Source organism: Pseudomonas sp. PB101 (assembly GCF_009764265.1).
GTDB lineage: Bacteria > Pseudomonadota > Gammaproteobacteria > Pseudomonadales > Pseudomonadaceae > Aquipseudomonas.
Genome location: NZ_RWIR01000077.1, coordinates 1 through 57,671, shown reverse-complemented (window position 1 = coordinate 57,671; position 57,671 = coordinate 1). Strand labels below are relative to the sequence as shown.

Sequence of the window (57,671 nt, the reverse complement as noted above, 5' to 3'; positions counted from 1 at the left end):
CGATTCCGCGGAATGGGACGGCAAGCCAGGCAAGATCGCAGACCTCGAACGCTGATTACCCCCGCGTTCGCGAAAAAGGCCCCACAAGGGCCTTTTTGCTTTTCTGCGGGCAAAAAAAAGGGGCGGTTTGACCCGCCCACATTTTTTCCTTATTCCCTGTGTTCCTTTTCATCGTCCTGATGAATCGCGTCCTGCGATGTCCATTTCCTTCATCCTTGAAGGACGTGTCTGTCCGTCGACACAAGCGCCATACTAGAGCTTTCCCCTTCAGGATCAATCGCCCCCCGGTGTGCTGTCTGGCTGTCACACGCCATTCATAATAAAAAATATCAATATAAATCATATGGATAGCGATTATCGGCGCTACGCATGGACGATTGCCAGGGTGTAAAAATAGCGAACACTTACGCAAGTGTAAGCCTGGGCTTACAACACAAAACCAAAATCCCGTGGAGATCCGGTCTTTTGCCCAGGCAAAAAAAACCCCGAGCCATTCGGGGTTTTTCAAGCCATCGCAGTGAGCGCCTTATTGGAACAGCGACTCACTCGACAGACCATTTTTTTCGAGGATCTCGCGCAGCCGCTTCAAGCCTTCCACCTGAATCTGTCTGACCCGCTCACGGGTCAGGCCGATTTCCAGGCCTACGTCTTCAAGGGTGCTGCTTTCATGACCACGCAGGCCGAAGCGGCGTACAACCACTTCGCGTTGCTTGTCGGTCAGTTCCGAGAGCCACTGATCGATGCTCTGGGACAGGTCGTCGTCCTGCAACAGTTCGCATGGATCGGTTGGGCGGTCGTCAGTGAGGGTATCAAGCAGGGTTTTATCCGAATCCGGACCCAGCGAGACGTCGACCGAAGAAACCCGTTCGTTAAGGCCGAGCATGCGCTTGACCTCTCCCACCGGTTTTTCCAGCAGGTTGGCGATTTCTTCGGGTGAGGGTTCATGGTCGAGTTTTTGCGTCAGCTCCCGCGCGGCCCGCAGGTACACGTTCAGCTCTTTGACCACATGGATCGGCAACCGGATGGTCCGGGTCTGATTCATGATTGCGCGTTCGATGGTCTGGCGAATCCACCAGGTCGCGTAGGTCGAGAAGCGGAAACCGCGTTCCGGATCGAACTTCTCCACCGCCCGGATCAAGCCGAGGTTGCCCTCTTCGATCAGGTCCAGCAGCGACAGCCCACGATTGACATAGCGCCGGGCGATTTTCACCACCAGCCGCAAGTTGCTTTCAATCATGCGTTTGCGCCCGGCCGGATCGCCACTTTGCGACAGGCGCGCAAAATGAACTTCTTCTTCGGGTGAAAGCAGGGGAGAGAAACCAATTTCATTGAGATACAGCTGCGTGGCATCGAGTGCCCGCGTGTAGTCAATGTACTTGTGTTGTTTCAACGATGCGGAGTGTTTGGATTTGGCACGAACGGAAGGTGGAGCCGCCCCTTCATCATTCGACATCGAATCCGTATCGATGCTGCTCTCCATCAGGAGAACCTCATCGTCGATGTCAAACTCCGGCACTTCTTTACTGAGAGCCATTGTTATAGTCCTTTGGTGAGTTCGACCTCAAGCTCAAGCGGCGCCTTTCTCCCTGGCAACGCTGGAGCCTGTCCCCTCTACGCGAGGAACAGGCTGGTAAGCAATCAACGACGTGGCAGGAATTGCAGCGGATCTACAGGTTTACCTTGGCGGCGAATCTCAAAATGCAGTTTCACCCGGTCTGTACCCGTTGACCCCATTTCGGCAATTGTCTGTCCGACCTTGACCTGCTGCCCCTCCCGAACCAACAGCCTGCGGTTATGTCCGTAGGCACTGACGTAGGTTTCACTGTGTTTGATGATCACTAATTCGCCGTAGCCCCTTAAGCCACTCCCGGCGTATACCACCGTCCCATCAGACGCAGCTAAAACAGGCTGTCCCAAATCTCCGGCGATATCAATTCCTTTATTCAAACTACCGTTTGAAGAGAATTTTCCAATCAGAATGCCATTAGATGGCCATCCCCAGCCGGTCGGGGCTGGCCCGGGCGGGGGCAAGGGAGCGGGTGCAGGCTTGCTCGCGACGGACGGTACAACCGTCGTCGTACTGGTGGTCGTACCGTTTGCCGAACGACGGATGACCGTGGTTTTACTCGACGACGAAGGTGTTGAACCGGACGTACCGGCCACCGCGGTCGACGTTGAATCGGTGCGACCATCAAAGCGAATCGTCTGACCCGGATGGATGGTGTAGGGCGCAGGAATGTTGTTGCGCGCCGCGAGGGCTTTGTAGTCCCAGCCGTAACGGAAAGCGATGGAGAACAGGGTGTCCTTGGGACGCACCACGTATTGCCCCGTGGTCACGGCCGGGCGCTGAGGCGCGGCATTGTTGCGATCCACGACACGGACATCACTGGATTTGTTGCTGGAACAACCGACCAGCAATGTGCTCAAGACAAGGCCAGTCACCAGGCGCTGAAAGCTCGTTTTACTCATACGCTGCGCAATGACTGTGAGACTCACCCGCCGCTCCCTCTGTGGTGGCTGAAAATATGAAATACCGGAGTCCGGCATGAACTGTCGCAAGTATAACGGGCCGTGCACGCTTTACCTTTAATGTGGCGAATCGCTGTCGCGCACACGTTTGCTGCCTGACGATAAACTCCGTTTAACTGAACGATGCCGCTGTAAGACAAAGGCAATCGAAGAGAATTCAGCGTGCCGAAACAAATGCTCAGGCCAGTGGCCCATTGAGCAATGGCACGAAACGTACAGCCCCCAGAACATGCCTGGAAAAGCCCTGCTCCTCGCGGATGATCAGCATCAATTGCTGCACTTCGCCAGACCCGACCGGGATCACCATTCGCCCTCCCGGTGCCAACTGGTCAAGCAATGCCTGAGGCACATCGGTCGCTACCGCGGTGACGATAATCCCGTTATACGGCGCCAGGGCCGGCCAGCCTTCCCAACCATCGCCCCAGCGGAACACCACGTTGCGCAGGTTCAGTTCGACCAGGCGTTCCTTTGCCCGATCCTGCAGGACCTTGATGCGCTCGACCGAGAACACACGCTCGACCAGTTGCGACAGCACCGCCGTCTGATAACCCGACCCGGTGCCAATCTCCAGCACCTTGTCGAGGGGACCTGCCTCCAGCAGCAGCTCGCTCATGCGCGCCACCATATAAGGCTGGGAGATGGTCTGGTTGTTGCCGATCGGCAGCGCAGTGTCTTCATAGGCACGATGCGCCAGCGCTTCGTCGACGAACAGGTGGCGCGGGGTCCGGCGAATGACCTCCAGCACCCTGGCGTTGGAGATACCCTCTTCGTACAGGCGCTGGATGAGCCGCTCCCGGGTTCGCTGGGAGGTCATGCCGATGCCGCGACGCAGCATATCGTCTTGTTCGCGACCCATCAGCGCAGTCCCTCCAGCCAGCCGTCCAGACTTCTAAAGGCATCATTGAACGTGCGATCCAGCTGCAGCGGCGTGATCGAAACATAACCCTGCATCACCGCATGGAAATCGGTACCCGGGCCGCCGTCTTCGGCATCCCCGGCAGCGGCGATCCAGTAACCGGACTTGCCCCGCGGATCCACCACCTTCATCGGTGCCGCGGCTCGGGCGCGATGGCCCAGGCGAGTCAGCTGGATACCGCGGATTCGCTCCAGCGGCAAATTGGGAATGTTCACGTTCAGTACCGTGCGCGGTGGCAGATCCAGGTCAGCATGGGCTTCGACCAGTTTGCGCGCGAAATGGGCCGCCGTGGGAAGGTTATCTACCTGGCGTGAGACCAGCGAAAAGGCAAATGAAGGGTGTTTCAGGAAACGCCCCTCGAGGGCCGCCGCCACCGTACCGGAATACAGCACATCGTCCCCCAGGTTCGCACCCAGGTTGATACCGGAAACCACCATGTCCGCTTCGCGCTCCAGCAGGCCGTTGAGGCCCAGGTGCACACAATCGGTGGGTGTGCCGTTGAGGCTGATAAAGCCGTTGGCCAGGGTTTGCGGGTGCAACGGACGGTCGAGCGTCAGCGAACTGCTGGCGCCGCTTTTGTCCTGGTCCGGGGCGATAACCACGCACTCGGTGTAATCCGCCAGCGCAGCATAAAGCGCGGCGAGTCCGGGTGCGGTTACCCCATCGTCGTTAGAAATCAGAATACGCATGGGCTGTCCGTCTGCCCCACCGGCACCAGATCAACAAGCTCACGCACCAATACGGTGGCGAAGCATCCGGCCGGCAGGACGAATTCCAGTTGCAGAATGTCCAGCGAGGGATAATGCCACGTCAACCCGCCAATGGGCAGCCGCAGGATGCGACGTTCGTGGCTCATTCCGGCGCTGATCAACCAATCGCGAAGGTCCGCTTCGCGTGCAGCAATCGCCTGCTCCAGTTCATGGACAACCCCCGTGGCCGGCGAGTCACCTTCGCCCCACTGGGGACCGGTCGGGTGCAGATCGAGAATCGCCAGGCGCGGGTCACTGCACTCGGCTTCGCCTGCCGGGAAAAAGCTGCGGCTGTCGGTGAATGCCAGCAGATCGCCCACCTGGGCACGCTGCCAGGTGCCATCGGCGACACGTGCGGCCAGCACCTGATTGAACAGAAAACTGCGCGCCGTGGAGAGCAGCCGCGAGCGCACATTGCGCTGCTCCGGCAACGCCTTGCGCGCAGCCCAGGCACGGGCGTCGACGACGTTGCCGCCGTCATGGCCGAAACGCTGGGCACCAAAATAATTGGGGATGCCCTGTTTGGCGATCAGTTGCAGACGCTCTTCAAGCGCGGCCTTGTTGCCGGCGAATTGCGTCAGGCGCAACGTGAAACCGTTGGCCGAGTGCGCCCCGCGTTGCAGCTTGCGTTTGTGCCGGCTGGTCTTGAGGATTTTAAGCGTGTCGTTTTCTGCCGCCGACAGATCCGGATCAGCCTTGCCCGGCAATTGCACGCTGAACCACTGACGCGTCAGGGCCTGACGGTCCTTGAGCCCGGCATAGCTGACGGTGCGCAATGGTACACCCGCCGCCTTGGCAATCCGCCGAGCCGCCTCCTCAGTATTCAGGCCGCGCTTTTCCACCCAGATCCACAGGTGTTCGCCGTCGCCGCTAAGGGGAATGTCGAGGACTTCGTCGACCTGGAAGTCTTCCGCGATGGCTTTCAGTACCGCCGTGCCGAGGGTCTCACCGTAAGCCCGCGGGCCGAGCAATTGCAGTTCGTTCATGCGCGCAGCAACAAGGCAACGGAGTGCACGGCAATGCCTTCTTCGCGACCGACAAAGCCGAGCTTTTCGGTGGTGGTAGCTTTCACGTTCACTTGATCCAACTCTACTTGAAGATCCGCGGCAATCAGCGCGCGCATCGATTCGATATGCGGGGCCATTTTCGGCGCCTGGGCAACGATGGTGTTATCGACGTTGCCGACTTTCCAGCCTTTGGCATGGACCAGTGCGACGACGTGACGCAACAGCACACGGCTGTCGGCGCCCTTGAATTGCGGGTCGGTATCCGGGAAGTGCTTGCCGATGTCGCCGAGCGCAGCGGCGCCGAGCAAGGCATCGCTCAAGGCGTGCAGCAGGACGTCACCGTCGGAATGCGCGAGCAACCCGAAGCCGTGTGCAATACGCACGCCGCCCAGAGTGATGAAATCGCCTTCAGCGAAACGGTGCACATCATAGCCGTGGCCAATACGCATAAAAAAACGCCCCGAATTTTGTCAGGGCGTGATTCTACCTGCATTAGCCAACCAGAGCATGCGCGTGATGCCGCAAGTGATCTTCGATGAAGCTCGCGATGAAGAAATAGCTGTGGTCGTAGCCGGGTTGCAGGCGCAACGTCAGCGGGTGACCGGCCAGCTTGGCCGCCTGTTGCAAGGCTTGCGGCTTGAGCTGGGTGGCAAGGAAATCGTCGCGATCACCCTGGTCGACCAGCAGCGGCAGCTTTTCTTCGGCCTCGGCAATCAACGCACAGGCGTCCCATTCACGCCATTTCGAACGGTCCTCCCCCAGATAGCGGGAGAACGCTTTCTGTCCCCACGGGCAATCCATCGGATTGTTGATGGGCGAGAACGCCGACACCGACAGATAGCGCCCCGGATTGCGCAAGGCACAGACCAGCGCGCCGTGACCACCCATGGAGTGACCGCTGATGCCGCGCTTGTCCGACGCAGGGAAATGGGCTTCGACCAATGTCGGCAATTCCTGCACGACATAGTCATGCATCCGATAGTGGCGCGACCAAGGTTCCTGGGTGGCATTCAGATAGAAGCCAGCACCGAGGCCGAAGTCCCAAGCGCCATCCGGATCGCCCGGCACATCGGCACCGCGCGGGCTGGTGTCGGGGGCGACGATGATCAGCCCCAACTCGGCGGCCATGCGCATGGCGCCGGCCTTTTGCATGAAGTTCTCGTCGGTGCAGGTCAGGCCGGACAGCCAGTACAACACCGGCAGCTTGCCGCCCTGCTCTGCCTGTGGCGGCAGGTACACGGCGAACACCATGTCGCAGCCGAGCACTTGCGAGCGATGGCGGTAGCGTTTGTGCCAGCCGCCGAAGCTTTTCTGGCAGGAGATATTTTCCAGGCTCATGACAGACCTCAGAAATGGATGACGGAACGGATGCTTTTTCCTTCATGCATCAGGTCAAACGCCTTGTTGATATCTTCCAGGCCCATGGTGTGGGTGATGAAGGTATCCAGCGGAATCTCGCCGGTCTCGGCCATTTCCACATAGCTCGGCAGCTCGGTACGGCCGCGCACGCCGCCAAACGCCGAACCGCGCCAGACGCGGCCGGTGACCAACTGGAACGGGCGGGTGGCGATTTCCTGACCAGCACCGGCAACACCGATGATGACCGACTCGCCCCAGCCTTTGTGGCAGCACTCCAGCGCCGCACGCATCAATTGCACGTTGCCAATGCACTCGAAGGAAAAATCGACACCGCCGTCAGTCATGTCGACGATGACTTCCTGAATCGGACGATCGAAGTCTTTCGGGTTGACGCAATCGGTTGCACCCAACTGCTTGGCGATCTCGAATTTGGCCGGGTTGATGTCGATGGCGATGATGCGCGCTGCCTTGGCTTTCACGGCACCAATCACTGCCGACAGACCGATGCCGCCTAGGCCGAAAATGGCCACGGTATCACCCGGTTTCACCTTGGCGGTGTTGAGCACTGCACCGATCCCGGTAGTGACGCCGCAGCCCAGCAGGCAGACTTTTTCCAGCGGCGCTTCCTTGGCAATTTTGGCCACGGAGATTTCCGGAAGCACGGTGTACTCGGAGAAGGTCGAAGTACCCATGTAGTGGAAAATCGTTTCGCCCTTGTAGGAAAAACGCGAAGTACCGTCGGGCATCAAGCCTTTGCCCTGGGTTGCGCGAATCGCCTGACAGAGGTTGGTTTTGCCCGACAGGCAGAATTTGCACTGGCGGCATTCCGGGGTGTACAGCGGGATCACATGGTCGCCGACCGCAACAGAGGTCACGCCTTCGCCGATGGCCTCGACAATCGCACCACCTTCATGGCCGAGGATCGACGGGAAGATGCCTTCCGGGTCGGCGCCGGACAAGGTGTAGGCATCGGTATGGCAGACACCGGAGGCCACCACACGCAGCAAGACTTCGCCAGCCTTGGGCATGGCGACATCCACTTCAACGATTTCGAGGGGCTTCTTGGCCTCGAAGGCAACGGCGGCGCGCGACTTGATCATGGTGAGTCTCCAGTGAATAAAAACGAGACAGGGAGTGTAATACATGGCTCAACGATGAATAATCGATGCAAATGCAAAATATTATTGCCGCACAGGGATAATCATTGATGTCCGAAAATCGCTGGGAAGGGATCGACGAGTTTGTCGCCGTTGCCGAATGCAGTCAGTTCACTGCGGCGGCGGAACGCCTGGGGGTTTCTTCCTCACACGTCAGTCGACAAATCGTACGCCTGGAAGAGCGTTTGCAGACTCGCCTGCTCTATCGCAGTACCCGGCGCGTCACACTGACTGAAGCCGGGCAAACCTTTCTGCAACACTGCCAGCGCCTGCAGGACGGACGCGAAGAGGCATTGCGCGCAGTGGGCGACTTGACCAGCGAACCCAAAGGCATGCTGCGCATGACCTGCGCCGTGGCTTATGGCGAACGCTTCATCGTGCCGCTGGTGACGCGGTTCATGGGGTTGTATCCGCAACTGCGCATTGATATCGAACTGACCAACCGGCAACTCGACCTGGTCCATGAAGGCCTCGATCTGGCGATCCGCCTCGGGCGTTTGCAGGACTCACGACTTGTTGCCACCCGCCTCGCGCCGAGGCGAATGTTTCTCTGCGCATCACCCTCCTACCTTGAACGCTACGGCCGCCCGCACAGCCTGTCGGAGCTGAGCCGCCACAACTGCCTCATCGGCAGTTCGGACCTTTGGCAACTGGAGCAGAACGGGCGGGAATTTTCGCAAAGGGTGCAGGGAAACTGGCGTTGCAACAGTGGGCAAGCGGTTCTGGATGCCGCGCTGCAAGGCGTAGGACTGTGTCAGTTGCCGGACTATTACGTGTTGGAGCACTTGAAAAGCGGCGCGTTGATTTCGTTGTTGGAACCTCATCAACCGCCGAATACAGCGGTTTGGGCGCTGTATCCGCAACAGCGGCATTTGTCGCCGAAGGTGCGCAAGTTGGTGGATTTTTTGAAGGAGGGGTTGGCCGAGCGGCCCGAGTACGCCAATTAGCGACGATTGGCCCAACGCTGGCGCAACCATTCAAGGTCTTCAGGACGCGTAACCTTGAGGTTATCGGAGCGCCCTTCGATCAGGCGTGGTGCCAAACCGGCCCATTCCATGGCCGAGGCTTCATCGGTCACCAGTGCATCCGCCACCAGGCTGTCCGCCAAAGCCCGATGCAACGCCCCGAGACGAAACATCTGCGGCGTGTAGGCCTGCCAGATCACGCTGCGATCCACGGTTTCGACCACACGACCGTGTTTGTCGACCCGTTTGAGCGTATCCCGTGCCGGAACCGCCAACAAACCACCGACCGGATCATCCGCCAGTTCGCCCAACAATTTATCGAGATCATCACGGGCCAGATTCGGCCGTGCGGCATCGTGAACCAGTACCCAATCCTCATCATCAGCGCCCTGCGCATGCAGGTGCAGCAAGGCATTGAGCACCGACCCTGAACGTTCGGAACCGCCCTCGACCCGGGCAATGCGCGGGTCACTGGCACACGCCAGGTTTGGCCAATAAGGATCGTCGACAGCGACACTGACCACCAGGCCTTTCAGAGCAGGATGATCGAGGAAACAGCCGAGGCTGTGTTCGAGAATAGTGCGCCCGCCCAGTTGCAAGTATTGCTTGGGACGGTCCGCGGCCATACGGGCACCGACGCCCGCGGCAGGAATCACGGCCCAGAAGGCCGGCAACGAATTAATCATTGGGCCAACTGGTAAAGGGTTTCACCGTCCTTGACCATGCCCAACTCATGGCGAGCCCGTTCTTCAACGGTCTCCATGCCCTTTTTCAACTCACTGACTTCGGCGTCCATCACCCGATTACGTTCCAGCAAGGCCTGGTTCTCAGCCTGCTGATCCGCAATCTGCTGAGTCAACTCGGCCACTTGCGCCAAGCTGCCATTTCCCACCCACAGGCGGTACTGCAGGCCAGCCAGCAACAAAAGCAGGATGAGGAACAACCAATTGGGACTGCGCATCGAATATCAGGTATCCAGTGAAAAAAGACAGCCATGCCAAACGTGAAGCTTCTGATAGCACGAAGCCTGGAAGAACCAGGCTTGTGCTGATAAGGCATCAGATTAGTGGCAAAAACGTCGCTGGAGCGATTTTTCCGACACAATCCGGTGTCTTTTTTACCATGTACTGCTTAGCCGCGGAATTCGCCGCGACCGTTGTACTTGGCTTTACCATTCAACTGCTCTTCGATACGCAGCAGTTGGTTGTACTTGGAAACGCGGTCGGAACGGCACAGGGAGCCGGTCTTGATCTGGCCAGCCGAGGTGCCCACGGCCAGGTCGGCAATGGTCGAATCTTCGGTTTCGCCGGAGCGATGCGAGATCACGGCGGTGTAACCGGCAGCCTTGGCCATCTGGATGGCTTCCAGGGTTTCGGTCAGGGTGCCGATCTGGTTGAACTTGATCAGGATCGAGTTGGCGATCTTTTTATCGATGCCTTCTTTCAGGATCTTGGTGTTGGTCACGAACAGGTCGTCGCCGACCAGTTGGACTTTCTCGCCGATCTTGTCGGTGAGGATCTTCCAGCCAGCCCAGTCGGACTCGTCCAGGCCATCTTCGATGGAGATGATCGGGTAACGCTCGGTCAGGCCTTTGAGGTAGTCAGCGAAGCCTTCGGCGGTGAACACCTGGCCTTCGCCGGACAGGTTGTACTTGCCGTCTTCGTAGAATTCGCTGGCCGCGCAGTCCAGGGCCAGGGTCACGTCGGTGCCCAGCTTGTAACCGGCGTTGGCAACGGCTTCGGAGATCACTTTCAGTGCGTCTTCGTTGGAAGCCAGGTTCGGCGCGAAACCACCTTCGTCACCAACGGCAGTGCTCAGGCCACGAGCCTTCAGCACGGCTTTGAGGTGGTGGAAAATCTCGGTGCCCATGCGCAGACCTTCCGAGAAGGACTTGGCGCCAACCGGCTGAACCATGAACTCCTGGATGTCGACGTTGTTATCGGCGTGCTCGCCACCGTTGATGATGTTCATCATCGGAACCGGCATCGAGTAGACACCCGGGGTGCCGTTCAGGTTGGCGATGTGAGCGTACAACGGCAGGTCCTGGTCCTGTGCTGCTGCCTTGGCCGCGGCCAGGGAAACGGCGAGGATCGCGTTGGCGCCCAGGGAACCTTTGTTTTCAGTGCCGTCGAGCTTGATCATTGCCAGATCGAGCGCTTTCTGGTCGCTTGGGTCCATGCCTTTCAACAGGTCGCGGATCGGACCGTTGATATTGCCTACGGCCTTCAGGACGCCCTTGCCCAGGTAACGGCTCTTGTCGCCATCACGCAGCTCGAGCGCTTCACGCGAGCCAGTGGAAGCACCGGACGGCGCGCAGGCACTGCCGATGATGCCGTTGTCGAGAAGCACGTCCGCTTCCACGGTGGGATTGCCACGGGAGTCGAGAACTTCACGACCTTTGATGTCGACGATTTTAGCCATTGTTGTAAACACTCCAAAGTTGACGAAAACGCTTACTGCTCGATTTTATAACTTGAGGTCACACTTGTAGGAGCCGGCTTGCTGGCGATAGCGTCCTTACGGACCCATCGCCAGCAAGCCGGCTCCTACAGTCGGATTTCGATGTTACGCGGTTTCTACCGTCGGAAAACTCTTCACCAGTTCGTCCAAAGCTTTGAGCTGGGCCAGGAATGGCTCCAGTTTGTCCAGGCGCAAGGCGCAAGGACCGTCGCATTTGGCGTTGTCCGGATCCGGGTGGGCTTCCAGGAACAGGCCGGCCAGCGACTGGCTCATGCCGGCCTTCGCCAGGTCGAGGACCTGGGCGCGACGACCGCCGGCGGAATCGGCGCGACCACCAGGCATTTGCAGCGCGTGGGTCACGTCGAAGAACACCGGGTATTCGAACTGCTTCATGATGCCGAAGCCGAGCATGTCGACGACCAGGTTGTTGTAGCCGAAGCTCGAACCACGCTCGCAGAGGATCAACTGATCGTTACCCGCTTCCACACACTTGTTCAGGATGTGCTTCATTTCCTGAGGCGCGAGGAACTGGGCTTTCTTGATGTTGATCACTGCGCCCGTTTTGGCCATCGCGACCACAAGGTCGGTCTGGCGCGACAGGAAGGCCGGCAACTGGATGATGTCGCAGACTTCAGCGACGACCGCGGCCTGATCAGGCTCGTGGACGTCGGTGATGATCGGCACGCCGAAGGCTTGCTTGATGTCCTGGAAGATGCGCATGCCTTCTTCCAGGCCAGGACCACGATAGGAGGTCACAGAAGACCGGTTGGCCTTGTCGAAACTGGCCTTGAACACGTAAGGGATACCGAGCTTTTCGGTGACCTTCACATACTCTTCGCAAACCTGCATGGCCATGTCACGGCTTTCCAGCACGTTCATGCCACCGAACAGCACCATGGGTTTGTCGTTGGCAATCTCGATGTCGCCGACGCGGATGATCTTCTGTGCCATCGGGGGTTACGCCTTCTTCTGGTGTTGAGTCAACGCTGCCTTGACGAAACCGCTGAACAGCGGGTGACCGTCGCGTGGCGTCGAGGTGAACTCAGGGTGGAACTGGCAAGCGACGAACCATGGGTGATCCGGTGCTTCAACCACTTCAACCAGTGCGCCATCACCGGAGCGCCCGGAGATCTTCAAACCGGCTTCCATGATTTGCGGCAGCAGGTTGTTGTTCACTTCGTAGCGGTGACGGTGACGCTCGACAATCACGTCCTTGCCGTAGCAACCGTGAACCAGGGAACCTGGCTCCAGCAGGCAATCCTGTGCACCCAGGCGCATGGTGCCGCCCAGATCGGAAGTTTCGGTACGGGTTTCGACGGCGCCGGTGGCATCTTCCCACTCGGTGATCAGACCCACGACCGGGTGACCGCTTGCACGATCGAACTCGGTGGAGTTGGCGTCTTTCCAGCCCATGACGTTACGAGCGAACTCGATAACGGCCACTTGCATGCCCAGGCAGATACCCAGGTATGGAACCTTGTTTTCGCGAGCGTATTGCACGGCGGTGATCTTGCCTTCAACGCCACGCAGACCGAAGCCGCCAGGCACCAGGATGGCGTCGACACCCTCGAGCAGAGCAGTGCCCTGGTTCTCGATGTCTTCGGAATCGATGTAGCGCAGATTGACCTTGGTACGGTTGCTGATCCCGGCGTGGCTCATCGCTTCGATCAGCGACTTGTAGGCGTCCAGCAGCTCCATGTACTTGCCGACCATGGCGATGGTGACTTCGTGCTCAGGGTTGAGCTTGGCGTCGACCACGGCTTCCCACTCGGACAGGTCGGCACCGCCGCATTGCAGGCCGAAACGCTCGACGACGAAATCGTCCAGGCCCTGGGAGTGCAGGATGCCCGGGATCTTGTAGATGGTGTCGGCGTCTTCCAGCGCGATCACCGCACGTTCTTCAACGTTGGTGAATTGCGCGATCTTGCGGCGCGAAGACACATCGATCGGGTGATCGGAGCGGCAGACCAGCACGTCCGGCTGCAGGCCGATGGAACGCAACTCCTTGACCGAGTGCTGGGTTGGCTTGGTCTTGGTTTCGCCGGCAGTGGCGATGTACGGCACCAGTGTCAGGTGCATCAGCATCGCGCGCTTGGCACCGACTTCGAAACGCAGTTGGCGGATCGCCTCGAGGAACGGTTGCGACTCGATGTCACCCACGGTGCCACCGATCTCGACCATTGCCACGTCGGCGTCGCCAGCACCCTTGATGATGCGGCGCTTGATTTCGTCGGTGATGTGCGGGATCACCTGGATGGTTGCACCCAGGTAGTCACCACGGCGCTCTTTGCGCAGCACGTGCTCGTAGACACGGCCGGTGGTGAAGTTGTTGTTCTGGGTCATGGTCGTGCGGATGAACCGCTCGTAGTGGCCCAGGTCCAGGTCGGTCTCGGCGCCGTCGTGGGTGACGAACACTTCACCGTGCTGGAACGGGCTCATGGTGCCCGGGTCGACGTTGATGTACGGGTCCAGCTTCAGCATGGTGACCTTAAGTCCCCGCGCCTCCAGGATGGCCGCCAATGATGCCGATGCAATGCCTTTCCCCAATGAAGAAACAACACCGCCCGTGACGAATATGTAGCGCGTCATGAAAAACCCTAGAAGTCTGCGTTAAAGCGGTCCGAGCCGCCGGGGAAAGCGAAGGAAGGCCGAAGCCCCCGATCACCTGCATTAATCACAGTGCACCTTTCAAAAAAACCGCCGCGTTGGGACAGACCGGGAAATGAATCACCGGTTCGTTGCTCGCTACACATTTTTTGGAATCGCCCAGCAAAGACTGCTTGGTAATCGGCAACTCCTGCAATTCAGGCGAATCCACAGAAGTTGTATCAAGAAGGGAGCGTAGTCTACCGGAAAGCCCCTTTCAGCTCAAACCTTGATCTTCGTTCAGTGGCTGCCAATGCAAATGCCAGTCGCCGATCGCACCACCATCGAGCCCCTTGAGGTTCGCTACCGCCAGCAATTGGCCGTCTTTGTAGAGCAGCGGCAATCTGCCGCGCACGAAGGACGGTACAGCGTTTTCATTGAGCAAACGTTTCAGGTCCCGATGCCCGCGGTTCGGCAAACCCATTACCTCACCGCCTTCACGATAGCGGATCTGCACCGGGCCATCGGGGATTTTGCCGCTGAGCGTGAGCACGCCGTTGCCTGGCAACACCAGCGGCAGAGCGGGGTCCAGCCATGTTCCTGCAACGGGCAATGGATTCAGCCAGGCACCGGACACCCACCAGACTCGTCCGCCGGCCCGATGCAACTCGCCCTGCGCCAAGCGCCAGATCGGTCGGGCATCACCGGTGGCATCACGCAAATCTTCCCAACCCGACCAGTGGTCACTGTCCGGCATTCGCGTGCGTGGTTCCAACCAGCGACTGATTGCATTTCGCTGGCGTGCGACCGAGAGTTTCTCCAGTGCTGCCAGCTCCAGAGACGGCAAGCCCAGCCAATCGAAATCACTGACCGTGCTCGCCAGACTCAAATCGATGTCCGCCAGATCATCGAGCAATGCCTGCGCCTCACTCAAGTGCGCAGCGCTGCGAGCCATGGTCGCCACCGCTTGCGGCCAGCGCGAGGCCAACGCAGGAAACACCTGATGTCGCAGGTAGTTGCGCGAGTACTGCCGATCCTCGTTCGAAGGATCTTCGACCCAGCTCAAGCCTTGCTCGCTGGCATAAGCCTCCAGTTCAGCCCGTGTGACATCAAGCAATGGCCGCAGCAGATGACCCTTGCCCAACGGACGCTGACGCGGCATTCCCGACAGCCCGCGCACACCGGCCCCACGCAGCAATCGAAACAGCAGGGTTTCCGCCTGATCGTCGCGGTGCTGGGCCGTCAGCAGCACTTCGTTGGCCTGAACGGTTTCAGTGAAGGCGTGATAGCGCGCATCCCGGGCTGCACGTTCAAGGCTGGCGCCCGGTTGCACCTGCACGCGAACGACTTGCAGCGGCACGCCCAGCGCAGCGCACACGGAACGACAATGTTCCGGCCACGCATCGGCCGCGGCTTGAAGGCCGTGATGGACATGGATGGCGTTGAGCGTCGGCAGGGATTGGGTTTTGGCGAGGTGTGCAAGAAGGTGCAGCAGGACGGTGGAGTCGAGGCCGCCGGAGAAGGCGATGTGCCAAGCGGTGGCGTTGCGCCACGACTTCAGATTCAGCAAGAGTCTGGAAGGCAAATCAATTCCGGGCCGATCCATATCTTTCCCTTTGCACAAATCAAATGTGGGAGCGAGCTTGCTCGCGATAGCGGTAGAACAGCCAACATGTTTGTTGAATGTTAAACCCTCATCGCGAGCAAGCTCGCTCCCACATGGGTACAGCGAGATCCGATTACAGACCGTAGCTCATCAGGCGATCATAACGGCGCTTGAGCAGCGCATCGTTGTCGAACTTCTTGAGCATCGCCAGTTGCGAGCTCAGCTCGGCGCGGATCGACGCGGCTGCAGTGGCGGGGTCACGGTGCGCGCCGCCCAATGGCTCGCCAATCACCTTGTCCACGATACCCAGGCCTTTGAGGCGCTCGGCGGTGATGCCCATCGCTTCAGCGGCATCCGGCGCTTTTTCGGCGGTTTTCCACAGAATCGAAGCACAACCTTCCGGCGAGATCACCGCGTAGGTCGAGTACTGCAGCATGTTCAACTGGTCGCAGACGCCGATCGCCAGTGCACCGCCGGAACCACCTTCACCGATCACGGTGGCGATGATCGGGGTTTTCAGGCGGGCCATGACTCGCAGGTTCCAGGCAATCGCTTCGCTCTGGTTGCGCTCTTCAGCGTCGATGCCAGGGTAGGCGCCCGGGGTGTCGATGAAGGTCAGGATCGGCATCTTGAAACGTTCGGCCATTTCCATCAGGCGACAAGCCTTGCGGTAGCCTTCCGGACGCGGCATGCCGAAGTTGCGGCGAACCTTCTCGCGCACTTCACGGCCTTTCTGGTGACCGATGATCATCACCGGCTTGTCGTCCAGACGGGCGATACCGCCAACGATGGCAGCGTCGTCGGAGAAGTGACGGTCACCGTGCAGTTCGTCGAACTCGGTGAAGATGTGTTCGATGTAGTCCAGGGTATACGGACGTTTCGGGTGACGCGCCAGACGTGCGATCTGCCAGCTGGTCAGCTTGCCGAAGATGTCTTCGGTCAGCGTCTTGCTCTTGTCCTGCAGGCGGGAGATCTCATCGCCGATATTCAGCGAATTGTCATTACCGACCAAGCGCAACTCTTCGATCTTGGCTTGCAGGTCGGCGATCGGCTGTTCGAAATCTAGAAAATTCGGGTTCATAGGCGTCCGTCTTGGGTCGAGTCCCAAGGGTTCTTGGGCCGGCCGGTTGTCTATTCGCGCCCTACCTTAAGGGACAGGCGCGTTGAGGTCGAGATTAAAAATTCAGGTCAAGGTCAGGGCAATCTGCTGGCACTGACCGTCAACGGTATTGGAGGAAGACGTTGTCTCGCCCGAACTGGTCACGCAGGGCTTGAATCAACGCATCCGCCGGATCGATTCGCCAGCCTTCGCCGAACTGCAACATGGCCTTCGCATCGGGGCTGGTGTAGTCCATGGTGACCGGGCACGCGCCGCGATGACGCTTCAACAATTCACCCAGCCAGCGTAGCTGATCGCCCTTGAGGTCCTTGGCATGCAACTTCAGGCGCAGGCTTTCGGCCAGGTTGGTGCGCGCATCTTCCATGCTCATCACCCGCTTGACCCGTAGCTTCAGGCCGCCGGAGAAGTCGTCATTGCTGACTTCGCCTTCGACCACCACCATGGCGTCGGTCTGCAACAGCGACTGCGCCGCATGGAACGACTCGGAAAACAGCGAGGCCTCGATCCGCCCGGAGCGGTCGTCAAGGGTGATGAACCCCATCTTGTCGCCCTTTTTGTTCTTCATGACCCGCAAGGCGATGATCATCCCGGCGACAGTCTGGGTATCGCGCGCCGGCTTGAGATCGATGATGCGCTGGCGGGCGAAACGACGGATTTCACCCTCGTATTCGTCGATCGGGTGACCGGTCAGGTACAGGCCGAGGGTGTCTTTCTCCCCTTTCAGGCGTTCCTTGAGGGTCAGTTCCTTGGCTTTGCGGTGATTGGCGTAGACGTCGGCGTCTTCTTCGACGAACAGACCGCCAAACAGGTCGGAGTGACCGCTGTCCTGGGTGCGCGCGGTCTGTTCGGCCGCCTTGATCGCTTCTTCCATGGCCGTCAGCAGCACCGCGCGATTGCGGTCGATGTTGGCCTGGTAGGCTTTCTGCTCATCGTGGAAATACGGCCCGAGGCGATCGAGCGCACCGCTGCGGATCAAACCGTCGAGGGTGCGCTTGTTGATGCGCTTGAGGTCGACCCGTGCGCAGAAATCGAACAGATCCTTGAACGGGCCTTTCAGGCGCGCTTCAGTGATCGCCTCGACCGGGCCCTCACCCACGCCCTTGATTGCGCCCAGGCCGTAAATGATCCGGCCTTCGTCGTTCACCGTGAACTTGAATTCGGAGGTGTTCACGTCCGGCGCGTCGAGACGCAGCTTCATCGTGCGCACTTCTTCGATCAAGGTCACGACCTTGTCGGTGTTGTGCATATCCGCCGACAATACCGCGGCCATGAACGGCGCCGGGTAATGGGTTTTCAGCCACGCGGTCTGGTACGACACCAGGCCATAGGCGGCGGAGTGGGATTTGTTGAAGCCGTAGCCGGCGAATTTTTCCACCAGGTCGAAAATGTTACCGGCGAGGTCGGCGTCGATATTGTTGGTCGCGCAACCTTCAATGAAACCGCCACGCTGCTTGGCCATTTCCTCGGGTTTTTTCTTACCCATGGCTCGACGCAGCATGTCCGCACCACCGAGGGTGTAACCGGCCATGACCTGGGCAATCTGCATCACCTGTTCCTGATACAGGATGATGCCGTAAGTCGGCGCCAGTACTGGCTTGAGGCCTTCGTACTGGTAGTCCGAGTGCGGGTACGCCAATTCGGCGCGGCCGTGCTTACGGTTGATGAAGTCGTCAACCATGCCCGATTGCAGCGGGCCCGGACGGAACAGCGCCACCAGTGCGATCAAGTCTTCCAGGCAGTCGGGCTTGAGCTTTTTGATCAGCTCCTTCATGCCGCGCGATTCAAGCTGGAACACCGCTGTGGTTTCGGCTTTCTGCAGCAGCGTGTAGGTCGGTTTGTCGTCCAGCGGGATGAACGCGATATCCAGCGGCGGCTCGTTGACCTTGGCGCGCTCGCGGTTGATGGTTTTCAGCGCCCAGTCGATGATCGTCAGGGTCCGCAGGCCGAGGAAGTCGAACTTCACCAGGCCGGCAGCCTCAACGTCATCCTTGTCGAACTGGGTTACCAGGCCGTCACCGGCCTCGTCGCAATAGATCGGCGAAAAGTCGGTGAGCTTGGTCGGCGCGATCACCACACCACCGGCGTGCTTGCCGACGTTACGCACAACGCCTTCGAGCTTGCGCGCCATTTCCCAGATTTCCGCGGCTTCTTCATCGACCTTGATGAAGTCGCGCAGGATCTCTTCCTGCTCGTAGGCCTTTTCCAGGGTCATGCCGACTTCGAACGGGATCATCTTCGACAGACGATCCGCCAGCCCGTAGGACTTGCCCTGCACCCGCGCCACGTCGCGGACCACAGCCTTGGCGGCCATGGAACCGAAGGTGATGATCTGGCTCACCGCATTGCGGCCGTATTTCTCGGCCACGTAGTCGATTACCCGGTCACGACCGTCCATGCAGAAGTCGACGTCGAAGTCGGGCATGGAGACCCGTTCCGGGTTGAGGAAACGTTCGAACAGCAGGTCATATTCCAGCGGGTCGAGGTCGGTGATCTTCTGCACATAGGCCACCAGCGACCCGGCACCCGATCCACGGCCTGGACCTACCGGCACGCCGTTGTTCTTGGCCCACTGGATAAAGTCCATCACGATCAGGAAGTAACCGGGGAAGCCCATCTGGATGATGATATCCAGCTCGAAATTCAGCCGGTCGACATAGACCTGACGCTTGGCCTCGTAGTCTTCGGTGGTGTCTTTGGGCCACAGTACTGCAAGCCGTTCCTCCAGGCCGTCGAACGAGACCTTGCGGAAGTATTCGTCGATGGTCATGCCATCGGGGATCGGGAAGTTGGGCAGGAAGTGCGTGCCCAGCATCACTTCGATATTGCAGCGCTTGGCGATCTCGACGGTATTTTCCAGCGCCTCGGGAATGTCGCTGAACAGCTCGGCCATTTCATCGGCGCTTTTGAGGTACTGCTGATCGCTGTAGTTCTTCGAACGCCGCGGATCGTCGAGGGCGCGGCCTTCGCCGATGCAGACGCGGGTTTCGTGGGCGGCGAAGTCTTCCTGCTTGATGAAGCGCACATCGTTGGTCGCCACCAGCGGCGCACCAAGCTTCTCGGCCAGCGCCACGGCGCCGTGCAGTTGTTCTTCATCGTTGGGGCGGCTGGTGCGCTGGATTTCCAGGTAGAAACGATCCGGAAACACGTCCATCCATTCGCGGGCCAGGGTTTCGGCCTCGGCGGGGTTGCCGCTGAGCATGGCCTGGCCGATCTCGCCCTCCTTGGCCGCCGACAGCATGATCAAGCCGGCGTTGGCTTCAGCCACCCATTCGCGCTCGATGATGACCGCGCCATTGCGCTGACCATCGATAAAGCCGCGGGAAATCAGCTCGGTGAGGTTGCGATAGCCTTCGGCGTTCATCACCAGCAGGCTGATCCGGCTCAGCGGGTTGTCCGGATCCTTGTTCGACAGCCACAGGTCGGCGCCGCAGATCGGCTTGATCCCGGCACCCATGGCGTTTTTATAGAATTTGACCAGGGAACACATGTTGTTCTGGTCGGTGACCGCCACGGCAGGCATGTTCATGCCGACCAGGGTCTTGACCAGCGGTTTGATCCGCACCAGACCGTCGACCAGGGAGTATTCAGTGTGCAGGCGTAGGTGAACGAATGAAGCCGGCATAGTGATCCTGTCTGTGAACGTGAAAACAACAAGGCCCGGATTGTACCGGGCCTTGAGTAAAACATCAGCCTTGCGACTAACTCTCGATCAATCCTTCGCGAGCCTCATACGCCAGCCGCACAGGGGCAAACGAACGCCGATGAATCGGGGTCGGCCCAAGCCGTGCCAGCGCTTCCAGATGAACGGGCGTCGGGTAGCCTTTATGCCCGCCGATGCCGTAACCCGGGTAGATCAATTCGAACGCAGCCATTTCACGATCACGGCTGACCTTGGCCAGGATCGATGCGGCGGCGATGGCGGGAACCTTGCTATCGCCCTTGACCACGGCCTCGGAGCGCATCGGCAGTTTCGGGCAACGGTTGCCGTCGATCATCGCCAGCTTCGGCTGGACATGCAGCCCGGCGATCGCACGCTGCATGGCCAGCATGGTGGCGTGCAGGATATTGAGTTCATCGATCTCTTCGACTTCGGCGCGAGCGATGCACCAGCTCAGGGCCTTTTCGCAGATTTCGTCGTAGAGCTTTTCGCGGCGAGCCTCGGTGAGTTTCTTCGAGTCGTTCAGGCCCAGGATCGGGCGGTTCGGATCAAGGATCACCGCCGCCGTCACCACGGCGCCACAAAGCGGGCCGCGACCGACTTCATCGACGCCGGCAACCAATTCTTCGACTTCAGCGACCAAGGTGAAATCCAGCCCCATTTGCATGTTCGTTTTACTCACTGTACTTGGCCGATCAGGTTCAGCACTGCATCCGCAGCCTGGTTGGAGGCGTCCAGACGCAAGGTCCGGTGAATCTCGTCAAAGCCGCGGGTCTGCTCTTCCCCACCCTCGATCAACGGCGACAAGGTCTGGGCCAGCGCTTCGACCGTCGCATCGTCTTGCAACAACTCGGGCACCAACAGGCGCTGGGCCAACAGGTTCGGCAGCGAAACATACGGACTCTTGACCATGCGCTTGAGAATCCAGAACGTCAGCGGCGCCAGACGGTAGGCGACCACCATCGGCCGCTTGTACAGCAGCGCCTCAAGGGTTGCGGTGCCGGAAGCAATCAGCACCGCATCGCACGCGGCCAGGGCCAGATGGGACTGGCCGTCGAGCAGGGTCAATGGCAGATCGCGACCGGCCAACAGCTCTTCAAGCTGTGCGCGACGCTGCGCATTGGCGCACGGGACCACAAACCGCACCCCCGGACGCAACGCCCGCAGGCGCTGCGCAGTATCGAAAAACAACGCGCCGAGCCGGCCGACTTCACCGCCACGGCTGCCAGGCATCAACGCCACCAGCGGCCCGTCAGGCAAACCGAGTTCGGCCCGCGCAGCGGCGCGATCGGCTTGCAGGGGGATGGCATCAGCCAGGGTATGGCCGACGAACCGCACCGGCACGCCTTTTTCTTCGTAGAATTTGGCTTCGAACGGGAACAGCGTGAGCATCAGGTCGCAGCCTTCGCGAATCTTCAGCACGCGTTTCTGCCGCCAGGCCCAGACCGACGGGCTGACGTAATGCACGGTCTTGATGCCGGCCTGACGCAGCTTGAGTTCGATATTGAGGTTGAAGTCCGGCGCATCGATACCGATGAACACATCAGGCTTTGCGGCGATCAGGTCGGCTACCAGCTTCTTGCGCCGTGCCAGCAGTTCGCGCAGACGGCCCAGCACTTCCACCAGGCCCATGACGGACAGGCGTTCCATCGGAAAGTACGAGGTCAGGCCTTCAGCCTGCATCAGCGGACCGCCGACTCCAATGAATTCGACGGCAGGGTGACGAGCCTTGAGCGCGCGCATGAGGCCCGCACCCAGAATGTCACCGGAAGCCTCACCCGCTACCAGCGCAATACGCAGATTGACCATGGTCAGCGAGTGATGCCGCGAGTCGAAGACTGGATGGAGTCGCGGAACACCGCCACTTCAGGGTATTGGGCGGACGGCTCTGCCAGTTCGGCGAGCGCCTGTTCCACGGTCAGGCCCTGGCGGTAAACCACCTTGTAGGCACGACGCAGCGCGTGGATCGCCTCTTCGCTGAAACCGCGACGGCGCATGCCCTCGAAGTTCATGCTGCGGGCTTCGGCAGGGTTGCCAAACACCGTGACATACGCAGGAACATCCTTGCCGATCGCCGTCCCCATGCCGGAGAAGCTGTGGGCACCGATGTGGCAATACTGATGAACCAGGGTAAAACCGGAAAGAATGGCCCAGTCTTCCACGTGCACATGGCCCGCCAGGGCGGTGTTGTTCACCAGGATGCAGTGGTTGCCGATAACGCTGTCATGGCCGATGTGGGCATACGCCATGATCAGGTTGTGATCGCCCAGGGTCGTTTCCGAACGGTCCTGGATGGTGCCACGGTGAATCGTCACGCCTTCACGGATGACGTTGTGATCACCAATCACCAGGCGGGTTTCCTCGCCCTTGTACTTCAAGTCAGGCGTGTCTTCACCCACCGAGGAAAACTGGTAGATGCGGTTGTGCTTACCGATTCGGGTCGGGCCCTTGAGAATCACATGCGGCCCGATGACTGTCCCCTCGCCGATTTCCACACCTGCGCCGACGATCGACCACGGGCCGACCTCGACGCCGTCAGCCAGAACGGCTGTCGGATCGATGATTGCACGAGGGTCAATCAAACTCATAGCTTGCGTTCCGCGCAGATGATTTCAGCGGAGCAGACAGGCTTGCCATCGACCGAAGCCTGGCATTCGAACTTCCAGATCTGACGCTTGCAGCTGATGAACTTGGCTTCAAGGATCAACTGATCACCTGGCAGAACCGGCTGGCGGAAGCGCAGCTTGTCGGAACCGACGAAGTAATAAAGGGTGCCGTCGGCCGGTTTCACGTCGAGCATTTTGAAACCAAGGATCCCGGCAGCCTGAGCCATGGCTTCGATGATCAATACGCCCGGCATGATTGGATGCGCAGGGAAGTGACCATTGAAGAACGGTTCGTTGATGCTGACATTCTTGTAGGCACGAATGCGCTTGCCTTCAACATCCAGCTCCACTACCCGGTCCACCAACAGGAACGGGTAACGGTGAGGCAGGTATTCGCGAATCTCGTTGATGTCCATCATTTCGGGGGGAAGCCTATGTAAAGATTGGGGGCGCGCGACTGGCGCACGCTCCACTAGCAAATCAGGGACGCAGTCTAGCGGCTGCGCGCACTTGATATGGAAATGGTATCAGCCATCTGATGAAGCATTACCGTCAGGGGTCACTTCCCCTACTTGCTTTTCCAGCTGGCGCAGGCGCCGCGCGATGTCATCGAGCTGACGAATGCGTGCCGCGCTTTTGCGCCACTCGGCTGCCGGCTGCATGGCCGTACCGGAAGAATAGGCGCCTGGCTCGGTAATCGAGTGGGTCACCATGGTCATCCCGGTGATGAAAACGTTGTCGCAAATATCGATGTGTCCCACCAGGCCTACGCCACCGGCGAGCATGCAATGCTTGCCGATCCTGGTGCTGCCGGAGATCCCGACACAGGCCGCCATGGCGGTGTGATCACCGACCTGAACGTTATGGGCAATCTGGATCTGGTTATCGAGCTTCACGCCATTGCCGATGATGGTATCGGCCAACGCACCGCGGTCAATAGCGGTATTCACGCCAATTTCCACATCATCGCCGATCAGCACACCACCGATCTGGGCGATTTTCTGCCAGATACCCTTTTCGTTGGCAAAGCCAAAGCCTTCGCCGCCGAGCACCGCGCCGGACTGAATGACGACCCGCTTGCCGACACGAACGTCGTGATACAGGGTTACCCGCGGCGCGAGCCAGCCACCCTCACCCACCACGCTGCGAGCGCCGATGAAGCAGTGCGCGCCGACAGTCGTACCGGCTGCAACCTGTGCTCCGCTTTCGATCACCACAAAAGCGCCGATACTCGCCGCAGGATCGACTACCGCATCCGCCGCGATCACTGCCGTCGGGTGTATGCCGGCAGCAGCCTTGGGTTTTGGATCGAACAGGTGCGAAACACGCGCATAAGCCGCATACGGATCCGGCACCACCAGCACATCCCCGTCATGACCTTCGGCGTCAGCGGCCTTCAGCAACAGGGCTGCAGCCTGACTGCCTGCCAGGTACTTGCGGTATTGGGGATTTGCAAGAAAGCTCAACTGAGCTGGGCCAGCCTCCTGCAAGGTGGCTAGCCCAGTAATTGCTTTCTCGGGGTCGCCACGTAGCGTGGCGCCGAGGAACTCGGCCAGCTGGCCGAGCTTAATGGTCACGGTCATGGATTACTTCAGCTGATTCATGCGCTCGATAACCTGGCGAGTGATGTCGTACTGAGGTTTGACATCAATCACTGCGCCACGCTCGAAGACCAGGTCAAAAGCACCTTTCTTGATGACTTCTTCCACAGCGCTGTCCAGTTTCGGCTTGAGCTGCTTCAGCATTTCACGGTCGGCAACGGCTTTGGCTTCGTTCAGTTCCTTGGACTGGAACTGGAAGTCGCGGGCCTTTTGCTTGAATTCAAGCTCCAGACGCTCGCGCTCGCCTTGCTGCATTTTGTCGCCACCGGCCATCAGACGATCCTGAATGCCCTTGGCGCTGCTTTCCAGGGTTTTGAGCTTGGTCAGCTGAGGACCGAATTTCTTTTCGGCATCCACGGCGTATTTCTTGGCCGCGTCGGACTCCAGCAAAGCCATCTGATAGTTCAGAACTGCAATTTTCATGTCGGCAAATGCCGGACCAGCGACCAGTACGCTGGCCAGGAGAACCAATTGAGTCAACTTACGCACGATGCACTCCTACAAAATTCATTGTCATTATCTTGGGTCAGACGCTTAGAACGTCTGGCCGAGGGAAAATTGGAACACTTGAGTTTCGGCGTCATCCGGTTTCTTGACCGGCATGGCCAATGCGAAACTCAAAGGACCCAGTGCGGTGACCCAGGTCACACCCACACCAACAGAACTGGCCATGTTGCTCAGGCTAATGTCGTTGCACTTGGTGTTGGACTTCGTGCCATCAGCGTTTGTGGTATCCGAGCACGAGGAATCGAACACGTTACCCACATCCCAGAATACCGAGGTACGCAGGGAGCGTTGATCCTTGACGAACGGCAGAGGGAAGAGAACCTCCACACCGCCCTGGATCAGGACGTTGCCACCGAACGGCAGCGGATCCTGGTCGGGGTCTGTCGCTGTACCAGGGTTCTTGCCGGTACTTGGCGTACTGCGAGGACCCAGGGTGCTGTCCTTGAAGCCGCGTACCGAGTTGAAACCACCAGCATAGTAGTTTTCATAGAAAGGCAAACCGTCGGTCGAACCGTAGCCATCGCCATAACCCAGCTCGGTGTGCAGACGCATGGTGTAGTTCTCGCTCAATGGCTGGAACAACTGGCCACGGTAGTCGAGCTTGAAGAACGACAGGTCGCTGCCTGGAATCGTGGATTCCAGCACCAGGCTCTGGGAGTGACCACGGGTAGCAAGCACGCCCTTGTTCAGGGTGGACTCGGACCAACCGGCCGAAGCCTTGAAGTTCAGGTACTTGTCGCCTTCCTTGTTAACGAAGTCGAAAATCTCGTCAACGGTGTATACACCCGTCTTGATCTCATCCTGCTGCGCGGTCAGGCCAAAGGTCAGACGCGAAGTCTCGCTGATCGGGTAGCCGACGCTCACGCCAGCACCCAGGCTGTCCACGGCATAGCTCGCCACGTCGACATCGAGGTCGTCATAGTCGGTGGTGCGATAGAAAGCGTTGTAACCCAGGCTCACACCGTCGGCAGTCCAGTAGGGGTCGACATAACCGAAGTTGTAGCGGCTCTGGTATTCACTTTTGGTCAAGCCGACGCTGACCTTGTTACCGGTACCCAGGAAGTTGTTCTGAGTGATCGAACCACCGAGGATCAGGCCGGCGCTCTGGGCGAAACCGACGCTGGCGGTAATCGAACCGGAGGCTTGTTCTTCAACGCTGTAGTTGACGTCCACCTGGTCATCGACACCCGGTACGGCCGGGGTCTCGACGTTGACTTCCTTGAAGAAGCCCAGACGCTCCAGACGGGTCTTGGATTGATCGATCAGGTAGGTCGAAGCCCAGCCGCCTTCCATCTGACGCATTTCACGACGCAGCACTTCGTCTTCGGACTTGGTGTTGCCACGGAAGTTGATGCGGTTCACGTAGGCACGCTTGCCCGGATCGACCGCGAACAGGATGTCTACGGTGTGATCTTCATCGTGCGGTTGAGGCACGCCGTTGACGTTGGCGAAGGTATAACCTTCGTTACCCAGGCGACGGGTGATCAGCTCGGAGGTGGTGGTCATCAGCTTGCGCGAGAACACCTGGCCTTTTTGCACCAGCAGCAGGGACTTGACCTGGTCTTCAGGGACTTTCAGGTCGCCGCTGAGCTTGACGTCACGAACGGTGTACTTCTCGCCTTCGTTGACGTTGACGGTGATGTAGACGTGTTTCTTGTCCGGCGTGATGGACACCTGGGTCGAAGCGATATCCATGTTGATATAGCCACGGTCCAGGTAGTAGGAACGCAGGCGCTCCAGGTCACCGGAGAGTTTTTCACGGGCATACTTGTCGTCGTTCTTGAAGAACGACAACCAGTTGGTGGTCTTGAGTTCGAACAGGTCGATCAGGTCTTCATCGGGGAAGACCGTGTTGCCCACCACGTTGATGTGCTGGATGGCGGCAACGGTACCTTCGTTGATGTTGACCTTCAGGCCAACGCGGTTACGCGGCTGCGGCACCACTTCGGTATCGACGGTAGCCGAGTAGCGACCCTGGGCGACGTACTGGCGCTGCAGTTCGTTACGCACACCTTCAAGGGTCGCACGCTGGAAGATCTCGCCTTCGGCCAGACCGGATTGCTTGAGGCCTTTCATCAGGTCTTCGGTAGAGATCGCCTTGTTGCCTTCGATCTCGATACTGGCGACCGACGGACGCTCGACTACCGTGATGACCAGGACGTTGCCATCGCGGCCCAGCTGGATATCTTGAAAGAAACCGGTTTTGAACAACGCACGAGTGGATTCCACCAGGCGACGATCATCCGCCTGTTCACCGACGTTCAACGGCAAAGCACCAAAGACGCTACCCGCGGAGACCCGCTGGAGGCCATTGACGCGAATATCAGAGATAGTGAAGGACTCGGCGTGAACTTCGGCGATCATCAATACGGTGAGAACCGCAGTTAGCAGCAGACGTTTCATGAAGTCCTTTCTTATTCCAACTGGCAATAAACAAACTGCCGCAAAATGCGGCAGATTCGCAATTCAGCGACGTTACAGACGACCCAGATCATTGACCAAAGCAAGCAACATCACTCCGATCACCAAACTGATGCCGATCTGTATCCCCCAACCTTGCACCCGATCCGACAAGGGACGACCACGCGCCCACTCGATCAGATAAAACAACAAATGCCCCCCATCCAGCACAGGAATGGGCAGCAAATTCAGAACTCCCAGGCTAATACTCAGATAAGCAAGGAAATTCAGGAAATCAGCAACACCCGACTGGGCCGAAGCGCCCGCCACTTTAGCAATGGTTATCGGTCCACTCAAGTTTTTTACCGAGAGCTCGCCGAACAACATTTTCTTCAGCGAATCGAGGGTCAGGACGCTCATGGTCCAGGTGCGTCGAGCCCCCTCGCCAATCGCTGCCAATGGACCGTAACTGACCTCGCGGATCATCTCCGGCGGCCAATCCACCGCCTTCACCCCTGCCCCCAGGTAGCCGCTGGGTGACTTGCTCTCGCCGCGGGCGGCGAGCGTCACCGGGACGTCGATTTGAGCACCGTCACGCTCGACCCGCAGCATGATTTTGGTATCAGGATGCATACGCACGGTATCGACGACCTGCTGCCAGTCATCCAGCGTACGACCATCGAGCGCCAGCAAGCGGTCACCGGTCTTCAGGCCGGCAGCCTGGGCCGGGCCTTTCGGATCGAGCTCGGCCAGGACCGGCGGCAATGCCGGACGCCACGGGCGAATCCCCAGCGAATGAATCGGGTCGGGCTCGTCAGCCCCTTTGAGCCATTTATCCAGCGCAAGTTCACGAGGTGAATCGGCTGTGGAGCCCTGCTCGCGAACCATTATCTGCAACGAACCGCTTTCACCCAGGCGGCGAACCAACTGCAGATTCACGGCCGCCCAGCCAGTGGTCGCCTCGCCATCGATGGCGACGATTTCCTGACCGGGGCTCAAACCCGCCTTGGCCGCGATGCTGCCGGACTCGACAGCTCCGATGACCGGCCGCACCTGCTCGCTGCCGAGCATCGCCAATGCCCAGAAGAACACCAATGCCAGCAGGAAGTTGGCAATCGGCCCTGCCGCTACGATGGCAATGCGCTGACGAACGGATTTGCGATTGAAGGATTGATCGACCTGATCGAGCGGTACTTCACCTTCGCGCTCGTCGAGCATTTTCACGTAGCCGCCCAACGGAATGGCGGCAACGACAAATTCAGTGCCTTGCTTGTCGTGCCAGCGCAACAAAGGCATGCCGAAGCCTACGGAGAAGCGCAGCACCTTGACCCCACAGCGACGCGCGACCCAGAAATGGCCGAACTCGTGGAAGGTAACCAGCACACCCAGAGCGACCAGGGTGCCGACAATCATATAGAGCGCGCTCATCTACTTTCTCCGCAATCCTATCCGCCGCTGCCAGGCATTTACCGCCCGTGACGGCTCAACCATTGTCCGGCGAGCAATCGCGCCTTCGCGTCCGCCGTGAACACTGCCTCGAGATCATCCACCGCCACTACGGGCTCCAGACTCAGTACTTCCTCGATGATACTCGCGATTTCCGGGTAACGAACCCGTTCGTCGAGAAATGCCGCCACCGCTACTTCGTTTGCCGCATTGAGCATCGCCGGCGCACTGTTACCCGCCTCGGCCGCCTGACGGGCCAGACGCAGGCACGGGAAACGCTCTTCATCGGGCGCCTGGAAGTCCAGTCGCGCAATGGCGAACAGATCCAGCGGCGCCACACCCGAGTCGATCCGCTCCGGCCAGGCCAGGGCATTGGCGATGGGGGTGCGCATGTCCGGATTACCCAGCTGTGCCAGCACGGAACCATCGACATAGTCGACCAGCGAATGGATCACGCTTTGCGGGTGAATCACCACCTCGACCTGCGAAGGCCTGGCATCGAACAGCCAGCAGGCTTCGATCAGCTCAAGCCCCTTGTTCATCATGCTGGCCGAGTCTACGGAGATTTTTCGCCCCATGGACCAGTTCGGATGTGCGCACGCCTGATCAGGTGAAACATCCGCCAGCTCAGCCAAGGGCGTCTGACGGAACGGGCCGCCGGAAGCCGTCAGCAAAATCCGCCGTACGCCGACCGCCCCGAGACCACGGGCATAATCGTTCGGCATACACTGGAAAATCGCGTTGTGCTCGCTATCGATCGGCAGCAGCACCGAACCGCTTTTGCGCACCGCCTGCATGAACAGCGCGCCGGACATCACCAGCGCTTCCTTGTTGGCCAGGAGGATCTTTTTGCCAGCCTCGACCGCCGCCAGCGTCGGGCGCAATCCCGCCGCACCGACGATGGCCGCCATGACCGTATCGACTTCCGGATCGGCAGCGACCTGGCACAAACCGTCCTCACCCACCAGAACACGAGTCGAAAGACCCGCCGCACGCAGATCATCCTGCAAGGTGCGGGCAGCAGTGATCTGCGGCACGACAGCGAACCGCGGGACATGGCGCACGCACAATGCCAGCAACTCACTCAAGCGAGTGAAGCCGCTCAAGGCAAAGACCTGATAACGATCAGGATGGCGGGCGATGACGTCGAGCGTACTCAGGCCAATCGAGCCGGTCGCACCCAGAACGGTAATCTGTTGCGGGCGGCTCATGGGGCCGCCATCCACAACAGCACGGCAAATACCGGAATCGCTGCCGTCAGGCTGTCGATACGATCCAGCACACCACCGTGACCGGGAAGCAGATTACTGCTGTCCTTGATCCCGGACTGACGCTTGAACATGCTCTCAGTGAGGTCGCCCACCACGGAAATGAACACGATCAGCGCAGCGCAGATCAGCCCCTTGAACAACTCGGCCACCGTCCAGTCGCGTACAAAGGCAACGACCGTGGTAATGACCAGGCTCAGCGCCAGACCACCGTATACGCCTTCCCAGCTTTTACCCGGACTGACCTGCGGTGCAAGCTTGCGCTTGCCGAAAGCACGACCGGAGAAATAGGCGCCGATATCGGCACCCCAGACCAGTACCATCACCGCCATGATCAGCCAGTTACCCAGCGGATACTGCTTGATCTGCACCAGACCCTGCCAGGCCGGCAGGAGAATCAACAGGCCGATCACCAGCTTGGTCGCGGCACTGGACCAACGCTCGCTCGAGCGCGGATAGGTCAGCACCAGATACGTCGCCACCGCCCACCACAGCACCGAAGCGCCCAAGACCCACGGTGCGAGGCCGGGCAGGATGTACATGACGAACAGCATCAAGGCGACCACAGCGGCGTAGCCGACGCGAAAGGCCTGACCGGTGAAACCTGCCAGACGCGCCCACTCCCAGGCACCCAGGGTGACTACCAGCCCGATGAACAGTGCAAACCCGGAACCTTCAAGCAGGAAAAACCCGCACAGGGCAATCGGCAGCAGGATCAGTGCAGTGATGATTCGTTGTTTAAGCATTAAACCCGGGCTCCAGCCTCGACCTGCTCGCTCGTTTTACCGAAGCGGCGCTGGCGGGAAGCGTAATCGGCCAGCGCATTGCGCATGGCATCGTGTTTGAAGTCCGGCCAGAACAGGTCGGAGAAGTACAACTCGGCATAAGCCAGTTGCCAGAGCAGGAAGTTGCTGATGCGGTGCTCGCCACCGGTACGGATACACAGGTCCGGCAACGGCAGGTCGCCCGTGGCCAGGCAGGTCTGCAGCAGATCAGGCGTGATGTCTTCCGGACGCAGGTGTCCGGCCTGGACTTCCCGGGCCAGACGTTGCGCCGCTTGTGCGATATCCCACTGACCGCCGTAGTTGGCGGCGATCTGCAGGACAAAACGATTGGCACCGGCCGTCATGGCCTCGGCTTCGCGCATGGCGGCCTGCAACTCGGGATGAAACCGCGAGCGGTCACCAATGATGCGCAGGCTGATGTTGTTGTCGTTGAGGCGCTTGGCCTCACGACGCAGTGCCTTGAAGAACAGGTCCATCAAGGCACTGACCTCATCGGCCGGACGTTGCCAGTTCTCGCTGGAAAAGGCGAACAGGGTCAGCACCTCGACCTTGGCCTCGGCACAGACCTCAATGACCGCACGCACCGCATCCACGCCCGCTTTATGCCCGGCGACACCCGGCATAAAGCGTTTTTTCGCCCAGCGATTGTTCCCATCCATGATGATCGCGACATGGCGCGGCACCGCGGACGGTGCAGTCTGCTTGGTCTTGTCCATTAAAAACTCGACCCTTATACGGCCATCAGGTCTTTTTCTTTCTGCGCCAGGTTCGCGTCGATTTGAGCCACGAACTTCTTGGTCAGATCGTCGATCTCGCCAGTCGCACGACGCTCTTCGTCTTCGCTGATCTCTTTTTCCTTGACCAGATCCTTGAGCTGGCTGTTGGCGTCACGACGGATGTTGCGCACGGCAACACGGGCGTCTTCTGCGACGTCACGCGCCTGCTTGGTGAAGCCCTTGCGGGTTTCTTCGGTCAGGGCAGGCATGGAGATCAACAACAGTTCGCCGAGGTTGGTCGGGTTCAGGTTCAGACCCGCACTGCCGATCGCCTTGTCGACGGCACCCAGCATGTTGCGCTCGAAAGCCACGACTTGCAGGGTACGGGCGTCCTTGACGGTGATGTTGGCGACTTGCTTGATCGGGGTGTCGGAACCGTAGTACGGCACCATCACGCCTTCCAGGATGCTCGGGTGCGCCTGGCCGGTACGAATGCGGCCGAAGTTGTGCGTCAGCGATTCCACGGACTTCTGCATGCGCTCTTGAGCGTCTTTCTTGATTTCGTTGATCATTGTTGGCCTTCCTCGATCAGGGTTCCTTCAGCGCCGCCATGTACGATGTTCAGCAGGGCGCCGGGCTTGTTCATGTTAAACACGCGTAGTGGCATCTTGTGGTCGCGGCACAGGCAAATGGCCGTCAGATCCATCACGCCCAGCTTGCGATCCAGCACTTCATCGTAGGTCAGATGATCGAACTTCTCGGCATGCGGGTCTTTGAACGGGTCGGCGGTGTAGACGCCATCGACCTTGGTCGCCTTGAGCACGACATCGGCATCGATTTCGATGGCACGCAGGCAGGCAGCCGAATCCGTGGTAAAGAACGGGTTGCCGGTACCGGCCGCGAAAATCACCACGTCCTTGGAGTTCAAGTGACGCATGGCCTTGCGGCGATCATAGTGATCGGTCACGCCGACCATGGAAATAGCGGACATCACGATGGCCGAGATGTTGGCGCGCTCAAGGGCGTCGCGCATGGCCAGGGCGTTCATCACAGTGGCCAGCATGCCCATGTGGTCGCCGGTGACCCGATCCATGCCAGCCTTGCTCAGCGCTTCACCGCGGAACAGGTTGCCACCACCGATGACCAGACCGACCTGAACACCGATGCCGACCAGTTGGCCAACTTCCAATGCCATGCGATCCAGAACTTTCGGATCGATCCCGAACTCTTCCGAGCCCATCAGGGCCTCGCCGCTGAGCTTGAGTAGAATGCGTTTATAGCGAGCCTGATAACCACTGCCCTGCTGAGCCATTGCGAATCTCTCCTGCGGCGTATTTTAAAAATTCTTTGCGAGCTGTTTACAGCTGGCGTTCACTCTAGCGTGGCGCTGCTTCAGCGCCATCGGAACATGGCTTTGTAAGCCAGTTCCAAAGGGAAACCAATTAAAAATTGATGCCCCATCTGAAAAGAGGCTGCGCGCGTGAGCGGGCAGCCTCTTCTGGGCGACAGTTAAAAAACCGTCTTATTGCTTGGCGGCAGCCAGCTGGGCAGCAACTTCTTCAGCGAAGTTGTCCACTGGCTTCTCGATGCCTTCGCCTACTTTGAAGTAAGTGAAGGAAACGATTTCAGCGCCGGCTTTCTTGGCCAGGGCACCTACGGTGATTTCCGGGTTCATCACGAAGGCTTGCTCGACCAGGCTGGCTTCAGCCAGGAACTTGGTGATACGGCCGGCGATCATCTTCTCGACGATTTCAGCTGGCTTGCCTTTCATCTTGTCTTCGTTCAGGGTCAGGAAGACGCCCTTCTCGCGCTCGATGGCTTCTGGCGAAACCTGCGATGGCAGCAGGAACTCAGGGTTGCTTGCGGCCACGTGCATGGCGATCTCTTTGGCCAGCTGAACATCGCCGCCCTTGAGAACAACAGCAACACCGATCTTGTTACCGTGCAGGTAGGTGCCGACAACGTCGCCCTCTACGCGTACCAGGCGACGGATGTTGACGTTTTCGCCAACTTTGGCCACCAGGGCTTCACGAGCCGATTCCTGAGCGGCGATCAGCGGAGCTGCGTCGGTCAGTTTTTCGTCGAAGGCTTTTTCTACGCTGGCAGCAACGAAGTTCTTGAAGTCGTCTTGCAGGGCCAGGAAGTCGGTCTGCGAGTTGACTTCCAGCAGCACGGCTGCCTTGTCGTCAGCCTTGATGGCGATAGCGCCTTCAGCGGCAACGTTGCCGGCTTTCTTGGCAGCCTTGATAGCGCCCGAAGCACGCATGTCATCAATGGCTTTTTCGATGTCGCCGCCAGCCTTTTCCAGGGCTTTCTTGCAATCCATCATGCCTTCGCCGGTACGCTCGCGCAGTTCTTTGACCAACGCTGCAGTAATTGCTGCCATTTTAAAATTCCTCTTGGATAGGTTTTCAACCATTCCACCCGATCGAACGGGCGATCAATTCTTCCCGAACCACCCTTGTTAGCTGCCGCACGTTACAGATAGAGCAGTGGGCGCCGACAAATGGTTTTCGAGGTGGCAAAAAGGGGGCCAAGCCCCCTTTTTGCTTACTGAGTCAACGCCAGGGCGTCAATTACTCAGCTGCAGCCTGAGTTTCTTCAGCTGCGAATTCAACGGTGCCGCCGCCAACGTTGTTGCGACCGCGGATGACAGCGTCAGCCATCGAACCCATGTACAGCTGGATAGCGCGGATTGCGTCATCGTTGCCTGGGATGATGTAGTCAACGCCTTCCGGGCTGCTGTTGGTATCGACTACGCCGATAACCGGGATGCCCAGCTTGTTGGCTTCGGTGATCGCGATGCGCTCGTGATCAACGTCGATAACGAACAGAGCGTCTGGCAGACCGCCCATGTCCTTGATGCCACCCAGGGAACGATCCAGCTTTTCCAGGTCGCGAGTGCGCATCAGCGCCTCTTTCTTGGTCAGCTTGGCGAAAGTACCGTCTTCGGCTTGAACTTCAAGGTCACGCAGACGCTTGATGGAAGCACGGATGGTCTTGAAGTTGGTCAGCATGCCGCCCAACCAGCGGTGATCGACGTACGGCGAACCGCAACGTGCTGCTTCTTCAGCAACGATCTTGCCAGCGGAACGCTTGGTGCCGACGAACAGAATCTTGTTTTTGCCCTGGGCCAGGCGCTCTACGAAAGTCAGAGCTTCGTTGAACATTGGCAGGGTTTTTTCAAGGTTGATGATGTGGATCTTGTTACGCGCGCCGAAAATGTACTTGCCCATTTTCGGGTTCCAGTAACGGGTCTGGTGACCGAAGTGCACACCGGCCTTCAGCATATCGCGCATGTTGACTTGGGACATGATAGTTCCTTAATAAGTCGGGTTTGGCCTCCACGTATCCCAATGACCAACCAGCAGCATCAGCTGAAGGCACCCAGGTCATCGTGTCGACACGTGTGTGGATTTAGGCTTTTCGGGACATCCCCGGAAAGCGGCGCATTTTATATCACAAGGCAGGGCAAAACGGAACCCGGATTCTGAAATCCTGGCGACTGCATTGCCCCGGCCCTTGGAATCCACCAAGAATGCACCATTCTATAGAGAGAAGCGATGCACACAGGCGCAGATTTGCGCTGATCGTCTGGTAGAATCGTATTTTTCAGGGCCGCGAAGACCGATCGCGCAATGCCCTTTCCGTTTAGAAAGCGCCATCGAGCGTAGAGAGAGCCTGTATGACCGTCACCCTCAAAACCCCCGAGGATATCGCCAAAATGCGTATCGCCGGCAAACTCGCCGCCGATGTGCTGGAAATGATTGCCGAACATGTCAAGCCGGGCGTTACCACCGATCAACTGAACCAGATCTGCCACGACTACATCGTCAATGAGCAGAAGGCCATCCCTGCCCCGCTCAACTACAAGGGCTACCCGAAGTCGATCTGCACGTCGATCAACCATGTGGTCTGCCACGGCATCCCGAACGACAAGCCGCTGAAAGACGGCGACACCCTGAACATCGACGTCACCGTCATCAAGGACGGCTTCCACGGCGACACCAGCCGCATGTTCCATGTCGGCAGCGTGCCGGTCTGGGCCGAGCGCCTGTCCCAGGTGACCCAGGAATGCATGTACAAGGCGATTGAAATCGTAAAACCCGGCTGCCGCCTGGGCGACATCGGCGAAATCATCCAGAAGCACGCTGAAAAGAACGGCTTCTCGGTGGTTCGCGAGTTCTGCGGCCACGGTATCGGCAAGGTGTTCCACGAAGAGCCGCAGATCCTGCACTACGGCCGCGCTGGCACCGGCATGGAACTCAAGGCCGGCATGACCTTCACCATCGAGCCGATGATCAACCAGGGCCGTGCCGACACCAAGGTTCTGGGCGACGGCTGGACCGCGATCACCAAGGACCGCAAGCTCTCGGCACAGTGGGAACACACCCTGCTGGTGACCGAAACCGGTTACGAGATCTTCACCCTGCGCGGCGATGACACCATCCCTCGCGTTTCGGCCTGACCCCGGCGCCGTACCTCGCCTATAGAAAGGAAAGCCAATCGATGCCGCAGGTGGATCCCGAACTCTTCGACCGCGGCCAGTTCCAGGCTGAACTGGCCCTGAAGGCTAGCCCGATCGCGGCCTTCAAGAAGGCGATCCGCCAGGCCCGAGAGGTGCTCGACACGCGCTTTCGCAACGGCCGCGACATTCGCCGGCTGATCGAGGATCGCGCCTGGTTCGTCGACAACATCCTGCAAAAGGCCTGGAACCAGTTCGACTGGAGCGAGGACGCCGACATCGCGCTGGTCGCGGTCGGCGGCTACGGCCGTGGTGAACTGCACCCTTACTCCGATATCGACTTGCTGATCCTGCTGGACAGCGCCGACCACGAAGTTTTCCGCGATTCCATCGAGCGTTTCCTGACGCTGTTGTGGGACATCGGCCTGGAGGTCGGCCAGAGCGTTCGCTCGGTCGACGAGTGTGCCATCGAGGCCCGCGCCGACCTGACGGTGGTCACCAACCTGATGGAAAGCCGCACCATCGCCGGCCCCGAGCATTTGCGCCAACGCATGCTGGACGTCACCAGCACCGCGCACATGTGGCCGAGCAAGGACTTCTTCCTGGCCAAGCGCGCCGAACAGAAGGCCCGCCACCACAAGTACAACGACACCGAATACAACCTGGAGCCCAACGTCAAGGGTTCACCCGGCGGCCTGCGGGATATCCAGACGATCCTGTGGGTGGCCCGTCGCGAATACGGCACCCTGAACCTGCGGGCACTGGCTGGCGAAGGATTCCTGGTCGAGAGCGAAAACGCCCTGCTGGCCTCGTCCCAGGAGTTCCTGTGGAAGGTTCGTTATGCCCTGCACATGCTTGCCGGTCGTGCCGAAGACCGCCTGCTGTTCGATCACCAGCGCACCATCGCCGGGCTGCTGGGCTTCAAGGGCGACGACGCCAAGCAAGCCATCGAAAACTTCATGCAGCAGTACTACCGGGTGGTGATGAGCATCGCCCAGCTCAGCGACCTGATCATCCAGCACTTCGAGGAAGTCATCCTCGCGCCGGAGGACGAAGCGCCGGCGCAGCCGATCAACTCGCGTTTCCAGCTGCATGACGGCTACATCGAGGCACGCAACGACAACGTCTTCCGCCGCACACCGTTCGCCATGCTCGAAATCTTCGTGCTGATGGCCCAGCAGCCGGAAATCAAGGGTGTGCGTGCCGACACCATTCGTCTGCTGCGGGAAAACCGTCACCTGATCGACGACGACTTCCGCAACGATATTCGCAACACCAGCCTGTTCATCGAGCTGTTCAAGTGCAAGATCGGCATCCACCGCAACCTGCGGCGAATGAACCGTTACGGCATCCTGGGGCGTTATCTGCCCGAATTCGGCTTTATCGTCGGACAGATGCAGCATGACCTGTTCCACATCTATACGGTCGACGCGCACACCCTGAACCTGATCAAGCACCTGCGTAAGTTGCAGTACACCCAGGTGTCGGAAAAATTCCCGCTGGCCAGCAAGCTCATGGGCAAGCTGCCCAAGCCCGAGCTGATCTACATGGCCGGCCTGTACCACGACATCGGCAAAGGCCGGCATGGCGACCACTCGGACATCGGCGCGGTCGATGCCGAGGCGTTTTGCCAGCGCCATCAACTGCCTGTGTGGGACAGCCGCCTGATCGTGTGGCTGGTGCAAAACCACCTGGTAATGTCGACCACCGCCCAGCGCAAGGACTTGTCCGACCCGCAGGTGATCCACGATTTCGCCCAGATCGTCGGCGACGAAACCCGCCTCGACTATCTGTATGTGCTGACCGTCGCCGACATCAACGCCACCAACCCGACGCTGTGGAATTCCTGGCGCGCCAGCCTGCTGCGCCAGCTCTACACCGAGACCAAGCGCGCCCTGCGTCGAGGCCTGGAGAATCCGGTGGACCGCGAAGAGCAGATCCGCCAGACCCAGAGCGCCGCCCTGGATATCCTGGTGCGCGGCGGCACCGACCCGGACGACGTCGAGCAACTGTGGGCGCAGTTGGGTGATGACTATTTCCTGCGTCACACCGCCGGCGACGTGGCCTGGCACAGCGACGCGATCCTCCAGCAACCGGCCGACGGCGGGCCACTGGTGCTGATCAAGGAAACCACCCAGCGCGAGTTCGAGGGCGGCACGCAGATCTTCATCTATGCCCCCGACCAGCACGACTTCTTCGCCGTGACCGTGGCCGCGATGGACCAGCTCAACCTGAACATTCACGACGCCCGGGTCATCACCTCCAGCAGCCAGTTCACCCTCGACACCTATATCGTGCTCGACACCGACGGCGACTCGATTGGCGATAATCCGGCGCGGGTCAAACAGATCCGCGACGGCCTGACTGAAGCCCTGCGCAACCCGGACGACTACCCGACCATCATCCAGCGCCGGGTGCCGCGCCAGCTCAAGCATTTCGCCTTTGCGCCGCAGGTGACGATCCACAACGACGCCCAGCGCCCGGTGACGGTGCTGGAACTCACGGCGCCCGACCGCCCGGGCCTGCTCGCGCGGATTGGCACGATTTTCCTGGAGTTCGACCTGTCGCTGCAAAACGCCAAGATCGCCACCCTCGGCGAGCGCGTGGAAGACGTGTTCTTCATCACCGACGCCAACAATCAGCCGCTGTCCGACCCGTTGCTGTGCAGCCGCCTGCAGGATGCGATCGTCGAACAACTGGGCGTCAACCAGGAACCGGATATCAAACTGTCGCGCATCAGCATCTGAACCAACATCGCGAGCCTGCCCTTTGTAGGAGCTGGCTTGCCAGCGATGGACTAAAGAGCGCCGCACTTACCCGGTAAGCACGCGTTATCGTTGACGACCATCGCTGGCAAGCCAGCTCCCACAGGAATCTCGGTTTGCCTGCTCCCATACCGAACGAGATACATCGATGAACAACGCTCTGTCCCAGCTCCAGCCTTACCCCTTCGAAAAGCTCCGCGCCCTGCTCGGCAGCGTGACGCCGAACCCGGACAAGCGCCCGATCGCACTGTCCATCGGCGAGCCGAAACACCGTTCACCGAGCTTTGTCGCCGAGGCCCTGGCCAGCAACCTGGAAAAAATGGCGGTGTACCCGACCACCCTCGGTATCCCGGAGCTGCGCGAAGCCATCGCCGCCTGGTGCGAGCGTCGTTTCAGCGTGCCGAACGGCTGGATCGACCCGGCGCGCAACGTGCTGCCGGTCAATGGCACCCGCGAAGCGCTGTTCGCCTTCACCCAGACCGTGGTCAACCGTGGCGATGACGCGCTGGTGGTCAGCCCGAACCCGTTCTACCAGATCTACGAAGGCGCGGCGTTCCTCGCCGGGGCCAAGCCGCATTACCTGCCGTGCCTGGACGAAAACGGTTTCAACCCGGATTTCGATGCCGTATCCCCGGACATCTGGAATCGCTGCCAGATCCTGTTCCTGTGCTCGCCAGGCAACCCGACCGGTGCGTTGATTCCGGTGGAGACCCTGAAAAAACTGATCGCCCTGGCCGATGAACACGACTTCGTGATCGCCGCGGACGAGTGCTACAGCGAGCTGTACTTCGACGAGCAGACCCCGCCACCAGGCCTGCTCAGCGCCTGCGTGGAACTGGGCCGCAAGGACTTCAAGCGCTGCGTGGTGTTCCACAGCCTGTCCAAGCGCTCGAACCTGCCAGGCCTGCGCTCGGGTTTTGTCGCCGGTGACGCCGACATCCTCAAGGGTTTCCTGCTCTATCGCACCTACCATGGCTGCGCGATGCCGGTACAAACGCAACTGGCCAGCGTTGCTGCGTGGAATGACGAAGTGCACGTTCGCGCCAACCGTGCGCTGTATCGCGAGAAGTTCGACGCAGTGCTGGAAATCCTCAGCCCGGTCATGGACGTACAGCGGCCGGATGGCAGCTTCTACCTGTGGCCAAATGTGGCGGGTGACGACGCTGCGTTCTGCCGCGACCTGTTCGAGCAGGAGCACGTGACCGTGGTACCGGGCTCGTACCTGTCGCGGGATGTGGACGGCGTCAACCCGGGCGCTGGGCGCGTGCGCATGGCTCTGGTTGCGCCGCTGGCGGAGTGTGTCGAGGCTGCCGAACGGATTCGCGACTTCATTCAACGCCGCAAGTAACCACAGACCTGTAGGCGTCCGGCTTGCCGGCGATGGCAATTTGCAGGACGCCATCGCCGGCAAGCCGGGCTCCTGCAAGAGCAGCGGTTACTTCACCTGGCCGAGTTTCGCCTCACTCAGATCCAGCTCCCCCAATACTTCACGCAACACGTCATCACCGATCTGGTGATGACGGCTGAGGCTGTACAACTCCAGGCGCTGCGCCCGCAGCGCCTTCAAACGCAGGCGCCGCTCCAGCAGATCCATCTGAAAGGCCAGGGCCTGGGCTTCAGCGGAATCGTTGAACACCTCCAGCTGGTGTCGGTACTCGGACATGATCCGCGCCTTGAGCTCGGCCGCCAACGCGGACTGGGCTGCGTCCTGCGGGTTGACCTCTTCTGCCTCAAGCGCATGAATGGCCGCTTCGGCGGTCTTGCGCCAGGCATCGCGCACTTCATTGCGCCGTTTGTCGTCCGGGCTGGTTTCGATGCCCCGCAGCAATATCGGCAATGCGATGCACGCGGCGATCAACGACAACAGGATCACCCCGGCGGCGATGAAGATCAGCAAATCACGCTGGGCAAACACTTCGCCGCCCATCAGCATCGGCACCGACATCACACCCGCCAGCGTCACGGCCCCGCGCACACCGCCCACGGTCAGCAACCAGCAGGAACGCGCGGTCGGCACCTGCGTCACGTCACCCTTGCCGCGCAGGCGCCTGAGCAATACCGACAATCGCCAAATGCTCTGCACCCAGATGAAGCGCAAGGCCAGCAGCATCAGGAAAATCGCCACCACGTCCAGCCCGCGATACAGCAATGTCGGCCACAGCGAGGTTTCGTGACTGGCCACGGCCTTGATGATGTCCGGCAACTGCAGGCCCAACAGCAGGAAGATCAAGCCGTTGAAGGCGAACTCCAGCAACGACCAGACGCTGCGATTGAGCAGGCGCGTGTTGGTCTGGCGCGGTAGCAGATCGAGCCAGCTCTGCATCATCCCCGCCGCCACCGCCGAGAGGATGCCCGACACCTCCATGCGCTCGGCCAGCACGTAGGCGGCAAACGGCAGCAACAACATGAACACCACGTGCGTCGCCGGATCGTCCCAGCCGCGCGCGATCATCCACGCGCGCAGACGACCGACCAGCCAGCTCAGGGCCACCCCGACGGCCAGACCACCCACGGCGACCAGCAGGAAAGTCACACTCGCATTGGCCAGCGAGAACACACCGGTCACCGCCGCCACCAGGGCAAACTTGAACGTCACCAGGCCCGAGGCATCGTTCATCAACGCCTCGCCCTGCAAGATGTGCATCAACGGGGTCGGCAGCCGATTGCGGGAAATGGCCGACACCGCCACCGCATCCGTCGGCGACAGCACGGCCGCCAGGGCAAACGCCACCGGCAATGGCACATCGGGCAGCAACCAGTGAATGAAGTAGCCGGCGCCGACCACGGTAAACAGCACCAGGCCCACCGCCAGGGTCAGGATCGGACCGCGCAAGTGCCAGAATTCGCGCTTGGGCATGCGCCAGCCGTCGGAGAACAACAGCGGCGGCAGGAACAGAAACAGGAACAACTCCGGATCCAGGGCCACATGCAAGCCCAGCGTCGGCCAAGCCAGCAATGCCCCGGCAGTGATCTGCACCAGCGGCAACGGCAACGGAATCACCCGCCCGATCAGGCGCGAAACGCCGACCAGCATCAACAGGATCAGGACGGTGTAGGCGGTTTGCATAAAGCGTGGTTCCCAGACAATCGGCAGCATTGAAGTGCCATATTAGCCGCTTAGACTACGGGTAGCCCTTGCACCTATGTCGCACCCGGAACGCGCCAATCCATGTGGGAGCGAGCTTGCTCGCGATGGCGTCAGGTCAGTCAACATTGATTTCGACTGTCATGCCCTCATCGCGAGCAAGCTCGCTCCCACAGGTTTTGCGTTTTAACTGAAAGGCCATGGCATAATCCGTCACCTTTTATTTACGGCACCTGCAAAGGGGGCAATTCCTTGACCGTTTCAAGCAAAACGTTGCACCTTTTCGGCATCAAAGCCTGCGACACCATGAAAAAGGCGCGCACCTGGCTCGATGAACACGCTGTCAGCTATGACTTTCATGATTACAAGGCGGTCGGTATCGACCGCGAACACCTGACCCAATGGTGCAACGAGCACGGCTGGGAAGTGGTGTTGAACCGTGCAGGCACGACCTTTCGCAAGCTCGACGACGAACGCAAAGCCGATCTCGACCAGACGAAAGCCATCGAACTGATGCTCGCACAACCCTCGATGATCAAGCGCCCGGTGCTCGATCTCGGTGACCGAACCCTGATTGGCTTCAAGCCAGACATCTACGCGGCCGCGCTCAAGTAAGCAGCCCGTTCAATTTTGTTAGAGGTATACACATGTCCACTACCCTGTTCAGCCTGGCCTTCGGTGTCGGCACTCAAAACCGTCAAGGCGCTTGGCTGGAAGTGTTCTACGCCGCCCCGCTGCTCAATCCATCGGCTGAAATCGTCGCCGCTATCGCCCCGATCCTGGGTTACAGCGAAGGCAATCAGGCCATCGCATTCAGCACCGCCCAGGCCTCGCAACTGGCAGAAGCACTCAAAGCCGTCGACGCTGCCCAGGCCGCCCTGCTGACCCGCCTGGCCGAGAGCCACAAGCCGCTGGTCGCCACCCTGCTGGCCGAAGATGCCCAACTGTCGTCCACTCCCGAGGCCTACCTCAAGCTGCATCTGCTGAGCCATCGCCTGGTCAAGCCACACGGCCTGAACCTGGCCGGGATCTTCCCGCTGCTGCCGAACGTAGCCTGGACCAGCCAGGGCGCGGTCGACCTGAGCGAACTGGCCGAGCTGCAACTCGAGGCCCGTCTGCGCGGCGAACTGCTGGAAGTGTTCTCGGTGGACAAATTCCCGAAAATGACCGACTACGTGGTTCCGGCCGGCGTGCGTATCGCTGACGCCGCGCGTCTGCGCCTGGGCGCCTACGTGGGCGAAGGCACCACCGTGATGCACGAAGGCTTCATCAACTTCAACGCCGGCACCGAAGGCCCGGGCATGATCGAAGGCCGCGTATCCGCCGGTGTATTCGTCGGCAAGGGTTCTGACCTGGGCGGCGGCTGCTCGACCATGGGCACCCTGTCGGGCGGCGGCAACATCGTGATCAAGGTCGGTGAAGGCTGCCTGATCGGCGCCAATGCCGGTATCGGCATTCCGTTGGGCGACCGCAACACCGTCGAGTCGGGCCTGTACGTGACCGCCGGCACCAAGGTTGCCCTGCTGGACGAAAACAACCAACTGGTCAAAGTGGTCAAGGCCCGTGAACTGGCCGGTCAGCCGGACCTGCTGTTCCGTCGCAACTCGGAAACCGGTGCCGTGGAATGCAAAACCCACAAATCGGCCATCGAGTTGAACGAAGCGCTGCACGCTCACAACTAAGCCACACGACCACCCGCACCCCTGTAGGAGCGAGCTTGCTCGCGATGGACGTCAACGATAACGCGCGGCATCAGACAGCCCGTGTCGTCCATACGTCCATCGCGAGCAAGCTCGCTCCTACAGGGGGCAGGTGTACAGGCGAACACCATGATGATGCTCTCCCCCTGGCGCGCCGATTTCCCGGCCATCGCCGCCCTGCAACGGCAAGGCCAGACCTATCTGGACAACGCCGCCACCACGCAAAAACCCCAAGCCCTGCTGGATGCCCTGACGCATTACTACGCCAACGGCGCGGCCAACGTGCATCGGGCGCAGCATTTGCCCGGCGCCCACGCCACCCAGGCCTTCGAGGACAGCCGCCGCAAAGTCGCGCAATGGCTCAATACCGGTGATTGCGGGCAGATCATCTTTACCCACGGCGCGACGTCCGCGCTGAATCTCCTGGCCTACGGCCTGGAACCTCTTTTCAATCCGGGCGACGAGATCGTCATCAGCGCCCTGGAGCATCACGCCAACCTGCTGCCGTGGCAGCAACTGGCGCACCGTCGTGACCTGAAGCTGGTGATCCTGCCGCTGGATGCCGACGGCGTGATCGACCTTGAAGCCGCCGCCGGTTTGATCGGTCCACGCACGCGCCTGTTGGCCGTCAGCCAGTTGTCCAACGTGATTGGCGCGTGGCAACCGCTGCCGCAATTGCTGGCACAGGCCAAGGCACACAATGCCCTGACCGTGATCGACGGCGCCCAGGGCGTGGTCCATGGCCGCCACGACGTGCAGGCGCTGGGCTGCGATTTTTATGTGTTCTCCAGCCACAAGCTCTACGGTCCCGATGGCCTGGGCGTGCTGTTCGGACGTCAAGAGGCGCTGCAACAGCTGCGGCCCTGGCAGTTCGGCGGTGAGATGGTGCTGGACGCCAATTATCACAACGCCCGCTTTCGCCCGGCACCGCTGGGTTTCGAGGCCGGAACGCCACCGATTGCCAGTGTGATTGGCCTGGGAGCGACCCTGGACTATCTCTCAGGGCTCGATCAGGCGGCCGTGTCCGCCCATGAAGCGGCGCTGCATGCCTGTCTGCTCAAGGGCCTTGAAGCGCGCAATGGCATTCGCCTGTTGGGCAAGCCCCAGGTGGCACTGGCCAGTTTCACCGTCGAGGGTGTGCATAACTCCGACCTGGCGCATTTGCTGACCGAACAAGGGATCGCGGTGCGTGCCGGCCATCACTGCGCCATGCCGCTGCTCAAACGCTTCGAACTGGCCGGAGCGATTCGGGTGTCGTTGGCGCTGTACAACGATTCCGAAGACCTGGAACGGTTCTTTGAAGCCCTGGATCAGGCGCTGGAGCTATTGCGATGAATCTGCCTGCCGATGCCGTCACGGCGCTCGAGACCTTTCAGAAAGCCGCCGGCTGGGAACAACGCGCACGCCTGCTGATGCAATGGGGCGAGCGCCTGCCGGCATTGAGCGACGCGCAAATGTGCGACGCCAACCGGGTCCACGGCTGTGAAAGCCAGGTGTGGCTGGTGGGTGAGTTGCGCGATGGCCATTGGCAATTCAGCGCCAACAGCGACGCACGGTTGATTCGCGGGTTGGTGGCGTTGCTGCTGGCGCGGGTCAACGGGTTGTCGGCGGTTGAGTTGCAGCAGGTGGATTTGCCGGACTGGTTCAATCAGTTGGGGTTGGGCCGGCAGCTGTCCGAGTCTCGCAGTAATGGCTTGAATGCCGTATTGCAACGCATGCGCGAGTTGGCTGCCTGACTTTATGGATGCGTGAAATGTCCATGTAGGAGCCGGCTTGCTGGCGATCCAGGCGATGCGGTCTGTCTGAGACACCGCCATCGCTGGCAAGCCAGCTCCTACAGTGCGTGTGTTTCAAGCCACGGGCTTGACCCGTTCCGCCGGCCGCCGCACACCCGCCACGATTTTGTCCACAGCCTTGGTCGCCGCGACCATGCCGAACGTCGCCGTCACCATCATCACCGCGCCAAACCCGCCGGCGCAGTCGAGCTTCACGCCATCACCGACAAAACTCTTCTGCAGGCAAATGCTGCCATCCGGTTTCGGGTAACGCAGCTGCTCGGTGGAAAACACACACGGCACGCTGTAATGACGGGTCACGGTGCGGGAGAAGCCGTAGTCGCGGCGCAGTGTGGAACGCACTTTCGAAGCCAACGGATCATTGAACGTACGATTGAGATCGCAGACCTGGATCAACGTCGGGTCGATCTGCCCGCCCGCGCCGCCGGTGGTGATGATCTGGATCTTGCGGCGCTTGCACCAGGCGATCAGCGCAGCCTTGGCGTTGACGCTGTCGATGCAGTCGATCACGCAGTCGATGTTCGGCGTGATGTACTCGGCCATGGTGTCGCGGGTGACGAAGTCCGGCACCGCGTGCACCGTGCAGTCCGGGTTGATCCCGCGCAGACGCTCGGCCATCACCTCGACCTTGGGTTTGCCGACGGTGCTGTCGAGCGCGTGCAACTGGCGGTTGGCGTTGCTGACGCAGACATCGTCCAGGTCGAACAGCGAAATCTCGCCCACGCCACAACGGGACATGGCTTCCGCCGCCCAGGAACCGACGCCGCCGACGCCGACGATCGCCACATGGGCCGCGCGCAGGCGCTCAAGGCCCTCGATGCCATACAAACGGGCGATGCCTGCAAACCGCGGATCTTCTGTACTCATGACCATCACCTCAAAAACCGGCGCGCAGTATAGGGCTTCGCAGCACTAAATTTTAGGCTTCAAACGGTAAGTGTAAGAACTTATGTGAAAGCGAATTGCCCAATGTCGAGTAATTCCCTGTCCGCTGTACGTTCAGAGAATGCCCAGTGTAGGATTCGCGCCCCTTGGCGGTCCGACCGTTCCTTCGTTCCACAGTCTTTGGAACCCGAAATAACTATGTCATCGCGTAAATTTGGACTCAACCTGGTCGTGGTGCTCGCCATCGCGGCCTTGTTTACCGGCTTCTGGGCGCTGATAAACCGCCCGGTCACCGCCCCCAACTGGCCTGAACAGATTTCCGGCTTCTCGTATTCGCCATTCCAGCAGGGCCAGTTCCCGCAGAAGGACCAGTTCCCGACCGACGATCAAATGCGTCGCGACCTGGAGATCATGAGCAAGCTGACGGACAACATCCGCATCTACTCGGTCGACGGCACCCTGCAGGACATCCCGAAACTCGCCGAAGAGTTCGGCTTGCGCGTGACCCTGGGGATCTGGATCAGCCCGGACCAGGAACGCAACGAACGGGAAATCACCCGCGCCATCGAAATCGCCAATTCCTCGCGTAGCGTGGTTCGAGTGGTGGTGGGCAACGAAGCGATTTACCGCAAGGAAATTACCGCCGCCGAACTGAGCGTGATGCTCGACCGAGTCCGTGCAGCCGTGAAAGTGCCGGTGACCACGTCCGAGCAGTGGCACGTCTGGGAAGAACACCCGGAACTGGCCAAGCACGTCGACCTGATCGCCGCGCACGTCTTGCCCTATTGGGAATTCATCCCGATGGACAAGGCCGGTCAGTTCGTCCTCGACCGCGCCCGCGACCTGAAAAAACTGTTCCCGAAAAAGCCGCTGCTGCTGTCCGAAGTGGGCTGGCCGAGCAACGGCCGCATGCGCGGCGGCGCCGATGCGTCGCCAGCGGACCAGGCGATCTACCTGCGAACCCTGGTCAACAAGCTCAATCGCCAAGGCTTCAACTACTTCGTGATCGAAGCGTTTGACCAGCCGTGGAAAGCCAGCGACGAAGGCTCCGTGGGCGCCTACTGGGGCGTGTTCAACGCCGCGCGCCAGCAGAAATTCAACTTCGAAGGCCCGGTGGTGGCGATTCCGCAGTGGCGCGTATTGGCCATTGGCTCGGTGGTGTTGGCCCTGTTGTCGCTGACCCTGCTGATGATCGACGGCTCGGCCCTGCGCCAGCGTGGCCGTACCTTCCTGACCTTCATTGCCTTCCTCTGTGGTTCGGTGCTGGTGTGGATCGGCTACGACTACAGCCAGCAATACAGCACCTGGTTCAGCCTGACGGTGGGCTTCCTGCTCGCCCTCGGTGCGCTCGGGGTGTTTATCGTGCTGCTGACCGAAGCCCATGAACTGGCCGAAGCGGTGTGGGTGCACAAGCGCCGGCGCGAATTCCTGCCGGTCGAAGGCGATTCCAACTACCGCCCGAAAGTGTCGATTCACGTGCCCTGCTACAACGAGCCGCCGGAGATGGTCAAACAGACCCTCAACGCCCTGGCCAACCTCGACTATCCGGACTTCGAGGTCCTGATCATCGACAACAACACCAAGGACCCGGCGGTCTGGGAACCGGTGCGCGATTACTGCGCAACCCTCGGCCCGCGCTTCAAGTTCTTCCACGTGGCACCGCTGGCCGGCTTCAAGGGCGGTGCGCTGAACTACCTGATCCCGCACACCGCCAAGGATGCCGAAGTCATTGCCGTGATCGACTCGGACTACTGCGTCGACCGCAACTGGCTCAAGCACATGGTGCCGCACTTCGCCGACCCGAAAATCGCCGTGGTGCAGTCGCCGCAGGATTACCGCGATCAGAACGAAAGTACCTTCAAGAAGCTCTGCTACGCGGAATACAAGGGTTTCTTCCACATCGGCATGGTCACCCGCAACGACCGTGATGCGATCATCCAGCACGGCACCATGACCATGACCCGCCGCTCGGTGCTCGAAGAACTGGGCTGGGCCGACTGGTGCATCTGCGAGGACGCCGAGCTGGGCCTGCGCGTGTTCGAGAAAGGTTTGTCGGCCGCGTATTACCACACCAGCTACGGCAAGGGCCTGATGCCCGATACCTTCATCGACTTCAAGAAACAGCGTTTCCGCTGGGCCTACGGGGCGATCCAGATCATCAAGCGTCACACCGCCAGCCTGCTGCGCGGCAAGGACACGGAACTGACCCGTGGCCAGCGTTACCACTTCCTCGCGGGCTGGCTGCCGTGGGTGGCGGACGGCATGAACATCTTCTTCACCGTCGGCGCGCTGTTGTGGTCGGCGGCGATGATCATCGTGCCGCAACGGGTCGATCCGCCGCTGCTGATCTTCGCCATCCCGCCATTGGCGTTGTTCGTGTTCAAGGTCGCCAAGATCATCTTCCTCTACCGTCGTGCGGTTGGAGTGAACCTGAAGGATGCCTTCTGCGCGGCGCTGGCCGGCCTGGCGTTGTCCCACACCATCGCCAAAGCGGTGCTGTACGGCTTCTTCACCAGCAGCATTCCGTTCTTCCGCACGCCGAAAAACGCCGACAACCACGGCTTCTGGGTAGCGATTTCGGAAGCCCGGGAAGAGATGTTCATCATGCTGCTGTTGTGGAGCGCGGCGCTGGGGATATTCCTGGTGAACGGCATGCCGAGCAACGACATGCGCTTCTGGGTCACCATGCTGCTGGTGCAGTCGCTGCCGTATCTGGCTGCACTGATCATGGCGTTCCTGTCGTCGCTGCCGAAACCGTCGGTCGAGACTGAAACGGCACCAGCGGTCTAAATCTTTGCCGATGCACTAAACGGCGGCCAATGGTCGCCGTTTTGCTTTAAGATAACCGCCATTTTGCGGGCCAGACCCAATACCTGTAGGAGCGAGCCTGCTCGCGAGAAACGCAAGGGCAACGCGGTTACCCAGATCGCACGCGTTATCGTTAACGTCCATCGCGAGCAAGCTCGCTCCTACACATTTACAGCTTCCGGAGTTTTCCATGACGGCCCACGCCGACCTTTCGCCGACCCTCCAACTCGCCATCGACCTGATCCGCCGTCCGTCCGTGACGCCGCTCGACGCCGATTGCCAGAAGCAGATGATGCAGCGCCTGGGCGATGCCGGTTTCACCCTGGAACCGATGCGCATCGAGGATGTGGATAACTTCTGGGCCACCCACGGCCAGGACGACGGTCCGGTGCTGTGCTTCGCCGGCCACACCGACGTGGTCCCGACCGGCCCGGTGGCGGCCTGGCAGATCGAGCCGTTCAACGCGCTGATCGATGAACACGGCATGCTCTGCGGCCGTGGCGCCGCCGACATGAAAGGCAGCCTCGCCGCCATGACCGTCGCCTCCGAACGTTTTGTCGCCGACTACCCGAATCACAAAGGCAAGGTCGCCTTCCTGATCACCAGCGACGAGGAAGGCCCGGCGCACCACGGCACCAAAGCCGTGGTCGAACGCCTGGTCGCGCGCAAGGAGCGTCTGGACTGGTGCATCGTCGGCGAACCGTCGAGCACCACCCTGGTGGGTGACGTGGTCAAGAACGGCCGTCGCGGCTCCCTCGGCGCCAAACTGACCGTGCGCGGTGTGCAGGGCCACGTGGCTTACCCGCACCTGGCGAAGAACCCGATCCACCTCGCTGCCCCGGCACTGGCCGAGCTGGCTGCCGAGCATTGGGACCACGGCAACGACTTCTTCCCGCCGACCAGCTTCCAGATCTCCAACGTCAACTCCGGCACCGGTGCGACCAACGTGATCCCCGGTGACCTGGTGGCGGTGTTCAACTTCCGTTTCTCCACCGAGTCGACCGTCGAAGGCCTGCAAAAGCGCGTCGCCGACATCCTCGAAAAACACAGCCTGGACTGGCACATCGACTGGGCGCTGTCCGGCCTGCCGTTCCTCACCGAACCGGGCGCGCTGCTCGACGCGGTGTCGGCGAGCATCAAGGACATCACCGGCCGTGACACCAAGGCGTCCACCAGCGGTGGCACCTCCGATGGCCGCTTCATCGCGACCATGGGCACCCAAGTGGTCGAGCTGGGCCCGGTCAACGCGACCATCCACCAGGTCAACGAACGCGTGCTGGCCGCCGATCTCGACGTGCTGACCGAGATCTACTACCAGACCCTGATCAAGTTGCTCGCCTGATGCTTGCGTGCCCGATCTGCAGTGAGCCGCTCAATGCGGTGGACAACGGCGTGGCCTGCCCCGCCGGGCATCGGTTCGACCGCGCGCGCCAGGGTTACCTGAACCTGTTGCCGGTGCAGCACAAGAATAGCCGCGACCCTGGGGATAACCAGGCGATGGTCGAGGCTCGCCGCGACTTCTTGAACGCGGGCCATTACGCGCCGGTGGCCAAGCGTCTGGCCGAGCTCGCAGCCGGTTACGCGCCAGCGCGCTGGGTCGATATCGGTTGCGGCGAGGGTTACTACACCGCGCAGATCGCCGATGCCTTGCCGGACGCTGACGGCTACGCGCTGGACATCTCCCGCGAAGCGGTCAAACGTGCCTGCAAACGCAACCCGAAGCTCACCTGGTTGATCGCCAGCATGGCGCGGGTGCCGTTGGCTTCCGGCAGCTGCCAGTTCCTGGCGAGCGTCTTCAGCCCGCTGGACTGGGACGAGGCCAAGCGCCTGCTCAGCGTCGGCGGCGGCTTGATGAAAGTCGGGCCGACCAGCGGCCACCTGATGGAACTGCGCGAGCGGCTGTACGACGAGGTCCGCGAGTACATTGACGACAAGCACCTGGACCTGGTGCCGAAAGGCATGGCGCTGGCCCACAGCGAGACGTTGACGTTCAAGCTGACGCTAGACAAGCCGCAGGACCGCGCCAACCTGCTGGCGATGACGCCCCACGGCTGGCGTGCCAGTGCCGAGCGCCGGACAGCGGTTATCGAACAGGCCGAGCCGTTCGAGACCACCGTATCAATGCGCTACGATTATTTCGTTCTTCAATAACTTTTGGTTCCGGGCGAATGCCCGAAACCGGCTAAATCCGCGAATGGATTTTTCAGACACGCAGTGAGGACATCCATGCGCCAACCCGATATCGAGATTTACCTGAAAGACGCCGACGTCGACCACAAAGCCATTTCCGCCTGGCTCGCTGCGGCATTGGGCCCGTGCACCGACTGGATCCAGAAAGGCCAGACGTACAAGTGCAAGGCCGGCAACGTCCCGGTGACCTGGCTGCCAAAAGCCGTAGGAAAGTGGAACAGCCTGTACCTGGAAAGCGACGCAACCCCGTGGGAAGACGACATCGCCTGCGCCCGCGCTGCGTTTGCCGCGCTCAACGTCGAAGTGCGTTGCGCACCGGGAACGTGGGTCGAGGAAGAAGGCGAAGAGACAGCAGACCGCTGGATTCGCATCAGCGCTGACGGTGAAGAAGAAATCACCTGGAAAACTGCATAACAAAGCAATACACAAAACCTGTGGGAGCGAGCTTGCTCGCGATAGCGGACTTACATTCAACATCTACGTTGGCTGAAAGGACCTCATCGCGAGCAAGCTCGCTCCCACAGTGTTTTTGGGTGTTCTGAAGATTCTGGTTACAACCCCACCACATCCTCAGCCTGCAACCCCTTCTGCCCTTCCACCACTGCGTATTCAACCTGCTGGCCTTCGGTCAGCGAACGGTGGCCTTCGCCACGAATGGCGCGGTAGTGCACGAACACGTCCACCCCGTCCTCGCGCTGAATGAAGCCGTAGCCCTTGGCGTCGTTGAACCACTTCACGTTGCCGGTTTCGCGTGTTGCCATTTGTTCATACTCCCTTTTTATTATTGATCGGGCTTTTCGCAGGAAAGCCTCGGGAACGTCTTTCTGCGTGCGACGTCCCTAAAAGGGCACCGACAGCAGACGGCCGAGTATATGACAGACGTTAAAACTCTCAACAGGAGATTACTTCGGTGCTTTTTTGCCGATTTTAAGCGAATACGGCACACTATCGGCCTCCCGAGCAAACGCTCGGTTTTATTCACTCATGCAGAAGCCGTATGACCCGCTCCCCGTTCCGCCGTCTTGTGTTTGGCACCCTGCGCCGACTGCTGTACCTCTGGGTTCGCTCGGAGACGATCAACCAGTCGTCGTTCACCCTCAACCTCGACCGCAGTCGTCCGGTGTTCTACGTCCTGCAAAACCCTTCGCTGACCGACCTCGCCGTGGTCGACACCGAATGCAGCAAGGCCGGCCTGCCGCGGCCGGTACTGCCGGTATCGGTAGGCAACCTGCTGGAACCTGCCGCGTTCTTCTACCTGACGCCGGACCCTGACTGGCTCGGCCGCCAGGACAAGCGCGGCGCGCCGCCGACACTGACCCGCCTGGTCAGTGCCCTGAGCCAGAACGCCGCCGAAGACGCGCAGATCATTCCGGTCAGCGTGTTCTGGGGCCAGTCGCCGGACAGCGAAAACAGCCCGTGGAAACTCCTGTTCGCCGACAGCTGGGCCGTTACCGGGCGCCTGCGTCGCCTGCTGAGCATCATCGTCCTGGGGCGCAAGACCCGCGTGCAGTTCTCCGCACCGATCCACCTGCGCGAACTGATCGACCACAACAAGGGCCACGAGCGCACCGTGCGCATGGCCCAACGCATCCTGCGGGTGCACTTCCGCAACCTCAAGGCTGCGGTCATCGGCCCGGACATTTCCCACCGGCGCAACCTGGTCAAGGGCCTGCTGAACCAGCCGATGGTCAAGCAAGCGATCCTCGACGAAGCCGAGCGCGAGAACATCTCCCCGGAAAAAGCCAAGGCCCAGGCCCTGCGCTATGGCAACGAAATCGCCTCGGACTACACCTACACGGCGATCCGTTTCATGGAGGTGGTGCTGAGCTGGTTCTGGAACAAGATCTACGACGGCATCAAGGTCAACCACATCGAAGGCGTGCAGAAGGTCGCCCAGGGTCACGAAGTGATCTACGTGCCGTGCCACCGCAGCCACATCGACTATCTGCTGCTGTCCTATCTGCTGTTCCGCAACGGCCTGACCCCGCCGCACATCGCCGCCGGCATCAACCTGAACATGCCGGTGATCGGCGGCCTGCTGCGTCGCGGCGGCGCCTTCTTCATGCGCCGCACGTTCAAGGGCAATCCGCTGTACACCTCGGTGTTCAACGAATACTTGCACACCCTGTTCACCAAGGGCTTCCCGGTGGAGTACTTCGTCGAGGGTGGCCGCTCGCGCACCGGGCGCATGCTGCAACCGAAGACCGGGATGCTGGCGATCACCCTGCGCAGCTTCCTGCGTTCGTCGCGCATGCCGATCGTCTTCGTGCCGGTGTACATCGGCTACGAGCGCGTACTGGAGGGTCGAACCTATCTTGGCGAGTTGCGCGGCGCAGCCAAGAAGAAAGAATCGATCTTCGATATTTTCAAAGTCATCGGCGCACTCAAGCAGCGCTTCGGCCAGGTGGCAGTGAACTTCGGCGAGCCGATCAAACTGGCGGAATTCCTCGACAGCGAACAGCCGGACTGGCGCCAACAGGAACTCGGCCCGCAGTTCAGGCCGGCCTGGCTCAACGAGACCACCAACCGCCTCGGCGAGAAAGTTGCGCAGCACCTGAACGAAGCGGCGGCAATCAACCCGGTCAACCTCGTTGCCCTGGCGCTGCTGTCCACCAGCCGCCTGGCCCTGGACGACCGTGCCATGGCGCGGGTGCTGGACCTGTATCTGGCGTTGCTGCGCAAAGTGCCGTACTCGCCGCACACCACCCTGCCGGAAGGTGACGGCCGCGCGCTGATCGAGCATGTGAAGGACATGGACCTGCTGTCCGAGCAGAGCGATGCCTTGGGCAAGATCCTGTATCTGGACGAGCAGAACGCCGTCCTGATGACCTACTACCGCAACAACGTGCTGCACATCTTCGCCCTGCCGGCGTTGCTGGCGAGCTTCTTCCAGAGCGCCTCGCGCATGAGCCGCGAACAGATCCTGCGCTACACCCGCGCGCTGTATCCGTACCTGCAAGCGGAGCTGTTCATTCGCTGGTCGCTGGACGAACTCGATGCGGTGATCGACCAGTGGCTCGAAGCGTTCGTCGAGCAAGGCCTGCTGCGTTTCGAGAACAACGTGTACCTGCGCCCGGCGCCAAGCTCACGGCATTTCGTGTTGCTGACCCTGCTGTCGAAAAGCATCGCCCAGACCCTGCAGCGCTTCTACATGACCGTGTCCCTGCTGCTCAACAGCGGCCAGAACAGCATCAGCGCCGAAGAACTGGAAGACCTGTGCACGGTCATGGCCCAGCGCCTGTCGATCCTGCACGGCCTGAACGCCCCGGAGTTCTTCGACAAGAGCCTGTTCCGCCACTTCATCCAGACGATGCTCGACCTCGAAGTGCTCAAGCGCGATGAAGCGGGCAAGTTGAGCTATCACGAACTGCTCGGCGAACTGGCTGAAGGCGCGGCCAAACGGGTGTTGCCGGCGGATATTCGTCTGTCGATCCGTCAGGTGGCGGTGCATCGCAGTGAAGATGCGGCGGACCAACCCGCTCCCCCGGTCGAAACCGTCTAAATTGATCAGGGCGCCAGTCGGTTCTGATGCCCTCGATACGGAGATCCCCCCATGAAAAAACTGCCACTTATCGCAGCCGCCGTCCTGCTGACAGCCTGCCAGCACCCGACACCGGCGCCCAAGGCCTCCCTCGATGGCGAAGTCTTCTACCTGCAACGCATCGCCCTGCCACCGACCGCGATCCTCAGCGTCAGCCTGCAGGACATCTCACTCGCCGATGCCCCGGCGAAGGTCATCGACGAACAGCGCGGCCAGGTCCAAGGCCAGGTGCCATTGGCCTTCCATCTCAACTACGACCCGCTGAAGGTAGAGCCCAACCACCGTTACTCGGTGAGCGCGCGCATTGAAGTCGACGGCAAACTGATGTTCATCACCACCGAGAATCATGCCGTGCGCCTGGACGGTACCGATCCACAACCACTGAAGGTCCGTGTCGACCCGGCCCGCTACTAAGTGTCTTTTTCGAAAAAGGAAGTTGCCATGTTCCGCCCTACCCTTCGTTTCGCCGGCCTGTGTGCAGGCTTGATGATTTCTGCCAGCGCCCTGGCGCTGTCCCTCAGCGACCTGTCGCAGAAAGACGCCACCGGCGGACTCAAGGACGCACTGACCCAAGGCGCGCAACTGGCCGTGAAACAACTCGGCACCCCGGGCGGCTTCAGCAACAACCCCGACGTGAAAATCGAACTGCCGGGCAAACTGGGTAAAGTCGCCAGCAAAATGAAGCAGTTCGGCATGGGTGACCAGGTCGATGAACTGGAAACCAGCATGAACAAGGCGGCGGAAACCGCCGTGACCCAGGCCCAGCCGATCCTCGTCGATGCCGTGAAAAAAATGACCGTGGAAGACGCCAAGGGCATCCTCAGCGGCGGCAACGACTCGGCCACCCAATACCTGAACAAGACCAGCCGCGAACAGATTCGCGCCAAATTCCTGCCCATCGTCAAGCAAGCCACCGACAAGGTTGGCCTGGCCCAACAATACAACTCCTTCGCCGGCCAAGCGGCGACCATGGGTGTCGTGGATGCGAAGAACGCCAACGTCGAAAACTACGTTACCGAGCAAGCGCTGAATGGCTTGTTCGAAATGATCGGCAAACAGGAAGAAACCATCCGCCAGAACCCGGCGGCTGCGGCGACCAGTTTGGCGAAGAAGGTGTTTGGTACGCTCTGAGCCCCGAGAACCGCTGTGGTAGCAAGCCTGAACCGGTGCGCTGCATAGCAGTGAAGATGCGGCGGGTTTTGTCGAACTTAACTGACCTTCGCCTTTCCCGGAAACAAGGATGTTTCCGATCAATTCCGTCTGCGATTCGCCTTCTCACAGAGAGTTTTTCCTACCAAAGCTTGATTGCTTTGGGGATACGCTCAGCGCTCGTCATTTCGACGAACCAACGGATAAGGAAATCATTATGACGCAACATAGAATCAACGCGCTCTTGCACTTTCCTCCGGACTACGAAGTACCGGAAGGCTGCGACATCAATGTCAAAGTACAAAACATTACCGACAGAACTGTGCCGATCCTTCACGGCATATGGGGCAGTAATACACTACCCTCGGCACGTCCGATCAATTTCGATATCAGTGTCGATTCAAACCTGAATGCCGTCGGAAGTCGCTATGTCATCAACGTAAAAATCTCCCACCAGAACACCGCGCTCTTGCTGGATATAGATCGAGAATTCCACTGGGCAGGAGGGGATCACGATGCAGACATTTACTTGAGCCCCGTGGGCTACATCGCCGTGGAAAAGACCTGGATGCCGAGGATCGGTTACCCTGCCGACTCGAAACTGTATGTAAAGCTGATTGAACCCGTTAGCGATGAGAACGACGAGGCCCTTGTGTGTGAAGGAGTCGGCTTGACCGGGGAACCTAATTTCTATCTGAAATATGACCCGTCCATGATCAAACCGGGCCGACTTTACACGCTGGTCGGCTCATTTGAGACCTATGGCCCGCGCCAACTGTCGCTGGGACTTCATCCAGCGAAGCTGATACTGAAGCCTAATGATGTTGTTAATCTTCCAGGTTTCAGTGCCTCTACCTAAAAGCCTGCGGATCGACACTTGACGCAAGATCCACTTATTTCATGTCACAGGCGTCGGCAACAACCAAAAGCCCACTGACCTTCACAGGTTCAGCGGGCTTTTTCGTTGTGTTATTGCGGCGATTCAAGATGATCCAGCACACCGTTCACAGATAGCTGTGCCAGGACAATCATCTGCTGAATACCGAGCACCAGATTGCAGGTTGGACCGGTCAGGATAGACGACAATTCGGTTGCCATTACATTGGCTGAAGCGAGGGTTTCATAGGCATGGACCAGCAGGGTTTCGGAATCGACGCCTTGGCGGATGGTGAAAATTGGGCAGGGGCGGTTTGAAGTTTTCGTTTGTTTTTCGGATTCGGAGGCAGAGTTATCAGGACTGTCTTTGATCATTGCGAAGCTCCCAAAGTAGGCGCCTAACGACTATTCGCGGGCTTGCAGTCCCGGTCGCTGAATTGGCAGCGAACGGGCAAAGGCTAGAGATCGTGATTCCGACGGGCAAGCTGAAAGTCTTGTGGGAATGGTCTGAATGGTTGGCATTGGCGATAAACATTGTTGACTGTTGGGCAGCCTTCGCGGGCAAGCCCGCTCCTACAGGGGATTGGGTACATCTGTGAGGAATTGGTTGGCTGGCAGGCCGCCATCGCTAGCAAGCCAGCTCCTACAGTTGATCCGGGTATGCCTGCAAGAGATTGGTTGGCTGTGAGGCCGCCATCGCTGGCAAGCCAGCTCCTACAGAGGATCGGCGTACACCCACTGCTCTTCACCACTCTTCAGGCCGAGCGTTAGCTCGCCTGCAGCTCTTGATCTTGATCCACCCGCCCCCTCGGGAGGCTGAGTGGAGGTGTTCATCCGGGGATGGGCGCGCAGCGCCGTTCGACGCAGTCGAACTCATCGCATGTAGGTGCCAGCGAAGCCAACCGGAGGGCGATGCCCCCGGATGAATGCCGGAGCGAAGGAACCCCGAGCCTAAGCGAGGGGCCGTACG

At 60.0% G+C, this 57,671-nt stretch carries 52 protein-coding genes (1 of these 52 running past the window's edge); 17 read left to right on the top strand and 35 right to left on the bottom strand.

The genetic code is table 11. The annotated features are described in order from the left end of the window. A protein-coding gene (gene fdxA / locus EI969_RS23880) for a ferredoxin FdxA (RefSeq protein ID WP_007970729.1) crosses the window boundary here: on the top strand, positions 1-55 show its end. 269 nt of this gene lie to the left of the window's left edge; only the last 55 of its 324 coding nucleotides appear in the window; its start codon lies off the left edge, out of view; the stop codon is at positions 53-55. 471 nt (positions 56-526) lie between these two features. Here the strand turns inward: fdxA and rpoS are convergent, their stop codons facing one another. The 8 genes from rpoS to EI969_RS23840 form a co-directional block, all read right to left on the bottom strand. Then, positions 527-1,534 (bottom strand): RNA polymerase sigma factor RpoS, encoded by a 1,008-nt coding sequence (rpoS, locus tag EI969_RS23875; protein ID WP_007990225.1) that lies wholly within the window; start codon positions 1,532-1,534, stop codon positions 527-529. A 104-nt stretch (positions 1,535-1,638) separates the two neighbouring features. Further along, positions 1,639-2,496, bottom strand: coding sequence for a peptidoglycan DD-metalloendopeptidase family protein (locus EI969_RS23870; protein ID WP_160389944.1), 858 nt, complete (start codon positions 2,494-2,496; stop codon positions 1,639-1,641). A 211-nt stretch (positions 2,497-2,707) separates the two neighbouring features. Then, positions 2,708-3,343, bottom strand: coding sequence for a protein-L-isoaspartate(D-aspartate) O-methyltransferase (locus EI969_RS23865; protein WP_177323574.1), 636 nt, complete (start codon positions 3,341-3,343; stop codon positions 2,708-2,710). Positions 3,344-3,384: 41 nt separating this feature from the next. Continuing rightward, positions 3,385-4,134: a 5'/3'-nucleotidase SurE gene (gene surE / locus EI969_RS23860; RefSeq protein WP_150718441.1), complete on the bottom strand. Its 750-nt coding sequence runs from the start codon at positions 4,132-4,134 to the stop codon at positions 3,385-3,387. Continuing rightward, positions 4,122-5,180 (bottom strand): tRNA pseudouridine(13) synthase TruD, encoded by a 1,059-nt coding sequence (gene truD / locus EI969_RS23855; protein ID WP_160389943.1) that lies wholly within the window; start codon positions 5,178-5,180, stop codon positions 4,122-4,124. The genes surE and truD overlap by 13 nt, the downstream gene beginning before the upstream one ends. Next, positions 5,177-5,650 carry a 2-C-methyl-D-erythritol 2,4-cyclodiphosphate synthase gene (ispF, locus tag EI969_RS23850; RefSeq protein ID WP_096513149.1) on the bottom strand — a complete coding sequence of 158 codons (474 nt, stop codon included), beginning with the start codon at positions 5,648-5,650 and terminating at the stop codon, positions 5,177-5,179. Before ispF ends, truD begins: the two co-directional genes overlap by 4 nt. A 43-nt stretch (positions 5,651-5,693) precedes the next feature. After that, on the bottom strand, positions 5,694-6,539 hold the full coding sequence (gene fghA, locus EI969_RS23845; RefSeq protein WP_160389942.1) for an S-formylglutathione hydrolase: 846 nt from the start codon (positions 6,537-6,539) through the stop codon (positions 5,694-5,696). A gap of 8 nt (positions 6,540-6,547) precedes the next feature. Beyond that, a complete protein-coding gene (locus EI969_RS23840; protein ID WP_060541048.1) occupies positions 6,548-7,660 on the bottom strand; it encodes an S-(hydroxymethyl)glutathione dehydrogenase/class III alcohol dehydrogenase in 1,113 nt (370 codons plus the stop codon). Positions 7,661-7,767: 107 nt separating this feature from the next. Between EI969_RS23840 and EI969_RS23835 the strand changes: the two genes are divergently transcribed. Next, positions 7,768-8,664 (top strand): LysR substrate-binding domain-containing protein, encoded by an 897-nt coding sequence (locus EI969_RS23835; RefSeq protein WP_160389941.1) that lies wholly within the window; start codon positions 7,768-7,770, stop codon positions 8,662-8,664. Here the strand turns inward: EI969_RS23835 and ispD are convergent. From ispD to rpsB, 23 genes are all read right to left on the bottom strand, one after another. Further along, complete coding sequence (ispD, locus tag EI969_RS23830) at positions 8,661-9,368, bottom strand: 2-C-methyl-D-erythritol 4-phosphate cytidylyltransferase (RefSeq protein ID WP_160389940.1); 708 nt, start codon at positions 9,366-9,368, stop codon at positions 8,661-8,663. The two genes, EI969_RS23835 and ispD, sit on opposite strands and share 4 nt — an antisense overlap. Next, positions 9,365-9,643: a cell division protein FtsB gene (ftsB, locus tag EI969_RS23825; RefSeq protein ID WP_007970710.1), complete on the bottom strand. Its 279-nt coding sequence runs from the start codon at positions 9,641-9,643 to the stop codon at positions 9,365-9,367. The genes ispD and ftsB overlap by 4 nt, the downstream gene beginning before the upstream one ends. A gap of 170 nt (positions 9,644-9,813) precedes the next feature. Then, the gene (gene eno, locus EI969_RS23820; protein WP_160389939.1) at positions 9,814-11,103 is read right to left on the bottom strand and encodes a phosphopyruvate hydratase; all 1,290 of its coding nucleotides are present in this window, start codon (positions 11,101-11,103) and stop codon (positions 9,814-9,816) included. 144 nt (positions 11,104-11,247) lie between these two features. Then, positions 11,248-12,093: a 3-deoxy-8-phosphooctulonate synthase gene (gene kdsA / locus EI969_RS23815; RefSeq protein WP_150718434.1), complete on the bottom strand. Its 846-nt coding sequence runs from the start codon at positions 12,091-12,093 to the stop codon at positions 11,248-11,250. Positions 12,094-12,099: 6 nt separating this feature from the next. Next, positions 12,100-13,731, bottom strand: a complete 1,632-nt coding sequence (locus EI969_RS23810; RefSeq protein ID WP_110657475.1) for a CTP synthase — start codon at positions 13,729-13,731, stop codon at positions 12,100-12,102. A gap of 274 nt (positions 13,732-14,005) precedes the next feature. Beyond that, complete coding sequence (gene tilS, locus EI969_RS23805; protein WP_160389938.1) at positions 14,006-15,334, bottom strand: tRNA lysidine(34) synthetase TilS; 1,329 nt, start codon at positions 15,332-15,334, stop codon at positions 14,006-14,008. 133 nt (positions 15,335-15,467) lie between these two features. Beyond that, the gene (locus tag EI969_RS23800) at positions 15,468-16,415 is read right to left on the bottom strand and encodes an acetyl-CoA carboxylase carboxyltransferase subunit alpha (protein ID WP_150718431.1); all 948 of its coding nucleotides are present in this window, start codon (positions 16,413-16,415) and stop codon (positions 15,468-15,470) included. Positions 16,416-16,554: 139 nt separating this feature from the next. Then, complete coding sequence (gene dnaE / locus EI969_RS23795) at positions 16,555-20,076, bottom strand: DNA polymerase III subunit alpha (RefSeq protein ID WP_160389937.1); 3,522 nt, start codon at positions 20,074-20,076, stop codon at positions 16,555-16,557. A 76-nt stretch (positions 20,077-20,152) separates the two neighbouring features. Next, a complete protein-coding gene (gene rnhB / locus EI969_RS23790) occupies positions 20,153-20,779 on the bottom strand; it encodes a ribonuclease HII (protein WP_160389936.1) in 627 nt (208 codons plus the stop codon). Positions 20,780-20,790: 11 nt separating this feature from the next. Then, positions 20,791-21,921 carry a lipid-A-disaccharide synthase gene (gene lpxB, locus EI969_RS23785; RefSeq protein WP_160389935.1) on the bottom strand — a complete coding sequence of 377 codons (1,131 nt, stop codon included), beginning with the start codon at positions 21,919-21,921 and terminating at the stop codon, positions 20,791-20,793. Between the two features lie 2 nt (positions 21,922-21,923). Then, positions 21,924-22,700, bottom strand: coding sequence for an acyl-ACP--UDP-N-acetylglucosamine O-acyltransferase (lpxA, locus tag EI969_RS23780; protein ID WP_160389934.1), 777 nt, complete (start codon positions 22,698-22,700; stop codon positions 21,924-21,926). Beyond that, entirely contained in the window at positions 22,697-23,137 is a 441-nt protein-coding gene (fabZ, locus tag EI969_RS23775; protein WP_007978374.1) for a 3-hydroxyacyl-ACP dehydratase FabZ, read from the bottom strand. The genes lpxA and fabZ overlap by 4 nt, the downstream gene beginning before the upstream one ends. A 108-nt stretch (positions 23,138-23,245) precedes the next feature. Next, on the bottom strand, positions 23,246-24,301 hold the full coding sequence (lpxD, locus tag EI969_RS23770; RefSeq protein WP_160389933.1) for a UDP-3-O-(3-hydroxymyristoyl)glucosamine N-acyltransferase: 1,056 nt from the start codon (positions 24,299-24,301) through the stop codon (positions 23,246-23,248). 3 nt (positions 24,302-24,304) lie between these two features. Beyond that, positions 24,305-24,808: an OmpH family outer membrane protein gene (locus EI969_RS23765; protein WP_007990260.1), complete on the bottom strand. Its 504-nt coding sequence runs from the start codon at positions 24,806-24,808 to the stop codon at positions 24,305-24,307. A 45-nt stretch (positions 24,809-24,853) separates the two neighbouring features. Further along, positions 24,854-27,229 carry an outer membrane protein assembly factor BamA gene (gene bamA, locus EI969_RS23760; RefSeq protein WP_160389932.1) on the bottom strand — a complete coding sequence of 792 codons (2,376 nt, stop codon included), beginning with the start codon at positions 27,227-27,229 and terminating at the stop codon, positions 24,854-24,856. A gap of 72 nt (positions 27,230-27,301) precedes the next feature. Beyond that, entirely contained in the window at positions 27,302-28,654 is a 1,353-nt protein-coding gene (gene rseP / locus EI969_RS23755) for a sigma E protease regulator RseP (protein ID WP_160389931.1), read from the bottom strand. Between the two features lie 38 nt (positions 28,655-28,692). Continuing rightward, the gene (gene ispC / locus EI969_RS23750) at positions 28,693-29,883 is read right to left on the bottom strand and encodes a 1-deoxy-D-xylulose-5-phosphate reductoisomerase (protein WP_160389930.1); all 1,191 of its coding nucleotides are present in this window, start codon (positions 29,881-29,883) and stop codon (positions 28,693-28,695) included. After that, positions 29,880-30,686: a phosphatidate cytidylyltransferase gene (locus tag EI969_RS23745; protein WP_160389929.1), complete on the bottom strand. Its 807-nt coding sequence runs from the start codon at positions 30,684-30,686 to the stop codon at positions 29,880-29,882. The genes ispC and EI969_RS23745 overlap by 4 nt, the downstream gene beginning before the upstream one ends. Continuing rightward, a complete protein-coding gene (gene uppS, locus EI969_RS23740) occupies positions 30,686-31,441 on the bottom strand; it encodes a polyprenyl diphosphate synthase (RefSeq protein ID WP_160389928.1) in 756 nt (251 codons plus the stop codon). Before uppS ends, EI969_RS23745 begins: the two co-directional genes overlap by 1 nt. Positions 31,442-31,455: 14 nt before the next feature. Continuing rightward, the gene (frr, locus tag EI969_RS23735) at positions 31,456-32,013 is read right to left on the bottom strand and encodes a ribosome recycling factor (protein ID WP_150718422.1); all 558 of its coding nucleotides are present in this window, start codon (positions 32,011-32,013) and stop codon (positions 31,456-31,458) included. Continuing rightward, the gene (gene pyrH, locus EI969_RS23730; protein ID WP_003222124.1) at positions 32,010-32,753 is read right to left on the bottom strand and encodes a UMP kinase; all 744 of its coding nucleotides are present in this window, start codon (positions 32,751-32,753) and stop codon (positions 32,010-32,012) included. The genes frr and pyrH overlap by 4 nt, the downstream gene beginning before the upstream one ends. Positions 32,754-32,963: 210 nt before the next feature. Next, positions 32,964-33,827 carry a translation elongation factor Ts gene (gene tsf / locus EI969_RS23725; RefSeq protein WP_150718421.1) on the bottom strand — a complete coding sequence of 288 codons (864 nt, stop codon included), beginning with the start codon at positions 33,825-33,827 and terminating at the stop codon, positions 32,964-32,966. Positions 33,828-34,017: 190 nt separating this feature from the next. Then, on the bottom strand, positions 34,018-34,755 hold the full coding sequence (gene rpsB / locus EI969_RS23720) for a 30S ribosomal protein S2 (protein WP_095189367.1): 738 nt from the start codon (positions 34,753-34,755) through the stop codon (positions 34,018-34,020). A 371-nt stretch (positions 34,756-35,126) separates the two neighbouring features. Here rpsB and map point away from each other — a divergent pair, with 371 nt between their 5' ends. From map to dapC, 3 genes are all read left to right on the top strand, one after another. Further along, positions 35,127-35,909, top strand: a complete 783-nt coding sequence (gene map / locus EI969_RS23715; RefSeq protein WP_160389927.1) for a type I methionyl aminopeptidase — start codon at positions 35,127-35,129, stop codon at positions 35,907-35,909. 41 nt (positions 35,910-35,950) lie between these two features. Then, positions 35,951-38,653, top strand: coding sequence for a [protein-PII] uridylyltransferase (locus tag EI969_RS23710; protein ID WP_160389926.1), 2,703 nt, complete (start codon positions 35,951-35,953; stop codon positions 38,651-38,653). 166 nt (positions 38,654-38,819) lie between these two features. After that, positions 38,820-40,019, top strand: a complete 1,200-nt coding sequence (gene dapC, locus EI969_RS23705) for a succinyldiaminopimelate transaminase (protein ID WP_160389925.1) — start codon at positions 38,820-38,822, stop codon at positions 40,017-40,019. An 87-nt stretch (positions 40,020-40,106) separates the two neighbouring features. Here the strand turns inward: dapC and EI969_RS23700 are convergent, their stop codons facing one another. After that, positions 40,107-41,738 carry a Na+/H+ antiporter gene (locus tag EI969_RS23700; protein WP_160389924.1) on the bottom strand — a complete coding sequence of 544 codons (1,632 nt, stop codon included), beginning with the start codon at positions 41,736-41,738 and terminating at the stop codon, positions 40,107-40,109. A gap of 270 nt (positions 41,739-42,008) precedes the next feature. On the opposite strand from EI969_RS23700, the gene EI969_RS23695 reads away from it, so the two are divergent. The 4 genes from EI969_RS23695 to EI969_RS23680 all read left to right on the top strand — a co-directional run bounded on the left by EI969_RS23695 (position 42,009) and on the right by EI969_RS23680 (position 45,192). Beyond that, positions 42,009-42,371 (top strand): ArsC family reductase, encoded by a 363-nt coding sequence (locus tag EI969_RS23695; RefSeq protein ID WP_008052792.1) that lies wholly within the window; start codon positions 42,009-42,011, stop codon positions 42,369-42,371. Between the two features lie 32 nt (positions 42,372-42,403). After that, the gene (gene dapD / locus EI969_RS23690; protein WP_160389923.1) at positions 42,404-43,438 is read left to right on the top strand and encodes a 2,3,4,5-tetrahydropyridine-2,6-dicarboxylate N-succinyltransferase; all 1,035 of its coding nucleotides are present in this window, start codon (positions 42,404-42,406) and stop codon (positions 43,436-43,438) included. A 147-nt stretch (positions 43,439-43,585) separates the two neighbouring features. Beyond that, on the top strand, positions 43,586-44,791 hold the full coding sequence (locus EI969_RS23685; protein ID WP_160389922.1) for an aminotransferase class V-fold PLP-dependent enzyme: 1,206 nt from the start codon (positions 43,586-43,588) through the stop codon (positions 44,789-44,791). Next, positions 44,788-45,192, top strand: a complete 405-nt coding sequence (locus tag EI969_RS23680) for a SufE family protein (RefSeq protein WP_160389921.1) — start codon at positions 44,788-44,790, stop codon at positions 45,190-45,192. Before EI969_RS23685 ends, EI969_RS23680 begins: the two co-directional genes overlap by 4 nt. A gap of 114 nt (positions 45,193-45,306) precedes the next feature. Here the strand turns inward: EI969_RS23680 and tcdA are convergent, their stop codons facing one another. Further along, positions 45,307-46,125, bottom strand: coding sequence for a tRNA cyclic N6-threonylcarbamoyladenosine(37) synthase TcdA (gene tcdA / locus EI969_RS23675; protein WP_160389920.1), 819 nt, complete (start codon positions 46,123-46,125; stop codon positions 45,307-45,309). 210 nt (positions 46,126-46,335) lie between these two features. On the opposite strand from tcdA, the gene EI969_RS23670 reads away from it, so the two are divergent. From EI969_RS23670 to EI969_RS23655, 4 genes are all read left to right on the top strand, one after another. Next, positions 46,336-48,927, top strand: a complete 2,592-nt coding sequence (locus EI969_RS23670) for a glycosyltransferase (protein ID WP_160389919.1) — start codon at positions 46,336-46,338, stop codon at positions 48,925-48,927. Between the two features lie 208 nt (positions 48,928-49,135). After that, the gene (dapE, locus tag EI969_RS23665; RefSeq protein WP_160389918.1) at positions 49,136-50,287 is read left to right on the top strand and encodes a succinyl-diaminopimelate desuccinylase; all 1,152 of its coding nucleotides are present in this window, start codon (positions 49,136-49,138) and stop codon (positions 50,285-50,287) included. Further along, complete coding sequence (locus EI969_RS23660) at positions 50,287-51,096, top strand: putative RNA methyltransferase (RefSeq protein ID WP_160389917.1); 810 nt, start codon at positions 50,287-50,289, stop codon at positions 51,094-51,096. The genes dapE and EI969_RS23660 overlap by 1 nt, the downstream gene beginning before the upstream one ends. 75 nt (positions 51,097-51,171) lie before the next feature. Then, positions 51,172-51,549, top strand: a complete 378-nt coding sequence (locus EI969_RS23655; RefSeq protein WP_160389916.1) for a hypothetical protein — start codon at positions 51,172-51,174, stop codon at positions 51,547-51,549. 137 nt (positions 51,550-51,686) lie between these two features. On the opposite strand, the gene EI969_RS23650 is transcribed toward EI969_RS23655, so the two are convergent. After that, a complete protein-coding gene (locus EI969_RS23650; protein ID WP_007954750.1) occupies positions 51,687-51,896 on the bottom strand; it encodes a cold shock domain-containing protein in 210 nt (69 codons plus the stop codon). 236 nt (positions 51,897-52,132) lie between these two features. Between EI969_RS23650 and plsB the strand changes: the two genes are divergently transcribed. From plsB to EI969_RS23630, 4 genes are all read left to right on the top strand, one after another. Continuing rightward, positions 52,133-54,637, top strand: a complete 2,505-nt coding sequence (gene plsB / locus EI969_RS23645; protein ID WP_160389915.1) for a glycerol-3-phosphate 1-O-acyltransferase PlsB — start codon at positions 52,133-52,135, stop codon at positions 54,635-54,637. 51 nt (positions 54,638-54,688) lie between these two features. Continuing rightward, positions 54,689-55,090, top strand: coding sequence for a YbaY family lipoprotein (locus EI969_RS23640; RefSeq protein ID WP_160389914.1), 402 nt, complete (start codon positions 54,689-54,691; stop codon positions 55,088-55,090). A gap of 27 nt (positions 55,091-55,117) precedes the next feature. After that, positions 55,118-55,807 (top strand): DUF4197 domain-containing protein, encoded by a 690-nt coding sequence (locus EI969_RS23635; protein ID WP_160389913.1) that lies wholly within the window; start codon positions 55,118-55,120, stop codon positions 55,805-55,807. 109 nt (positions 55,808-55,916) lie between these two features. Next, positions 55,917-56,684, top strand: coding sequence for a hypothetical protein (locus EI969_RS23630; RefSeq protein ID WP_256678356.1), 768 nt, complete (start codon positions 55,917-55,919; stop codon positions 56,682-56,684). Positions 56,685-56,794: 110 nt separating this feature from the next. Here EI969_RS23630 and EI969_RS23625 read toward each other — a convergent pair whose 3' ends face one another. After that, entirely contained in the window at positions 56,795-57,076 is a 282-nt protein-coding gene (locus EI969_RS23625; protein ID WP_160389912.1) for a DUF6124 family protein, read from the bottom strand. Positions 57,077-57,671 lie beyond the last annotated feature (595 nt).

Excerpts from the sequence above, each read along its gene's own strand:
- frr (WP_150718422.1), bottom strand. The coding sequence starts at position 32,013 with ATGATCAACGAAATCAAGAAAGACGCTCAAGAGCGCATGCAGAAGTCC.
- EI969_RS23710 (WP_160389926.1), top strand. The coding sequence starts at position 35,951 with ATGCCGCAGGTGGATCCCGAACTCTTCGACCGCGGCCAGTTCCAGGCT.
- dapC (WP_160389925.1), top strand. The coding sequence starts at position 38,820 with ATGAACAACGCTCTGTCCCAGCTCCAGCCTTACCCCTTCGAAAAGCTC.
- plsB (WP_160389915.1), top strand. The coding sequence starts at position 52,133 with ATGACCCGCTCCCCGTTCCGCCGTCTTGTGTTTGGCACCCTGCGCCGA.
- rseP (WP_160389931.1), bottom strand. The coding sequence starts at position 28,654 with ATGAGCGCGCTCTATATGATTGTCGGCACCCTGGTCGCTCTGGGTGTG.
- EI969_RS23810 (WP_110657475.1), bottom strand. The coding sequence starts at position 13,731 with ATGACGCGCTACATATTCGTCACGGGCGGTGTTGTTTCTTCATTGGGG.
- EI969_RS23865 (WP_177323574.1), bottom strand. The coding sequence starts at position 3,343 with ATGACCTCCCAGCGAACCCGGGAGCGGCTCATCCAGCGCCTGTACGAA.
- EI969_RS23660 (WP_160389917.1), top strand. The coding sequence starts at position 50,287 with ATGCTTGCGTGCCCGATCTGCAGTGAGCCGCTCAATGCGGTGGACAAC.
- kdsA (WP_150718434.1), bottom strand. The coding sequence starts at position 12,093 with ATGGCACAGAAGATCATCCGCGTCGGCGACATCGAGATTGCCAACGAC.
- tcdA (WP_160389920.1), bottom strand. The coding sequence starts at position 46,125 with ATGGTCATGAGTACAGAAGATCCGCGGTTTGCAGGCATCGCCCGTTTG.
- map (WP_160389927.1), top strand. The coding sequence starts at position 35,127 with ATGACCGTCACCCTCAAAACCCCCGAGGATATCGCCAAAATGCGTATC.
- ispF (WP_096513149.1), bottom strand. The coding sequence starts at position 5,650 with ATGCGTATTGGCCACGGCTATGATGTGCACCGTTTCGCTGAAGGCGAT.
- lpxA (WP_160389934.1), bottom strand. The coding sequence starts at position 22,700 with ATGAGTTTGATTGACCCTCGTGCAATCATCGATCCGACAGCCGTTCTG.
- EI969_RS23700 (WP_160389924.1), bottom strand. The coding sequence starts at position 41,738 with ATGCAAACCGCCTACACCGTCCTGATCCTGTTGATGCTGGTCGGCGTT.
- EI969_RS23670 (WP_160389919.1), top strand. The coding sequence starts at position 46,336 with ATGTCATCGCGTAAATTTGGACTCAACCTGGTCGTGGTGCTCGCCATC.
- EI969_RS23835 (WP_160389941.1), top strand. The coding sequence starts at position 7,768 with ATGTCCGAAAATCGCTGGGAAGGGATCGACGAGTTTGTCGCCGTTGCC.
- tsf (WP_150718421.1), bottom strand. The coding sequence starts at position 33,827 with ATGGCAGCAATTACTGCAGCGTTGGTCAAAGAACTGCGCGAGCGTACC.
- dnaE (WP_160389937.1), bottom strand. The coding sequence starts at position 20,076 with ATGCCGGCTTCATTCGTTCACCTACGCCTGCACACTGAATACTCCCTG.
- ftsB (WP_007970710.1), bottom strand. The coding sequence starts at position 9,643 with ATGCGCAGTCCCAATTGGTTGTTCCTCATCCTGCTTTTGTTGCTGGCT.
- fabZ (WP_007978374.1), bottom strand. The coding sequence starts at position 23,137 with ATGATGGACATCAACGAGATTCGCGAATACCTGCCTCACCGTTACCCG.
- rpoS (WP_007990225.1), bottom strand. The coding sequence starts at position 1,534 with ATGGCTCTCAGTAAAGAAGTGCCGGAGTTTGACATCGACGATGAGGTT.
- ispC (WP_160389930.1), bottom strand. The coding sequence starts at position 29,883 with ATGAGCCGCCCGCAACAGATTACCGTTCTGGGTGCGACCGGCTCGATT.
- dapD (WP_160389923.1), top strand. The coding sequence starts at position 42,404 with ATGTCCACTACCCTGTTCAGCCTGGCCTTCGGTGTCGGCACTCAAAAC.
- EI969_RS23800 (WP_150718431.1), bottom strand. The coding sequence starts at position 16,415 with ATGAACCCGAATTTTCTAGATTTCGAACAGCCGATCGCCGACCTGCAA.
- EI969_RS23840 (WP_060541048.1), bottom strand. The coding sequence starts at position 7,660 with ATGATCAAGTCGCGCGCCGCCGTTGCCTTCGAGGCCAAGAAGCCCCTC.
- EI969_RS23650 (WP_007954750.1), bottom strand. The coding sequence starts at position 51,896 with ATGGCAACACGCGAAACCGGCAACGTGAAGTGGTTCAACGACGCCAAG.
- eno (WP_160389939.1), bottom strand. The coding sequence starts at position 11,103 with ATGGCTAAAATCGTCGACATCAAAGGTCGTGAAGTTCTCGACTCCCGT.
- fghA (WP_160389942.1), bottom strand. The coding sequence starts at position 6,539 with ATGAGCCTGGAAAATATCTCCTGCCAGAAAAGCTTCGGCGGCTGGCAC.
- dapE (WP_160389918.1), top strand. The coding sequence starts at position 49,136 with ATGACGGCCCACGCCGACCTTTCGCCGACCCTCCAACTCGCCATCGAC.
- lpxB (WP_160389935.1), bottom strand. The coding sequence starts at position 21,921 with ATGGTCAATCTGCGTATTGCGCTGGTAGCGGGTGAGGCTTCCGGTGAC.
- EI969_RS23635 (WP_160389913.1), top strand. The coding sequence starts at position 55,118 with ATGTTCCGCCCTACCCTTCGTTTCGCCGGCCTGTGTGCAGGCTTGATG.
- surE (WP_150718441.1), bottom strand. The coding sequence starts at position 4,134 with ATGCGTATTCTGATTTCTAACGACGATGGGGTAACCGCACCCGGACTC.
- EI969_RS23640 (WP_160389914.1), top strand. The coding sequence starts at position 54,689 with ATGAAAAAACTGCCACTTATCGCAGCCGCCGTCCTGCTGACAGCCTGC.
- truD (WP_160389943.1), bottom strand. The coding sequence starts at position 5,180 with ATGAACGAACTGCAATTGCTCGGCCCGCGGGCTTACGGTGAGACCCTC.
- tilS (WP_160389938.1), bottom strand. The coding sequence starts at position 15,334 with ATGGATCGGCCCGGAATTGATTTGCCTTCCAGACTCTTGCTGAATCTG.
- EI969_RS23745 (WP_160389929.1), bottom strand. The coding sequence starts at position 30,686 with ATGCTTAAACAACGAATCATCACTGCACTGATCCTGCTGCCGATTGCC.
- rnhB (WP_160389936.1), bottom strand. The coding sequence starts at position 20,779 with ATGCAAATGGGGCTGGATTTCACCTTGGTCGCTGAAGTCGAAGAATTG.
- bamA (WP_160389932.1), bottom strand. The coding sequence starts at position 27,229 with ATGAAACGTCTGCTGCTAACTGCGGTTCTCACCGTATTGATGATCGCC.
- EI969_RS23680 (WP_160389921.1), top strand. The coding sequence starts at position 44,788 with ATGAATCTGCCTGCCGATGCCGTCACGGCGCTCGAGACCTTTCAGAAA.
- uppS (WP_160389928.1), bottom strand. The coding sequence starts at position 31,441 with ATGGACAAGACCAAGCAGACTGCACCGTCCGCGGTGCCGCGCCATGTC.
- ispD (WP_160389940.1), bottom strand. The coding sequence starts at position 9,368 with ATGATTAATTCGTTGCCGGCCTTCTGGGCCGTGATTCCTGCCGCGGGC.
- EI969_RS23685 (WP_160389922.1), top strand. The coding sequence starts at position 43,586 with ATGATGATGCTCTCCCCCTGGCGCGCCGATTTCCCGGCCATCGCCGCC.
- EI969_RS23625 (WP_160389912.1), bottom strand. The coding sequence starts at position 57,076 with ATGATCAAAGACAGTCCTGATAACTCTGCCTCCGAATCCGAAAAACAA.
- EI969_RS23630 (WP_256678356.1), top strand. The coding sequence starts at position 55,917 with ATGTTTCCGATCAATTCCGTCTGCGATTCGCCTTCTCACAGAGAGTTT.
- rpsB (WP_095189367.1), bottom strand. The coding sequence starts at position 34,755 with ATGTCCCAAGTCAACATGCGCGATATGCTGAAGGCCGGTGTGCACTTC.
- EI969_RS23655 (WP_160389916.1), top strand. The coding sequence starts at position 51,172 with ATGCGCCAACCCGATATCGAGATTTACCTGAAAGACGCCGACGTCGAC.
- lpxD (WP_160389933.1), bottom strand. The coding sequence starts at position 24,301 with ATGACCGTGACCATTAAGCTCGGCCAGCTGGCCGAGTTCCTCGGCGCC.
- pyrH (WP_003222124.1), bottom strand. The coding sequence starts at position 32,753 with ATGGCTCAGCAGGGCAGTGGTTATCAGGCTCGCTATAAACGCATTCTA.